The organism is Stutzerimonas stutzeri (assembly GCF_024448955.1).
GTDB lineage: Bacteria > Pseudomonadota > Gammaproteobacteria > Pseudomonadales > Pseudomonadaceae > Stutzerimonas > Stutzerimonas stutzeri_AQ.
Genome location: NZ_JAMOIH010000003.1, coordinates 280,650 through 324,773, shown reverse-complemented (window position 1 = coordinate 324,773; position 44,124 = coordinate 280,650). Strand labels below are relative to the sequence as shown.

At 61.2% G+C, this 44,124-nt stretch carries 38 protein-coding genes and 1 tRNA gene; 25 read left to right on the top strand and 14 right to left on the bottom strand.

The window, feature by feature from the left end; all coding sequences use genetic code 11:
- The first annotated feature begins 222 nt into the window (after positions 1 to 222).
- The 23 genes from rpoD to NA645_RS04920 all read left to right on the top strand — a co-directional run bounded on the left by rpoD (position 223) and on the right by NA645_RS04920 (position 20,772).
- Positions 223 to 2,076 carry an RNA polymerase sigma factor RpoD gene (gene rpoD, locus NA645_RS05030; RefSeq protein WP_256047817.1) on the top strand — a complete coding sequence of 618 codons (1,854 nt, stop codon included), beginning with the start codon at positions 223 to 225 and terminating at the stop codon, positions 2,074 to 2,076.
- Positions 2,077 to 2,193: 117 nt separating this feature from the next.
- Positions 2,194 to 2,270: transfer RNA gene (locus NA645_RS05025), tRNA-Ile, on the top strand.
- A 181-nt stretch (positions 2,271 to 2,451) separates the two neighbouring features.
- Positions 2,452 to 2,886, top strand: a complete 435-nt coding sequence (gene trxC, locus NA645_RS05020; protein ID WP_256047816.1) for a thioredoxin TrxC — start codon at positions 2,452 to 2,454, stop codon at positions 2,884 to 2,886.
- A 261-nt stretch (positions 2,887 to 3,147) separates the two neighbouring features.
- Positions 3,148 to 3,861, top strand: coding sequence for a beta-ketoacyl synthase chain length factor (locus tag NA645_RS05015; RefSeq protein WP_256047815.1), 714 nt, complete (start codon positions 3,148 to 3,150; stop codon positions 3,859 to 3,861).
- Positions 3,837 to 4,646: a lysophospholipid acyltransferase family protein gene (locus tag NA645_RS05010; protein ID WP_256047814.1), complete on the top strand. Its 810-nt coding sequence runs from the start codon at positions 3,837 to 3,839 to the stop codon at positions 4,644 to 4,646. The genes NA645_RS05015 and NA645_RS05010 overlap by 25 nt, the downstream gene beginning before the upstream one ends.
- Positions 4,627 to 4,890, top strand: a complete 264-nt coding sequence (locus NA645_RS05005; RefSeq protein ID WP_181104541.1) for a phosphopantetheine-binding protein — start codon at positions 4,627 to 4,629, stop codon at positions 4,888 to 4,890. The genes NA645_RS05010 and NA645_RS05005 overlap by 20 nt, the downstream gene beginning before the upstream one ends.
- Positions 4,891 to 4,902: 12 nt before the next feature.
- Positions 4,903 to 5,160: an acyl carrier protein gene (locus NA645_RS05000; RefSeq protein WP_131651811.1), complete on the top strand. Its 258-nt coding sequence runs from the start codon at positions 4,903 to 4,905 to the stop codon at positions 5,158 to 5,160.
- A 78-nt stretch (positions 5,161 to 5,238) separates the two neighbouring features.
- Positions 5,239 to 5,817 carry a hypothetical protein gene (locus tag NA645_RS04995; RefSeq protein WP_256047813.1) on the top strand — a complete coding sequence of 193 codons (579 nt, stop codon included), beginning with the start codon at positions 5,239 to 5,241 and terminating at the stop codon, positions 5,815 to 5,817.
- Positions 5,814 to 7,493 (top strand): acyl-CoA synthetase family protein, encoded by a 1,680-nt coding sequence (locus NA645_RS04990; RefSeq protein WP_256047812.1) that lies wholly within the window; start codon positions 5,814 to 5,816, stop codon positions 7,491 to 7,493. The genes NA645_RS04995 and NA645_RS04990 overlap by 4 nt, the downstream gene beginning before the upstream one ends.
- 50 nt (positions 7,494 to 7,543) lie before the next feature.
- Positions 7,544 to 8,290, top strand: a complete 747-nt coding sequence (locus tag NA645_RS04985; protein WP_256047830.1) for a glycosyltransferase family 2 protein — start codon at positions 7,544 to 7,546, stop codon at positions 8,288 to 8,290.
- Complete coding sequence (locus NA645_RS04980) at positions 8,287 to 9,234, top strand: glycosyl transferase (protein WP_256047811.1); 948 nt, start codon at positions 8,287 to 8,289, stop codon at positions 9,232 to 9,234. The genes NA645_RS04985 and NA645_RS04980 overlap by 4 nt, the downstream gene beginning before the upstream one ends.
- Positions 9,215 to 10,759 (top strand): HAL/PAL/TAL family ammonia-lyase, encoded by a 1,545-nt coding sequence (locus tag NA645_RS04975; protein ID WP_256047810.1) that lies wholly within the window; start codon positions 9,215 to 9,217, stop codon positions 10,757 to 10,759. The genes NA645_RS04980 and NA645_RS04975 overlap by 20 nt, the downstream gene beginning before the upstream one ends.
- The gene (locus NA645_RS04970) at positions 10,752 to 11,177 is read left to right on the top strand and encodes an acyl-CoA thioesterase (RefSeq protein WP_256047809.1); all 426 of its coding nucleotides are present in this window, start codon (positions 10,752 to 10,754) and stop codon (positions 11,175 to 11,177) included. The genes NA645_RS04975 and NA645_RS04970 overlap by 8 nt, the downstream gene beginning before the upstream one ends.
- On the top strand, positions 11,177 to 11,794 hold the full coding sequence (locus NA645_RS04965) for an outer membrane lipoprotein carrier protein LolA (protein WP_256047808.1): 618 nt from the start codon (positions 11,177 to 11,179) through the stop codon (positions 11,792 to 11,794). The genes NA645_RS04970 and NA645_RS04965 overlap by 1 nt, the downstream gene beginning before the upstream one ends.
- Complete coding sequence (locus tag NA645_RS04960; protein WP_256047807.1) at positions 11,778 to 14,117, top strand: MMPL family transporter; 2,340 nt, start codon at positions 11,778 to 11,780, stop codon at positions 14,115 to 14,117. Before NA645_RS04965 ends, NA645_RS04960 begins: the two co-directional genes overlap by 17 nt.
- A gap of 153 nt (positions 14,118 to 14,270) precedes the next feature.
- Positions 14,271 to 15,515, top strand: a complete 1,245-nt coding sequence (locus tag NA645_RS04955; RefSeq protein ID WP_256047806.1) for an NAD(P)/FAD-dependent oxidoreductase — start codon at positions 14,271 to 14,273, stop codon at positions 15,513 to 15,515.
- Positions 15,516 to 15,525: 10 nt separating this feature from the next.
- Positions 15,526 to 16,059 (top strand): DUF3261 domain-containing protein, encoded by a 534-nt coding sequence (locus NA645_RS04950; RefSeq protein ID WP_256047805.1) that lies wholly within the window; start codon positions 15,526 to 15,528, stop codon positions 16,057 to 16,059.
- Positions 16,056 to 17,243, top strand: coding sequence for a beta-ketoacyl-[acyl-carrier-protein] synthase family protein (locus NA645_RS04945; protein WP_256047804.1), 1,188 nt, complete (start codon positions 16,056 to 16,058; stop codon positions 17,241 to 17,243). Before NA645_RS04950 ends, NA645_RS04945 begins: the two co-directional genes overlap by 4 nt.
- Positions 17,240 to 17,692: a hotdog family protein gene (locus NA645_RS04940; protein WP_256047803.1), complete on the top strand. Its 453-nt coding sequence runs from the start codon at positions 17,240 to 17,242 to the stop codon at positions 17,690 to 17,692. Before NA645_RS04945 ends, NA645_RS04940 begins: the two co-directional genes overlap by 4 nt.
- The gene (fabG, locus tag NA645_RS04935; RefSeq protein WP_256047802.1) at positions 17,689 to 18,417 is read left to right on the top strand and encodes a 3-oxoacyl-ACP reductase FabG; all 729 of its coding nucleotides are present in this window, start codon (positions 17,689 to 17,691) and stop codon (positions 18,415 to 18,417) included. The genes NA645_RS04940 and fabG overlap by 4 nt, the downstream gene beginning before the upstream one ends.
- Positions 18,417 to 19,643 (top strand): beta-ketoacyl-ACP synthase, encoded by a 1,227-nt coding sequence (locus tag NA645_RS04930; RefSeq protein WP_256047801.1) that lies wholly within the window; start codon positions 18,417 to 18,419, stop codon positions 19,641 to 19,643. Before fabG ends, NA645_RS04930 begins: the two co-directional genes overlap by 1 nt.
- 241 nt (positions 19,644 to 19,884) lie before the next feature.
- Positions 19,885 to 20,322 carry an excinuclease gene (locus NA645_RS04925; protein WP_256047800.1) on the top strand — a complete coding sequence of 146 codons (438 nt, stop codon included), beginning with the start codon at positions 19,885 to 19,887 and terminating at the stop codon, positions 20,320 to 20,322.
- Between the two features lie 156 nt (positions 20,323 to 20,478).
- Positions 20,479 to 20,772: a hypothetical protein gene (locus NA645_RS04920; protein WP_256047799.1), complete on the top strand. Its 294-nt coding sequence runs from the start codon at positions 20,479 to 20,481 to the stop codon at positions 20,770 to 20,772.
- Positions 20,773 to 20,875: 103 nt separating this feature from the next.
- Here the strand turns inward: NA645_RS04920 and hemE are convergent, their stop codons facing one another.
- From hemE to NA645_RS04865, 11 genes are all read right to left on the bottom strand, one after another.
- On the bottom strand, positions 20,876 to 21,940 hold the full coding sequence (gene hemE / locus NA645_RS04915) for a uroporphyrinogen decarboxylase (RefSeq protein WP_256047798.1): 1,065 nt from the start codon (positions 21,938 to 21,940) through the stop codon (positions 20,876 to 20,878).
- A 180-nt stretch (positions 21,941 to 22,120) separates the two neighbouring features.
- Positions 22,121 to 23,539 carry an FAD-dependent oxidoreductase gene (locus NA645_RS04910; RefSeq protein ID WP_256047797.1) on the bottom strand — a complete coding sequence of 473 codons (1,419 nt, stop codon included), beginning with the start codon at positions 23,537 to 23,539 and terminating at the stop codon, positions 22,121 to 22,123.
- Between the two features lie 111 nt (positions 23,540 to 23,650).
- On the bottom strand, positions 23,651 to 28,102 hold the full coding sequence (gltB, locus tag NA645_RS04905; protein WP_256047796.1) for a glutamate synthase large subunit: 4,452 nt from the start codon (positions 28,100 to 28,102) through the stop codon (positions 23,651 to 23,653).
- Positions 28,103 to 28,276: 174 nt separating this feature from the next.
- A complete protein-coding gene (locus NA645_RS04900; RefSeq protein ID WP_256047795.1) occupies positions 28,277 to 29,791 on the bottom strand; it encodes an SPOR domain-containing protein in 1,515 nt (504 codons plus the stop codon).
- 9 nt (positions 29,792 to 29,800) lie between these two features.
- On the bottom strand, positions 29,801 to 30,904 hold the full coding sequence (aroB, locus tag NA645_RS04895; RefSeq protein WP_256047794.1) for a 3-dehydroquinate synthase: 1,104 nt from the start codon (positions 30,902 to 30,904) through the stop codon (positions 29,801 to 29,803).
- A gap of 23 nt (positions 30,905 to 30,927) precedes the next feature.
- The gene (gene aroK / locus NA645_RS04890) at positions 30,928 to 31,476 is read right to left on the bottom strand and encodes a shikimate kinase AroK (protein WP_272891966.1); all 549 of its coding nucleotides are present in this window, start codon (positions 31,474 to 31,476) and stop codon (positions 30,928 to 30,930) included.
- A gap of 1 nt (position 31,477) precedes the next feature.
- Positions 31,478 to 33,589: a type IV pilus secretin PilQ gene (pilQ, locus tag NA645_RS04885; RefSeq protein ID WP_256047793.1), complete on the bottom strand. Its 2,112-nt coding sequence runs from the start codon at positions 33,587 to 33,589 to the stop codon at positions 31,478 to 31,480.
- Positions 33,590 to 33,640: 51 nt separating this feature from the next.
- On the bottom strand, positions 33,641 to 34,168 hold the full coding sequence (pilP, locus tag NA645_RS04880) for a type 4a pilus biogenesis lipoprotein PilP (protein ID WP_256047792.1): 528 nt from the start codon (positions 34,166 to 34,168) through the stop codon (positions 33,641 to 33,643).
- Entirely contained in the window at positions 34,165 to 34,788 is a 624-nt protein-coding gene (gene pilO, locus NA645_RS04875; protein ID WP_256047791.1) for a type 4a pilus biogenesis protein PilO, read from the bottom strand. The genes pilP and pilO overlap by 4 nt, the downstream gene beginning before the upstream one ends.
- Positions 34,785 to 35,357, bottom strand: coding sequence for a type 4a pilus biogenesis protein PilN (gene pilN, locus NA645_RS04870; protein ID WP_256047790.1), 573 nt, complete (start codon positions 35,355 to 35,357; stop codon positions 34,785 to 34,787). Before pilN ends, pilO begins: the two co-directional genes overlap by 4 nt.
- Positions 35,357 to 36,421, bottom strand: a complete 1,065-nt coding sequence (locus tag NA645_RS04865) for a type IV pilus assembly protein PilM (RefSeq protein WP_256047789.1) — start codon at positions 36,419 to 36,421, stop codon at positions 35,357 to 35,359. Before NA645_RS04865 ends, pilN begins: the two co-directional genes overlap by 1 nt.
- Before the next feature lie 184 nt (positions 36,422 to 36,605).
- Between NA645_RS04865 and NA645_RS04860 the strand changes: the two genes are divergently transcribed.
- On the top strand, positions 36,606 to 39,047 hold the full coding sequence (locus NA645_RS04860) for a penicillin-binding protein 1A (RefSeq protein WP_256047788.1): 2,442 nt from the start codon (positions 36,606 to 36,608) through the stop codon (positions 39,045 to 39,047).
- A gap of 155 nt (positions 39,048 to 39,202) precedes the next feature.
- Here NA645_RS04860 and NA645_RS04855 read toward each other — a convergent pair whose 3' ends face one another.
- From NA645_RS04855 to rpmE, 3 genes are all read right to left on the bottom strand, one after another.
- Positions 39,203 to 40,471 carry a malic enzyme-like NAD(P)-binding protein gene (locus tag NA645_RS04855; protein ID WP_256047787.1) on the bottom strand — a complete coding sequence of 423 codons (1,269 nt, stop codon included), beginning with the start codon at positions 40,469 to 40,471 and terminating at the stop codon, positions 39,203 to 39,205.
- Positions 40,472 to 40,642: 171 nt separating this feature from the next.
- The gene (locus tag NA645_RS04850) at positions 40,643 to 41,437 is read right to left on the bottom strand and encodes a thermonuclease family protein (protein WP_256047786.1); all 795 of its coding nucleotides are present in this window, start codon (positions 41,435 to 41,437) and stop codon (positions 40,643 to 40,645) included.
- A 23-nt stretch (positions 41,438 to 41,460) separates the two neighbouring features.
- A complete protein-coding gene (rpmE, locus tag NA645_RS04845; RefSeq protein ID WP_131651781.1) occupies positions 41,461 to 41,673 on the bottom strand; it encodes a 50S ribosomal protein L31 in 213 nt (70 codons plus the stop codon).
- A gap of 200 nt (positions 41,674 to 41,873) precedes the next feature.
- On the opposite strand from rpmE, the gene NA645_RS04840 reads away from it, so the two are divergent.
- Complete coding sequence (locus NA645_RS04840) at positions 41,874 to 44,096, top strand: primosomal protein N' (RefSeq protein ID WP_256047785.1); 2,223 nt, start codon at positions 41,874 to 41,876, stop codon at positions 44,094 to 44,096.
- Positions 44,097 to 44,124: the final 28 nt, after the last annotated feature.

The following is a 44,124-nucleotide window of genomic DNA, read 5'->3' as shown; positions in this document are numbered from 1 at the left end:
AAAAACGTAGGCGAGGCAGGCAGTACTGCGTTGAAAACAGGCGAGGACGCGGAATTTAGTGGTCTAAATGAGCAGTCCGAGCCTGTTTTCAACGCAGTACTGCCAATGCAGATAGTTTTTAGAGGCGCACTAAATCGACCTCAACTGGCGCGTGAGGTCCCTGCTCAGCTATAATGCTCAGCTTGTTTTCAACCCGCCAGAACCGTCAGTGGATAGGGTTATATGTCCGGAAAAGCGCAACAGCAGTCTCGTCTCAAAGAATTGATCCAGCGTGGTCGTGAGCAGGGTTACCTGACTTACGCCGAGGTCAATGACCACCTACCGGAGGATATTTCCGATCCGGAACAGGTGGAAGACATCATCCGCATGATCAACGACATGGGTATCAATGTATTCGAGGTTGCCCCGGATGCCGATGCCCTGTTGCTGGCCGAAGCCGATACCGATGAAGCCGCCGCCGAAGAGGCCGCCGCGGCTCTCGCGGCTGTGGAAACCGATATCGGCCGCACCACCGACCCCGTGCGCATGTACATGCGTGAAATGGGCACTGTCGAACTGCTGACCCGCGAAGGCGAAATCGAAATCGCCAAACGCATCGAGGAAGGTATTCGGGAAGTGATGAGCGCCGTTGCCCATTTCCCGGGCACCGTGGACAGCATTCTTGCCGACTACGAACGCGTCACCAACGAAGGCGGCCGCCTGTCCGACATTCTCAGCGGCTATATCGATCCTGACGACGACGGCGCAGCCGCACCGCAGGAAGTCGAGCCTGTTGCACCTCAGACGACGGCAAAGCCGGCTGCGGATGACAAGGACGACGACGAAGAAGACGAGTCCGACAGCGAAGAAGAAGAAGGCGATGGCGGTCCGGATCCGGAAGTTGCTCGTGTTCGCTTCGGCGCTGTTGCCGAGCAGCTGGAAGCCGCCAAGAAAGCCCTGAAGAAGCACGGCCGGGGCAGCCAACAGGCAACCGACGCGCTGCAGGAACTGGCAACGCTGTTCATGCCGATCAAGCTCATCCCCAAGCAATACGATGCGCTGGTCGAGCGCGTACGCGGCGCCTTGGGCCAGGTCCGCGCACAGGAACGCGCCATCATGCAGATCTGCGTGCGCGACGCGCGCATGCCTCGCGCCGACTTCCTTCGTCAGTTTCCAAGCAACGAGACCGACCTGGGTTGGGCCGATCAGTTGGCCAGCAGCAAGAGCAAGTACGCTGAAGCAATCGCTGCACGCAAGGAAGACATTCAGCGCTGCCAGGAAAAGTTGCTCGCGCTGGAAGAAGAATGTGCGCTGGTGATTGCCGATATCAAGGACATCAACCGCCGCATGTCCATCGGTGAAGCCAAGGCTCGCCGGGCAAAGAAAGAGATGGTCGAGGCCAACCTGCGCCTGGTCATCTCCATTGCCAAAAAGTACACCAACCGCGGCCTGCAATTCCTCGACCTGATTCAGGAAGGCAACATCGGCCTAATGAAGGCGGTGGACAAGTTCGAATACCGCCGCGGCTACAAATTCTCGACCTACGCCACCTGGTGGATTCGCCAGGCGATCACTCGCTCCATTGCCGACCAGGCGCGGACCATCCGTATCCCGGTGCACATGATCGAGACGATCAACAAGCTCAACCGCATCTCCCGCCAGATGCTGCAGGAAATGGGCCGCGAGCCCACCCCTGAAGAGCTTGGCGAGCGCATGGAAATGCCCGAGGACAAGATCCGTAAGGTCTTGAAGATCGCCAAAGAGCCGATCTCCATGGAAACCCCCATCGGTGACGACGAAGATTCGCACCTGGGCGACTTCATTGAAGACTCCGCCATGCAATCGCCGATCGACGTGGCGACCGTGGAAAGCCTCAAGGAAGCCACCCGCGAAGTCCTCTCTGGCCTCACCGCACGGGAAGCCAAAGTCCTGCGCATGCGCTTCGGCATCGACATGAACACCGACCACACCCTCGAGGAAGTCGGCAAACAGTTCGACGTCACCCGCGAGCGGATCCGTCAGATCGAAGCCAAGGCGCTGCGCAAGCTGCGCCATCCAACGAGAAGCGAGCATCTTCGTTCTTTTCTCGACGAGTAACCAAAACCCCCGGCCCCGCGCCGGGGTTTTGCATTCAAGGCCAGGCAAAACAGCGACATGAGCTCAGCTTCGCTTGGCGCACCCGCAACACCACCGGTATAATCCGCCGGCCTCTGAGGGCCTATAGCTCAGTTGGTTAGAGCAGAGGACTCATAATCCTTTGGTCCACGGTTCGAGTCCGTGTGGGCCCACCAACTTCAAAGCCGCGCACTGCGCGGTTTTTTCATGCGCGAGGGTTGCGTCACGCGGGATGCCGACAGCTGCAACCGCAACCCGGCTACACTCAGCTCACCGCCCTACCACCTGCGATGTCATGACCTTGATATCCAACTACCCGCCTCCACCTAAACACCAGAATCCACCGTGGAGAATCTTATGACCGCCCTCGTCGTACCCTGCGCGCATTGCGCTGGTCTTAACCGCATCCCCGTCGAGCGACTGAGCGAAGGGCCGCGCTGCGGTCGATGCAAGTCTGCGGTTCTGGTTTCCACACCCTTTGAGTTGAGCCAGGCGAGCTTCGCCAATCAGACGAAAGGCGAGCTGCCGTTACTAGTGGACGTATGGGCGAGCTGGTGCGGGCCGTGCCGCAGCTTTGCGCCAGTGTTCGTGCAGGCGGCTGCGCAGTTGCAGGGGCGCTGCCGATTGGCCAAGCTGGACAGCGAGGCCAGCCCGCAATTGTCGACGCAACTCGGCATTCGCTCGATTCCAAGCCTGATCCTGTTCAAAGACGGGCGCGAGATTGCCCGCCAGAGCGGCGCTCTGCCGCTGCCCCAGTTGCTGGCGTGGCTCAAGCAGCAGGGCGTGCAATGAAACACTAGGAACCGAACAGCCAGCACGACAACTCTCGGGATTGCCGTCCATTGGAAAAACCTGTAACAGACAACACACTTCGCGCCATGGTTCCCCACGGCGCATGTACCTCCTATCCGGATATCGCACGCAATGTTTGCCTCTGTCCGACCTCGATTGGATAATGCCGCCACTTTCACGGCGGACATTTACCGATAGTCGCTGTACAGGGACGTCGACACGCCAACAACAAGGCTCGCGGACGAGCCGGTGAGTTCTCGCGTGATTCAATTCGATATCGATCAATGGCAGGCCTGGGCTCCAGGCTTGGCAAGCGCTGATGACTGGGCGATTTGGGCCCGGAATCCGCGCGACCTCGAAAGCAGCGAGGCACAGCCGGATGTGAGCTTCCTCCCGGCTATGCAACGGCGTCGGCTGAGCCGCTTGGCGCGCATGGTATTTGCGGTGTCCACGCCGCTGGCTACCGAGCAAATGCCGCTGGTCTACGCCTCCCGCCATGGAGAAACCGCGCGCACCTTTGCCATTCTTAGCGATCTGGCGCACAACGAAGCCCTTTCGCCGACTCAATTCAGCCTGTCGGTGCATAACGCGATTATCGGTCTTTGGTCGATTCAGCAACGCGACACCAGCGAAATGACGGCGCTCGCAGCTGAAGGCGACGGCCTGGAGCATGCTGTGCTCGAAGCGGCCATGCTGCTTGATGAAGGTGCTCCAGCCGTTCTGGTGGTCGTTGCCGAAGACCAGACACCACCTGTCTATGCCCCCTGGATCAGCGATATCAGCTTTCCCTACGCCGTGGCGCTATTGCTCAAACCCGGTCACGATTGGCGGCTGAGCCTCGAAACCGCCGACGAAAACAGCATCCGAGCACCCCGACCACACGCCATCGAGCTGATTCGCGCTTTGCTCGACGGTCGCCACACCTGCACGCATCAATGGAACAGACGTCAATGGACCTGGCAGCGGACTCGCTGAACAAGCATCGCGACACGCCATGGCTGTGGCGTTTGATCGCGACAGGACTGTCCTTTGCGCTGTTCGGCGTTGGCGGTCTGTGTTTGCGGCTGCTCGTTTTCCCTCTGCTCAACCTGCTACCCGGCGATGCGGCCATACACCGCCGACGAGCGCGTCAGACCGTGAGCCGGCTGTTCTGGCTGTTCGTCCAATTCATGTATCGCAGCGGCGTGCTGACCTATGAAGTCGAAGGGGCCGAGCGGCTCGGCCGCCCCGGGCAGCTGGTGATAGCCAACCACCCTTCGCTGATCGATGTGGTGGTGCTGATCGCGCTGATCCGCGATGCCAACTGCGTAGTCAAGCAAAGCCTCTGGGATAACCCCTTCACCCGCGGCCCAATTCGCGCGGCGCAGTACATCAGCAACAACGGCAGCGCCGAAATGCTCGACGAAGCTGCCGACGCGCTGCGACAGGACCAAACGCTAATCATCTTCCCCGAAGGGACGCGCACCACACCCGGCCAAGCCCCGCAGTTTCATCGCGGCGCGGCGGCGATTGCCCTGCGCGGCGCACGCCTGGTGACGCCCGTGGTAATCAGCGTGACGCCCACCACACTGACCAAAGCCGAGCCCTGGTATCGCATTCCGGCACGACGTTTTCATTTTCACCTGCGTGTGGGGGAAGACATCGACCCGCAGGTTTTCGCCGCACAGGGGGCGGCGCCCATCGCCTCGCGGCGACTCAACGACCATCTGCATCGACACTTCATAAAGGAGCTCGCACTCGATGAGCCAATTACAGCTTGAAATCAAGCAACTGATCATCGACGCCCTGGGTCTGGAAGACCTCGGACCGGATGATATTCCGACCGATGAGCCGCTCTTCGGCGAAGGGCTCGGGCTGGACTCGGTCGACGCGCTGGAGCTGGGTCTGGCTATTCAGAAGCGCTTCGGCATCAAGATCGACGCCGATGCGAAAGACACCCGCAAGCATTTCGCCAGCGTCGACAGCCTGGCCGCCTACGTTAGCGCCAACCGCGCCGTCGCCTGAGGAGAGCCCAACGTGAACACCCGTGATGAAATCTTCCAGACCTTGCGCGACGCGCTGGTCGAATTGTTCGAGCTGGAACCCGAGCGCATCACCCTTGAGGCCAACCTCTATCAGGATCTGGAGATCGACAGCATCGACGCCGTCGACCTGATCGATCACATCAAGCGCCAGACCGGCAAGAAGATCGCCGCCGATGAATTCAAATCGGTGCGTACCGTGGGCGACGTTGTCGAGGCGGTGTACCGCCTGGTGAATACGCAAACGGCTTGAGCCAAACCCCAGGGAAGCCAGGCGCCGGCCGGCCATGGACCGGACAATGCGTCTTCTCGCGCCAACGGACAGCACGCGATGCAAGTATCCGCTCGAACAGGCAAGGCGAACGCAAGCCGGCTGATTGGTCTCGGCCTGCTGCTGGCCGGCCTCGCCTATCCGTTCGTGGTGTATCTGGGCCTGGAGCATTTGTCGCCACGGCTGTTCGCCATGCTGCTGGGCGCGCTGTGGCTGGCACGGTTGCTCGGCGCTAAGCAGACTCCCCTGAGTCGCACAGTCGCGGCGGTGGCCCTGCTGTTCTGCCTGCTGCTTGGCGTCGTGGACGACTCCGCGCTGCTGCCCTGGTATCCGGTGCTGATCAGCCTCGCGCTGCTCGGCCTGTTTGCCGGCAGTCTGCGTTCCGGCATGCCGATCATCGAGCGCCTGGCGCGGCTGAGCGAGCCCGAATTGCCGCCGGCTGCGGTGCGCTATACGCGGCAGGTGACTTGGGTCTGGGTAGGCTTTTTCATCATCAACGCCGGCATCGCTGGCGGGCTCGTGCTTTGGGCGCCGCTGAGCTGGTGGACGTTATACACCGGGCTGATCGCCTATCTGCTGATGGGCTTGCTGTTTGCCGGTGAGTGGCTGGTACGCCAGCGAGTTAGGAAACGTACATGAACTGGATTTCGCTGGAGCATCTGCTCGAGCAGGCGCCCAAGTCGCGTCAGGTTACCCTGGAGCCGGCCCTCGACCACGCCGAACTGCGCCAGCAGGCACTACGCCTGGCTGCCGGCCTGCGCAACCGTGGCGTCGCCCGGCTCGCGGTTCATCTGGAAGATGCCGGCGAGCTGGCTATCGCCTTGCTCGGCGCCTGGCGAGCCGGCGTGACGGTATTGCTACCGGCGGACCTGCAGCCCGCGAGCCGCTCGCGCCTGGCGCATCAGGCCGATCTCTGGCTGACGGATCAGGACGACGACGCCCGGCTTTCGGATCTTCTGGCCGAACCGCTCGAAGGGGCGAAGCTGGACCTGGACCAGTGCCGTCTGTTGCTCTGCACGTCCGGCTCCAGTGGCGAGCCGAAACTGATCGACAAGCGCCTGCGCCAGCTGGCGAACGAAGTGCAAGCGCTCGAAGCGCACTGGGGTGACGATCTGGGCGATGCGTGCGTAATCGCCAGCGTCGCCGCGCAGCACATCTATGGACTGCTGTTTCGCGTGCTCTGGCCACTGTGCGCCGGTCGCCTCTTTCTGCGCCGTGCGCTGCCATTTGCCGAAGACATCCAACTGGCCAGCCGTCAGCACGCCAGCTTCTGCTGGGTCGCCAGCCCGGCGCTGCTCAAGCGGATGGGCGACAACCTCGACTGGCCAGCCCTGCGCGACGTACGGCGGATCTTTTCCTCGGGCGGCCCGCTCGATGCCGGCGCCGGGCAACGACTGCAACAGCGCTTGGGCCAAGCGCCAACGGAAATCTACGGCAGTTCGGAAACCGGTGGCATCGCCTGGCGCCAGGGCGGCATGCTGTGGCAGCCGTTCGCCGCCGTGCGACTGAGTCAAAACGACGACGGCGCGCTGCAGATCGCCTCACCTTTTTTGCCGCCCGGCCATCTCGAACAGACGGCCGATGCCGCGCGAATCGAGGCAGATGGCCGCTTCGAACTGCTCGGCCGGTTGGATCGCATCGTCAAGCTCGAAGAAAAGCGGATTTCCCTGCCAATGCTGGAAGCCGCGCTGGCTACCCATCCATTCGTCGGCGAAGCGCGCCTCGGCGTGATCACCGACAACCGGGCCTACCTCGGAGCGCTGGTCGCCCTTAGCGATGCCGGCCTGCATGCACTGCGCAACGGTGGCCGGCGCGCACTGACCGAGGCCTTGCGCAAACACCTGGCGAGCCATTGTGAGGCGCTGGCCCTGCCACGCCGCTGGCGGTTGGTTCGGCAACTGCCCTGTAACGCCCAAGGCAAACTGCCGCAGGCGCAACTCGATGCCGTGTTGCAGGCGCCACGCCCGATGCTGCCCGAGCGAATCAGCGCAACCCAGGATGATGGCCAATGGCAGCTGAAGCTCGGCGTGCCGCTGGATCTCGCGCATTTCACCGGCCATTTTCCACAGACGCCGGTGCTGCCCGGCGTGGTCCAGATCGACTGGGCAATCAGCCTCGCCCGCGAATTGATCGGCGATCTGCCACCGCGCTTTCAGGGCATGGAAGTGCTCAAGTTCCAGCAGCTCGCCCGGCCTGGCGATCAGTTGTATCTGACCCTTCGCTTCGACCGCGAGCGCAGCAAGCTGCACTTCGCTTACCGCAACGGCGACGCGTCCTGCTCGTCCGGCCGCATTCTGCTGGGAGAATACTCGTGACCACGCTCACCCCAATCGCATCCGGCGCCGATCGGCAACTGCAGCTGGCGATCGATGAAGACTGGTTCAAACCCTGCGCGGTGGTGCCGGTGTACAACCACGAGCGCAGCCTACCCGTAGTGGTCCGGGCGCTGCTCGCCGAAGATCTGCCGTGCGTGATCGTCGACGATGCCTCCAGCCCCGCTGCTGCAAAGATCATCGATGAGCTGGCGCAACATCCATTGGTGCATCTGCTGCGGCACAGCCACAACCAGGGCAAGGGCGCGGCGGTGACCTCCGGGCTGCGCGAGGCCGCCCGCCTGGGTTTCAGCCACGCGCTGCAGGTCGACGCCGACGGCCAGCACGACCTCGGCCGTGTGGCGCTGTTTCTCGACCGCGCCAGCCAGGCGCCGGATGCGTTGATCTGCGGCTATCCGGAGTACGACTCCAGCGTGCCGAAAGGTCGGCTGTATGCGCGCTACCTGACCCACGTCTGGGTGTGGATCAACACGCTGTCGCTGTCGATCCGCGACTCCATGTGTGGTTTTCGCGTCTACCCGCTCGGGCCGACCCTGACGCTGCTCAACGACACAGCACTCGGCAAGCGCATGGATTTCGATACCGAGATTCTGGTGCGCCTGCATTGGCGTGAGCAGCCGATGGTCTGGCTACCAACCCATGTCCACTACCCGGCAGATGGGGTGTCGCACTTCCGCCTGTGGCGCGACAACCTGCTGATTTCCTCGATGCACGCCCGACTGTTCGGCGGCATGCTGCTGCGTGCGCCCGCATTGCTATGGCGTCGGTGGCGCGGATGACCGACAAGGCCGCCGCTGACTCGCACTGGGCCGCGCATCGCGAGCGCGGCAGCTTCGTCTTGATGAAGCTCACCGCTCAGGCCGTGCGCCTGCTCGGCCGACGCGCCATGGCGCCGCTGCTGTACCTGATCGTGCTGTACTTCTACCTGTTCGGTGGCCGTGCGCGGCAGAGCGCTTGGACCTATCAGCGCAACCTAGCCAACTGGAGCGGCCGCCACGATCTGGCGCCCAGCCGGCGCTCCGTCTATCGCCAATTCATGGCGTTCGCCGATGCCCTGCTGGACAAGCTCGACGCCTGGGGTGGCCGCCTCGATCTCGACAGTCTGGTGCTGCACGACCAGACGGATCTGGAAGCCGAGCTCGTGGCGCCGCGCGGCCAACTGCTGGTCGGCTCGCATCTAGGCAATCTGGAAATCTGTCGCGCGCTGGCTGAAATGGGCCGCAAGGTGAAGATGAACGTGCTGGTGCACACTCGCCACGCCGAGCGTTTCAACCGATTGCTGAACCAATCCGGCGCGGTCAACCTGCGCCTGATCCAGGTCAGCGAGCTGGACCCAGCCATCATGATGGAGCTGTCGCGCCGGCTGGACGACGGCGAATGGCTGGCGATTGCCGGCGACCGCGTGCCGCTGCATGGCGCGCGTATCGCCAGCGCAGACTTTCTCGGCCAGCCGGCGAATTTTCCGCAGGGTCCGTGGCTACTGGCCGGGCTGCTGCAATGCCCAGTGAATCTGCTGTTCTGCCTGAAACACGGCGAGCAATTCCATGTCCATCTGGAGCCCTTCGCCGAACGCATCCACTGGCGCCGCGGCGAACGCGATGCGGTGGTGCAGCAGTGGGTGCAACGCTACGCCGACCGACTGGCGGCGCACTGCTTGGACGCTCCCCTGCAATGGTTCAATTTCTATCCTTTCTGGAACAACCATGAACAACGCTGCAGCTGAGCCGGTGATCTTCGGCGAAAACCACCTGAGCATCGAGGATGTGCTAGCCGTGGCCGAGCGCCACGCGCCCGCGCAGTTGCAGGGCGACGCCAACTTCCGCCAGCACATCGCGCGTGGCGCGCAATTTCTCGACACCCTGCTCGACCGCGAAGGCGTGATTTACGGCGTGACCACCGGCTACGGCGATTCCTGCGTGGTGGCGGTGCCGCTGCATCAGGTCGAAGCGCTGCCGCAGCACCTGTTCACCTTCCACGGCTGCGGCCTGGGCAAGCTGCTCGACGCTGAAGCGACCCGCGCCGTGCTCGCCGCGCGCCTGCGCTCGCTGACCCACGGCATGTCCGGCGTACGCATCGAACTGCTCGAACGCATGCAGGCCTTTCTCGAACACGACATTCTGCCGCTGATTCCCGAAGAAGGCTCGGTCGGTGCTAGTGGCGATCTGACGCCGTTGTCCTACGTGGCCGCCAGCCTGGCTGGCGAGCGCGAGGTGATGTACCAAGGCGAGCGTCGCAGCGCCGCCGACGTGCATCGCCAGCTAGGCTGGACGCCGCTGACCTTACGTCCCAAGGAAGCGCTGGCGCTGATGAACGGTACCGCAGTGATGACCGGCCTGGCCTGCCTGGCCTATGCCCGCGCCGATTACCTGCTCAAACTGGCCACGCGCATCACCGCACTCAACGTGGTGGCGCTGGAAGGCAATCCGGAGCATTTCGACGAGCGCCTGTTCGCCGCCAAGCCGCATCCCGGCCAGACTCAGGTCGCCGCCTGGATTCGCCAGGACTTGGCCATCGATGCGCCGACCGCACCGCTGCATCGTTTACAAGACCGTTATTCCATCCGCTGCGCACCCCACGTGCTCGGCGTGCTGGCCGACAGCCTGGGGCTGCTGCGCCAATTCATCGAAACCGAACTGAACAGCGCCAACGACAACCCCATCATCGATGCGGAAAATGAGCGCGTGCTACACGGCGGGCACTTCTATGGCGGACATATCGCCTTCGCCATGGACAGCCTGAAGAACCTGGTGGGCAACGTCGCCGACCTGCTCGACCGCCAACTAGCGCTGCTGGTCGATACCCGCTACAACCACGGCCTGCCGAGCAACCTGTCCGGCGCGCCGGCGTCCACCGCGATGATCAATCATGGCTTCAAGGCGGTGCAGATCGGCGCCAGCGCCTGGACCGCCGAAGCCTTGAAAAACACCATGCCGGCCAGCGTGTTCTCGCGTTCCACCGAATGCCACAACCAAGACAAGGTCAGCATGGGCACCATCGCCGCCCGCGACGCGCTGCGCAGCCTGGAGCTGGCCGAGCAAGTGGCAGCGGCCACACTGATCGCGGCCAACCAGGGCGTCTGGTTGCGTCAGCGCGATGAACAGGCGCGGCCGTTGCCCGCACCGCTGCGCGACATGCATGCCGAGTTGGGCGAGGACTTCCCGCCGCTGATCGAAGACCGCGCGCTGGAAGGCGAGCTGCGCCTGTGTCTGCAACGTATCCGTGATCGACATTGGGGGCTTTATGCGTAAGAGCGGCGTACTGCAGGCGGAAGTCGAAGTCATGGTGCCCTTCTTCGACGTCGATTCGATGGACGTGGTCTGGCACGGTCACTACATCAAATACTTCGAGGTCGCCCGCTGCGCGCTGCTCGAACGCATCGGCCACAACTACACCCAGATGCGCGATGCCGGCTACGCCTGGCCGGTGATCGACGTGCAGCTGCGATACATGCGCGGTGCGCGCTTCAATCAGCGCATCCTCGTGCGTGCCGACCTGATCGAATGGGAGAACCGTCTGAAGATCAATTACCTGATCAGCGACGCCGAGACCGGCGAACGCATGACCCGTGGCAGCAGCGTGCAGGTGGCGGTGGAAATGGCCAGCCGCGAGATGCTGCTGGCCTCGCCGAAGATCTTTGTCGAAGCCGTAGAGCGGGCCTTATCGTGATGCCAACGATCAACCTGATCGCGCGGCGTGCCCTGCTGACGCTAAGCCTGCTGTTCGCGACCGCAGCGCATGCCCAGGTCTTCGATCTCGCGCAGCTCAGCCAGCAATTGGGCGGGCCCGAGGTCATTCGCGGCACCTTCACTCAGGAAAAGTACCTGCGCGCGCTACCTCAGCCGATTGTCAGCCTGGGTACCTTCGTATTGGCTCGCGATCACGGTCTGCTCTGGCTCCTGCAGCAGCCGGTGCAGCAGGATTACCGCATCAGTGAAAAAGGCATCGCCCGGCGCGATCCAAGCGGCTGGCAACCGACTGACCAGCAAGGCCCCGCCGCACGGCAGAACGACCTGTTCCTTGCTGTGCTGCAAGGCGACACCGAAGCCCTGCAGGGCGATTTCGAGCTGGAGCTTAGCGGCACCGCGCAGGCCTGGGCGCTGACGCTGACACCGCGCTCGAAGCTGCTCGGGCAGATATTCACCGCCATCCTCATCAGCGGCGGCGCCACGGCTGAGCGCATCGAACTCATCGAAACCCAGGGCGACAGCACCGTGTTGTTATTGACCGACAACCAGGTCGACGATCAGTTGAGCCCCACCGAACTCCATGACTTCGCCAACTGACAAAGCGCTCAGGCTTCCGACCTGGCTCTCCTCGCTGTTTTTCGTTGCGCTGCTCGGGCTGGTGGGGCTGACGACATGGCAATGGCGCAACGGCTCGCCGATCAGTGCCGATCTGCTGCAGTTGCTGCCCAGCGGCGCGCCCGGCGAGCTCGAGCAACTCGCCGAGCGACGGATGCAGGAGCCGTTGAACCGCGATCTGATGCTGCTGATCCATCATGCGAACGAGGACACAACCCACGCGCTGGGCAATGAAATCACCGACACCCTTCGCGCCAGCGGCCTGTTCACCCAGGTTCGTCGCTCAGTGCAAGCCGACCTGCCTGCGGTGCGTCAGCAACTGCTCGATCAACGTCTGGCGCTACTGGGGCCAGCGAGTCGCGAGGCACTGATCGCCTCGCCGGAAGACTTCATTCAGCAACGCCTTCAGCGTCTGTACAGTCCGTTCGAAAGCACTAGCCTTGTGCCCGTCGAACAGGACTGGTTCGGTTTCGCCGATCTGGCGCAGCGACAGCTGCCGCATCCGGGGAATATCCATCCCCGCCTGGACGGCTTGCTGGTCGCGGAGCATGGCGGGCAGCACTGGGCGGTGATCCATGCTCAAGCCCAGGGTGATGCCTTCGACGATCAACTGCCGGTTCTGGTGGACGACCAGGTACGTGCGGCCCGTAGCCGGGTGGAAGCCAGCCAGGGCGAGCTACTGGCCGCCGGTGGGCTGCTGTACGCCGCCCATGGACAGCGCCAGGCCCGTGAAGAAGCAACGCTGATCGGCAGCATCTCGTTGGTCGCCACGCTCGCCTTGCTGCATCTGCTTTTCCGCACGCCTCGTGTCTTGCTGGTCGCGCTGCCAGTGGCGGTCGGAGCCCTCAGCGGTGCCGCCGCTTGTGTGGCGCTATTCGGTCAGATCCATGTGCTGACTTTGGTACTCGGTGCCAGCCTGGTTGGGGTCAGTATCGACTTCCCGCTGCATTACCTATCCAAAAGCTGGACCTTGCAACCTTGGCATGCATATCGAGCGCTGCGCCTGACGCTTCCAGGCTTGGCGCTGGCCTTGGCAACCAACGTTATCGGCTATCTGGCAATGTCGTTCACGCCGTTTCCAGCGTTGAGCCAGGTGGCGGTGTTTTCCGCGGCGGGGCTGCTCGGCGCCTTCTTCTGTGCCACCTGCCTGTTACCCTCGTTGCTGAACGCGTCGCTACAGCCATGGGCCGCCCCGCTTGGCTGGGCCGAGCGCTGGATGAAGTTGCGCGGCGCCCTGCTCCGCCGCGTTCCAACGCCCTGGTTGCTGGCCGCGTTCATCCTGTTCTGCATCGCCGGGATCAGCCAAGTGTCTTTCAAGGATGACCTGCGCCAGTGGATCAGCCGTGCACCCGCACTGCAGCAGCAGACCGAACGCATCGGCGAGATCACTGGATTCGAGCCGACCAGCCAGTACTTTCTGGTCCGCGCGGCCAACCCCGACGAGCTACTGACGCGTCAGGACGAACTTGCCGCCCGCCTCGACGTTCTTGTCGCCGAAGACAAGCTGCATGGCTATCTGGCGCTGAGCCAGCTGGTCGCGCCCGCCACCGCACAGGAAAGCCTGCATTCCGCGCTGCCACGCTTGCTGGAAGCCAGCCAGCCCCTGCTGGAACTCGGCGTGACCCAGGAAATGCTCGAACAGGAACTTGCCGGACTGCTGGCGTTGCCGGTGGCCAGACTCGATCAGATGCTGGCGGGGCCGCTCGCCGAACCTTGGCAACCGTTATGGCTGGGCGCCCAAGATGACGGTTCGGTCGCGGGCTTGGTCAGCCTACAAGGGCTTCGTGACAGCGCGGCGCTTCACGACTTGGGCGAAGGCATCGGCGGGGTGAAACTCGTCGACCGACCCGCCGAACTCAACCGCCTGTTCGCCGAGACCCAAGGTCAGGCGGCGCTGCTCAAGCTGCTGGCGGCGGGGCTGATTTTCGTCCTGCTGTGCCTGCCGTTCGGTTGGCGCGGCGCATCGCGCTGCCTGGCCGTACCGCTGCTGGCAGCGATGGGCAGCCTGGCTTGCCTGGGCTGGCTGGGCCAGCCGCTGACCCTGTTCGGCCTGTTCGGGCTGTTGTTGGTCACCGCAATCGGCGTGGACTACGCCATCCTGATGCGCGAACGCATCGGCGGAGCCGCGGTGAGCCTGGTCGGCACCTTGCTGACAGCCGTCACCACCTGGTTGTCATTCGGGCTGCTAGCCTTATCGAGCACACCGGCGGTGAGCAATTTCGGCCTGGCGGTGGGACTCGGGCTGGTATTCGCCTTCTCGCTGGCGCCCTGGGCCGCCGAGCCTGACAGAGAAACCGCATGCTGAGCGGTCGAGCATCGCACACGCTGGCGTTGCCTCCTTGAACTGCGGCGACATCCATCGTGAGCTGCGCATCACCTCGATCCAGCGCTGAACATTTTCCGCGGTTGCCCTACGGCGGCCACCCTTCCAACCGAGTCGATCAAGGATCGGATCTTCATGAATGCAGAACAACGTAGCGTCGTCGTCATTGGTGCAGGACCGTCCGGTGCCATCGCTGCCGCCTTGCTCAAGCGCAAGGGGCACGATGCGCTGATCATCGAGCGCCAGCGTTTTCCGCGTTTCTCCATCGGCGAGAGCCTGCTGTCGCACTGCCTGGATTTCGTCGAGGAAGCCGGGATGCTCGAAGCGGTCCAGGCCGCCGGTTTCCAGACCAAGCTTGGTGCGGCGTTCGGTTGGGGCGAGCGCTACAGCGAGTTCGATTTCCGCGACAAATTCACCGAGGGTCACGGCAGCACCTATCAGGTTCTGCGCGCCGACTTCGACAAGTTGCTGGCCGATCAGGCCGGGTTGCAGGGCGTCGAGATCCGCTATGAAGAGGAAATCATCGCGGCGGACTTCGCCAATCCGCGCCCGCGTCTGCAGGTGCGCCGTCTGGATGGTAGCGAATATGCCGTCGAAGCGGCGTTTGTCCTCGACGCCAGCGGTTACGGTCGCGTCCTGCCGCGCCTGCTCGACCTGGAAGCGCCGTCGAACTTTCCGCTGCGTCGCGCCGTGTTCACGCACATCCAGGACAACATCGACGACCCGCAATTCGACCGCGACAAGATCCTCATCACCACCCATCCCGAGCTACGCGACGTCTGGTACTGGACCATTCCTTTCAGCAACGGCCGCTGCTCGCTCGGCGTTGTCGCCAGTGCCGAGCGCTACGAAGGCCGCCCGCTGGATATGGATGCCTGCCTCAAGGAGCTCGTGCTCGAAGCGCCCAACCTCAAGCGCATCCTCAAGCATGCCGAGTGGGACACACCGGCGCGCCTGATCGGTGGCTACTCGGCCAACGTCAAGTCGCTGCACGGTCCGGGTTTCGCCCTGCTGGGCAATGCGGCGGAGTTCCTCGATCCGGTGTTTTCCTCCGGTGTCACCATCGCCATGCGCTCGGCAAGCATGGCGGCAGCGGTGCTGCATCGTCAGCTGTCGGGCGAAGCGGTGGATTGGGAAGCAGAGTTCGCAGTGCCCCTCAAGCGCGGCGTAAATACCTTCCGCACCTATGTCGAGGGCTGGTACGACGGCAGCTTCCAGGACGTGATCTATTACGAGCACGCCCAACCTGAGATCCGCCGGATGATCAGTTCGATTCTTGCCGGCTATGCCTGGGACGAGAAGAATCCCTACGTCGCCGAGCCCAAACGCCGCCTTCGGGTGTTGGCTGAGCTGTGCGCCGCGCCTGTGGCAAGTGTTTGAGTCTGCCTGCATGTATGTGCTGAACCGTCACGCGCGCTGCCTGGTCTGGCTGTCGCTGGCACTGATGCTTGGCGCCTGCGCTCAACGCGCGCCGCTGCCGACTCAGATGCCACGACTCGATTTGCCGCTACAGCTGCACATCGAGCGTCGGAGCCAGGACGACGTGCGTATCTGGTTGCTGGTAATCCAGCAGGAAGGCGCTGCCTTGCGCTGGTCGCTGCTCGATCCGCTGGGCGTTCCCCTGGCGCGCCAGCTGTTGGTCAACGGCCAATGGCGGGCGGATGGTCTGCTACCGCCCAATGCCGAGGCGCGCGAGCTGTTCGCCGCCCTGCTGTTCGCCTTGACGCCTGCCGATCAACTGGACGACCTGTACTCCGATACGTCTTGGAGCCAGCAGCAGGCCGGGAGATCACTGGCAAGCGATACGTTGTCGGCATGGCACGTCCGGTATCGGGAGAACGATCGCTTCGATCTCGACGTAGGGTCGGCGCTGACCTATGGTGTCGCCCCCATCGCGACAGCCACCGGAGCTCGCCAGAAATGACCGCCTACCTGAATGCCCTCGGGGTGATCTGCGCGCTGGGCCGCGATAAAGCCGAAGTGACCCGACGGCTGCTGGCGGGTGACGGTTCGGCCATGCAGCCGTATCCGCAGCCGGTTGCCGGCCGGCGAGTTCCGGTCGGCGCCGTCACCAACGAGCTGCCTTCTCTCGGCGATTGCCCGCAGCGCCATGCGACACGCAACAACCAGATGCTGCTGGCCGCCATCGAAGAGATCGAGGCCGAGCTACATGAGGCCATCGCCCGCTTCGGCCATGCGCGTATCGGTGTGGTACTGGGCACCAGCACCACCGGCATCCAGGAAGCCAGCCTGGGCATCGCCGCTCTGGCCCGCGACGGCCAACTTCCGGTCAGCTACCACTACGGTCATCAGGAGCTGTGCGCCCCGGCGAGCTTTCTCAGTGAACGGTTGCAGCTCAGCGGCCCGAGTTACGCCATCTCCACCGCCTGCACATCCAGCGCTCGCGCGCTGCTCAGCGCCAAGCGTCTGTTGGACGCAGGGATCTGCGATGCGGTGATCTGTGGCGGCGTGGATACCCTATGCGACCTCACGCTGCAGGGCTTCAGCGCCCTGGAGGCGATCAGCAAGCGCATCTGCAATCCGTTTTCGGCCAACCGCGACGGCATCAACATCGGCGAGGCGGCGGCCGTGTTTCTGATGACCCGCGAGCCAGCCCCTATCGCCCTGCTCGGCGGCGGTGCCAGCTCCGACGCGCATCACATTTCCGCTCCCGATCCGCAAGGGTTGAGCGCCATCGCGGCCATGCGCAAGGCACTTGCCAGCGCATCGGTCCAGGCGGAGCAGATCAGCTATCTCAATCTGCACGGCACCGCCACCCGGCACAACGACGCCATGGAAAGCCTGGCGGTTGCCACGGTATTTCCGGGCGGCGTGGCCTGCTCCTCAAGCAAGCCACTCACCGGCCACACGCTGGGTGCCGCCGGGGCGCTGGAAGCCGCGCTCTGCTGGCTGGCGCTGTCCGATTGCAATCCCGCAGGCCTGCTGCCGCCGCATCGCTGGGATAACGAGGAGGATGCCGACTTGCCGCGTCTGAATCTGGTCACCGACGGTACGACCATGGCTGCGGCGGACCGACGAACGATGATGAGCAACTCCTTCGCCTTCGGCGGCAACAACATCAGCCTGATCCTCGGAGACGCGTCATGATCGACTGGCCAATCGCCGAACTGCTGCCCCACGCCGGCAACATGATTCTGCTCGATGCGGTTGAAGCCTTCGACGCGGAAAGCCTGGAGGCCAGCCTGCAAGTGAAGCCCACCGGTTTGCTCAATCTGCCCGACGGCAATCTGCCGGCCTGGGTCGGCGTGGAAATCATGGCGCAGGCCGTCGCCGCGTTCGCCGGCTGTCAGTCACGCCTGGCCGGGCTGCCGGTCGAGCTGGGTTTCCTGCTCGGCACTCGCAACTATCAATGCAATGTCGAACACTTTCCGGCTGGCGTCACGCTGCGCATCCGTGCGCTGCGCTCGCTGCAGGATGACAACGGCATGGGCGTGTTCGAATGCCATCTCGACGGGCCCGATATCCATGCCGAGGCGCGTCTCAACGTGTTCCGCCCGCCCGAGGTGGCGAGCTATCTTCAAGAGCCCACTCCATGAGCAAAACCATTCTCGTCACCGGCTCCAGCCGTGGCATTGGCCGTGCCATCGCCTTGCGCCTGGCCCAGAGCGGCCACGATATCGTCCTGCATTGCCGCGCCCGGCGTGACGAGGCCGAAGCCGTGCAAGCGCAAATCCAGGCAATGGGACGTCAGGCGCGCGTCCTGCAATTCGACGTTGCGGACCGTGCTCAATGCCGCATGCAGCTGGAGGCCGATATCGAGTCATACGGCGCCTACTACGGGGTAGTCTGCAACGCCGGTCTGACCCGCGACGGCGCCTTTCCGGCGCTGAGCGAAGACGATTGGGATCAGGTGTTGCGCACCAATCTGGACGGCTTTTTCAACGTGCTGCAGCCACTGACGATGCCAATGATCCGTCGCCGCCAGCCGGGCCGAATCGTTTGCATCACGTCCGTATCGGGCCTGATCGGCAATCGCGGCCAAGTCAACTACAGTGCTTCCAAGGCCGGGGTGATCGGGGCGGCCAAGGCGCTCGCGGTGGAGCTGGGCAAGCGCCGGATCACCGTCAACTGCGTCGCGCCAGGATTGGTCGAAACCGACATGCTCGACGAACACCTGCCCATCGAGGAGATGCTCAAGATGGTCCCCGCCCAGCGCATGGGAACGCCCGAGGAGGTCGCCGGAGCCGTGAACTTCCTGATGTCGGATGAGGCGGGCTATATCACTCGCCAGGTACTGGCCGTCAACGGCGGGCTGTGCTGATGAAACGTGTCGTCGTCACCGGCATGGCCGGCATCACTTCGCTGGGCAGCGACTGGTCGTCCATCGAGGCCAACTTCAATGCCAACCGCAGCGGCATCCGGCGCATGGACGAGTGGGATCGCTTCACCGAGCTGAATACCCGTTTGGCCGGCCCGGTCGATGATTTCGTCGTGCCTTCGCACTGGACGCGCAAGCAATTGCGCAGCATGGGGCGCGTCTCAAGATTGTCGGTGAAAGCCGCCGAGCAGGCCCTGCAGCAAGCGGGGCTGCTCGACGACCAGAGCATTCGCGACGGGCGCATGGGCGTCGCCTGCGGCTCTTCCACCGGCAGCACTGAGGAGATCAAGGCCTTCGGCAACATGCTGCTCAATTCGGTCGCCGATGGCCTCAACGCCAACTCCTACATCCGCATGATGCCGCACACCACGGCCGCCAATATCAGCATCTTCTTCGGCCTGACCGGCCGGGTGATTCCTACATCCAGCGCTTGTACCAGCGGCAGCCAGGGCATTGGCTACGCCTACGAGGCGATCAAGTACGGGCGCTTGCCGCTGATGCTCGCCGGTGGCGCCGAGGAACTCTGCGCCACCGAGGCCATGGTCTTCGATGCGCTCTACGCGACCAGCCTGAAGAACGACGCACCACACACAACGCCACGCCCCTACGACAGCGGCCGCGACGGGCTGGTGATCGGCGAAGGCGCCGGCATGCTGGTACTCGAAGAACTCGAACATGCCCTTGCCCGCGGCGCCTCCATATATGCCGAGCTGGTCGGTTTCGGCAGCAACGCCGACGGCCAGCACGCGACGAAACCCGAACAGGTGACCATGCGCCGGGCCATGGAGCTGGCGCTGGAGGATGCAGGTTTGCAAGCCGAGGCCATCGGCTACGTCAACGGCCATGGCACCGCCACCGAACAGGGCGACATCGCCGAAACCCTGGCGACCCAGGCACTGTTTGGTTCGCGTATGCCGATCAGTTCGCAGAAGAGTTTTTTCGGGCACACGCTGGGCGCCTGCGGGGCTCTGGAATCCTGGTTCAGCATCGAGATGATGAACCGCGACCGCTATGTCCACACGCTCAATCTCGACAGTATCGATCCGCGCTGCGGTGAGCTGGACTATATCGTCGGCGCACCGCGGACCATGCAGCACGAATACGTCATGAACAACAATTTCGCCTTCGGCGGTATCAATACGTCATTGATTTTCCGCCGCTGGGCCTGACAGGACCGCTGAAAACTACCTGCGTTGGCAATACTGCGTTAAAAACAGGCTTGGACTGCTCATTTAGGCCACTAAACTCCGCGTCCTCGCCTGTTTTGACTCGCTACGCTCGCCCTTCGGGCCAGCCTTCGGCTGTTACTCCCGCTGGTCGTAGCGCCTTGTCTTGCCTGCCTCGCCTACGTTTTCAATGGCCTGTCTGAGTGTTTAAAGGTCACCCAAAAAACAATGCAAGGAGATGCACATGAAAAAAACCACCTGGATCGGCGCGGCGCTCGTGCTCTGCGCTCTGCCCAGCATCAGCCAGGCCCGCGATACCACCCATTACCTGCCCTTCGATGAAGTGGTCGCCGAAGCCACTGCCGCGGGCCGACTGGACGGCAGCGTGAAGTTCTATCTCGCCAAGCGTCCGGCCGGCGCGAAAATTGTCCGCAGCGGCGTCACCACCAGCAAGAAGACCAACGCCTTCAACAAGAGCGACGAAGAAGCCTGCCGTTGGGTGTTGCAGTCCGCGCTGATCAACCTGCAGAACGCCGCCAAGGCCGCTGGCGCCAACGCAGTGGTGGACCTCGCCAGCAACTACAAGCACGTCGAGTACAAGGACAGCGAAAAATACGAATGCCACGCCGGGGCGGTTATCGCTGGCGTCGCCCTCAAGGGTAATCTGGCCCAGGTCAAATAGTGACCGCGCCCGCGCCAACGGTGATGGGCGCTACAGCTTTGCCAGGCGGCGCGGCAGTTTTCCGGCTGTCGCCGCAACCATCCTTCCGTGCGAACGAATAGCTGACCGGTAAGTCAACAGAAGCAGAACCTGTCCATCATTTTCAGGAGCCGCCTCATGTTCGGTAACTCGTCGCATAAGTTCGAAGTCAATTACATCTTCCAGAACGACCCACGCGCCCAAATCATCGAATCGGAAGAAGAGAGCCTCTCCCAGGGCGAGGCGGCCCGGCGTCTGATCGAGCACCATAACGCCGATGCCGAAAACAGCCTGGTCATGCCCGATGCGGATGCTGAAGAAACCGAGTTGCTACGGCAGGCCGAGGTCGTGGGGATCACCGATATCCGCGTAACCCGGCTGGTTCATGAGCATGAGCCGGGCACCACGCCAGGACACTATCAGCAGCCTTGAAAGAGCGTTAAAGCTGCAAGTGGTTCAGCTTGGCTGGCACCGCAATGCCGCCAAGCTTTTCTGCTTTAAATTGAAGCTCATGGCTTGCAGCTTATAGCTGCTCTTAGCCGTGATATTGCGCCGAGAGTTCGTGCACCGACTCGATGAAGCCACCGGCATGGGCCGGATCGACTTCCGGCGTGATGCCGTGGCCCAGATTGAACACATGGCCTTCGCCATGGCCGAAGCTGGCCAGGATACGCCCCACTTCGGCGCGGATCGCGTCAGGCTTGGCGTACAGCACGCTGGGGTCCATGTTGCCCTGCAGGGCAACCTTGTCACCCACGCGAGCACGCGCGTTGCCGATGTCGCAGGTCCAGTCCAGACCCAGCGCCTCGACGCCGGAGTCAGCCATGGATTCCAGCCACAGCCCGCCGCCCTTGGTGAAGAGGATCACCGGGACGCGGCGACCGTCGTGCTCGCGAATCAAGCCATCGACGATTTTCTGCATATAGGCCAGGGAAAACTCTTGATAAGCGGCGGCGGAAAGGCTGCCGCCCCAGGAGTCGAAGATCTGCACCGCTTGCGCGCCGGCCAGGATCTGCCCGTTGAGGTAGCTGGTCACCGACTGCGCCAGCTTGTCGAGTAGCGCATGCATGGCCTGCGGATTCTCGTAAAGCATGGCCTTGGACTTGCGGAAGTCCTTGGAGGAGCCGCCTTCGACCATATAGGTCGCCAGCGTCCAGGGGCTGCCGGAAAAACCGATCAGCGGAACGCGACCGTTGAGCTCGCGGCGAATGGTGCGCACCGCATCCATGACATAGCCCAAATCCTTTTCCGGGTCCGGAATCGGCAGCGCCTCGATGTCGGCCAGGCTGCTGACGACCTTCTTGAAACGTGGCCCCTCTCCGGTTTCGAAGTACAGGCCCAGACCCATGGCGTCCGGCACGGTAAGAATGTCTGAAAACAGAATGGCGGCATCCAGCGGATAGCGATCCAGCGGCTGCAGAGTGACTTCGCAGGCCAGCTCGGGATTCATGCACAGGCTCATGAAGTCCCCCGCCTTGCTGCGACTGGCCCGGTATTCCGGAAGGTAGCGTCCGGCCTGACGCATCATCCACACCGGGGTGACGTCGACAGGTTGCTTGAGCAGGGCGCGGAGGAAGCGATCGTTCTTCAAGGCAGTCATGTCTGGGTTCCAGCAAAAGAGTGGCGGCATTGTCGCAAAGCACAAAACAAAAGGCACGGCGAGCGCCGTGCCTTTTGTCTATGGGCTTGATTCAAATCAGGCGTGCTTGGAGCGCTAGCAGGAAGCGTGGACCGAAGCCCAAAGCGGTCTTGCTTCCCGCTTCAGGCTTCCAGCTGCGTTTCAAACTTCCAGATAGTCGAGAATCCCTTCAGCCGCCTGACGGCCTTCGAAGATCGCCGTCACCACCAGATCGGAGCCTCGCACCATGTCGCCACCCGCAAAGATCTTCGGGTTGCTGGTCTGGTGCTTGAACTGGCCGATCTCCGGCGCCACGACACGCCCTTGATTGTCGGTCTGGATGCCCTGACCTTCGAACCAGTCGGCCGGGCTCGGGCGGAAACCGAATGCGATCACCACCGCATCGGCTGGCAGCACTTCCTCTGACCCCGGAATCGGCTCGGGGCTGCGGCGCCCGCGAGCATCCGGCGCGCCGAGACGGGTTTCGACCACCTTTACCCCTTCGACCTTGCCTTCGCCAACGATGGCGATGGGCTGGCGGTTGAAGAGGAATTTCACGCCCTCTTCCTTGGCATTCTTCACTTCCTTGCGCGAGCCCGGCATGTTCGCCGCGTCACGCCGATAGGCGCAGGTCACGCTCTTGGCGCCCTGGCGGATGGAGGTGCGGTTGCAGTCCATCGCGGTGTCACCACCGCCGAGCACCACGACCTTCTTGCCTTTCATATCGACGAAGTCTTCTGGGGACTTCTCGAAACCGAGGTTGCGGTTGACGTTGGCGATCAGGAAATCCAGCGCATCGTGCACGCCTGGCAGGTCTTCGCCAGGGAAGCCGCCCTTCATGTAGGTGTAGGTGCCCATGCCCATGAACACCGCATCGTAATCAGCTAGCAGCTGTTCGATGCTGATGTCCTTGCCCACTTCGGTGTTCAGCCGGAACTCGATACCCATACCGCCGAATATCTCGCGGCGACGACTGAGGACGCTCTTCTCCAGCTTGAATTCGGGGATGCCGAAAGTCAGCAGACCGCCGATCTCCGGATTCTTGTCGAAGACCACCGGGATCACGCCGCTGCGCACCAACACATCGGCACAACCCAGGCCCGCCGGACCGGCACCGATGATCGCGACCTTCTTGCCAGTCGGCTTGACCTTGGACATGTCGGGACGCCAGCCCATGGCGAACGCGGTGTCGGCGATGTACTTCTCAACCGAGCCGATGGTGACCGCACCAAAACCGTCATTCAACGTACAGGCGCCTTCGCACAGACGATCCTGAGGACAAACGCGGCCGCAGACTTCCGGCAGCGTGTTGGTCTGATGCGCCAGCTCGGCGGCGGCAAGGATGTTGCCCTCGGAGACCAGCTTGAGCCAGTTGGGAATGTAGTTGTGGACCGGGCACTTCCACTCGCAATAGGGATTGCCGCAACCCAGACAGCGATGAGCCTGTTCGCACGCCTGCTGCGGCTTGAAGGGTTCGTAGATCTCGACGAACTCCTTCTTGCGCTGACGCAGCAGCTTTTTCTTCGGATCCTTACGCCCGACCTCGATGAACTGGAAGTCGTTATTCAGACGTTCAGTCATTTCAAAACCTCTTAACAGCAGCGGCGAGCTTCAAGCTACAAGCCGCAAAGACGATCACGGAGCCGCGCCTCGCACCACTGGTGGCTTGAGGCCTGCGGCTTGGAGCTGCTTTTATTGTGGATTCGCTCGGGTGGTCGACAGCAACGACGCCAGGTTGGCCGCCTTCGGCTTGACCAGCCAGAAGCGGCGCAGGTAGTCGTCCAGATCTTCCAGCAGCTCGGCGCCCCATTCGCTCCCGGTTTCGGCCACGTATTCACGCAGCACGCCCTGCAGGTGGCTGCGATAGGCCTCCATCGCCTCACCGGTGATGCGTTGCAGGTTGACCAGCTCGTTGTTCACCCGGTCGATGAAACTGTTATCCATGTCGAGCACATAGGCGAAACCGCCCGTCATGCCAGAGCCGAAGTTGTAGCCGGTCTTGCCAAGGACACAGACGAAGCCGCCCGTCATGTATTCGCAGCAATGATCGCCCGTGCCTTCCACGACCGCATGCGCACCGGAGTTACGCACGGCGAAACGCTCACCTGCAGTACCGCTCGCAAACAGCTTGCCGCCAGTTGCGCCATACAGGCAGGTATTGCCGACGATGGCCGACTGCTGCGACTCGAACACGCTGCTCTTCGGCGGAGTAATGACCAGCTTGCCGCCGGTCATGCCTTTACCGACGTAGTCGTTGGCGTCGCCTTCCAGATACATGTTCAGGCCGCCAGCGTTCCAGACGCCGAAGCTCTGGCCCGCCGTGCCCTTGAAGCGGAAGGTGATCGGCGCATTTTTCATGCCCTGGTTGCCATGTAGCCGAGCGATTTCACCGGACACGCGCGCACCGATGGAACGGTCGCAGTTGCAAATTTCCAATTCGAATTCGCCGCCACTCTTGTCATCGATGGCTGCGCGAGCGAGCTTGACCATTTCTTCGGCCAGCAGCCCCTGATCGAACGGTGGATTCTTCTCCACTTCGCAAAACTGGGGTTTGTCGGCGGGGATGTGATCGCTGCCGAGCAGCGGCGTCAGGTCCAGATGGTTCTGCTTGGCGGTGTCGCCTGGCAGCACTTCGAGCAGATCGGTACGACCAATCAACTCCTGCAGGCTGCGCACGCCCAGCCTCGCCAGCCACTCGCGGGTTTCTTCGGCGACGAAGGTGAAGAAGTTGACCACCATATCGACGGTGCCGATGAAATGGTCCTTGCGCAGCTGATCGTTCTGCGTGGCCACACCGGTGGCGCAGTTGTTCAGATGGCAGATGCGCAGGTACTTGCAGCCCAGCGCGATCATCGGCGCGGTGCCGAAGCCGAAGCTCTCGGCACCGAGAATAGCCGCCTTGACTACATCGAGACCGGTCTTCAGACCGCCGTCGGTCTGCACCCGGACCTTGCCGCGCAGGTCGTTGCCGCGCAGCGTCTGGTGCGTCTCGGCCAGGCCCAGCTCCCAAGGCGAGCCGGCGTAGCGAATCGAGGTCAGCGGCGAGGCGCCAGTACCGCCGTCATAACCGGAGATGGTGATCAGATCAGCGTAAGCCTTGGCCACGCCGGCCGCGATGGTGCCGACGCCGGGCTCGGCCACGAGCTTGACCGACACCAGCGCCTTGGGGTTGACCTGCTTGAGGTCGAAGATCAACTGAGCCAGGTCTTCAATCGAATAGATGTCATGGTGCGGCGGCGGCGAAATCAGCGTGACTCCCGGCACCGCGTAACGCAGCTTGGCGATTAGACCGTTGACTTTGCCGCCTGGCAGCTGGCCGCCCTCGCCAGGCTTGGCGCCTTGCGCGACCTTGATCTGCAACACCTCGGCGTTGACCAGATACTCCGGAGTGACACCGAAGCGACCTGTCGCTACTTGCTTGATCTTCGAGCTGCGTTCGGTGCCGTAGCGCGCCGGATCTTCACCACCTTCGCCGGAGTTGGAGCGCGCACCGATGCGGTTCATCGCCGCGGCGATCGCCTCATGCGCCTCGGGCGACAGCGCGCCGAGCGAGATACCGGCCGAGTCGAAGCGCTTGAGGATCTGCTCCAGCGGTTCGACTTCTTCGAGCGCCAGCGGCTGCTCCGCGACCTTGAGTTCGAGCAGGTCACGCAGCATGGCTACGGGACGCTGATCGACCAGCGCGGTGTATTCCTTGAAACGGCTGTAATCGCCCTGCTGCACTGCAACCTGCAGCGCCGCGACCACGTCGGGGTTGTAGGCGTGATACTCACCGCCATAAACGAACTTCAACAGACCGCCCTGCTGGATCGGCTTGCGATTGCTCCAGGCCTCCGCCGCGAGCGCCTTCTGTTCGGCTTCAAGATCGACGAAGCGCGCGCCCTTGATACGGCTGGCAACGCCACGGAAGCTGAGGTCGACCACTTCGTCTGCCAGACCCACGGCTTCGAACAGCTGGGCACCGCGGTACGAGGTGATGGTCGAGATGCCCATCTTCGAGATGATTTTCAGCAGGCCCTTGGTGATGCCCTTGCGGTAGTGCTTGAACACTTCGTACAGGTCACCCAGCACTTCGCCGGTGCGGATCAGATCGCCCAGCACCTCGTAAGCGAGGAACGGGTAAACCGCCGTCGCGCCGAAGCCGATCAGCACAGCGAATTGATGCGGATCGCGAGCACTCGCGGTCTCGACCAGAATGTTGCAATCGCAGCGCAGCCCGGTCTCGATCAGTCGATGGTGCACTGCCCCCACCGCCAGCGATGCATGCACTGGCAACTTGCCCGGCGCAATGTGGCGATCGCTCAGGACCAGCAGCACCTTGCCGCCGCGCACCGCCTCTTCGGCCTGATCGGCGATGTTGCGCACTGCTGCTTCGAGACCGAATGATTCCTCGTAATTAAGATCGATCAGCTGGCGTTCGAACCCCGGCCGGTCGAGCTCCATGATGGTCCGCCACTTGGCCGGCGAGATAATCGGCGTGGTCAGGATCGCCCGGTTGGCGTGATCGGCAGTTTCCTCGAAGACGTTGCGCTCTGCACCCAGACAGGTTTCCAGCGACATCACGATGGCTTCGCGCAGCGGATCGATCGGCGGGTTGGTAACTTGCGCGAACTGCTGGCGGAAGTAGTCGAACGGCGAACGCACCCGCCGCGACAGCACCGCCATCGGCGTGTCATCGCCCATGGAGCCGACCGCTTCCTGGCCTTGCTCGGCCAATGGGCGCAGCACTTGGTCACGCTCCTCGAAGGTGACCTGGAACATCTTCATGTACTGCTTGAGCTGATCGGCATCGTAGAACGCCGAACCATGATCGTTATCGTCCAGGGTCGACTGGATGCGCAGCGCGTTCTGACGCAACCACTTCTTGTAGGGATGTTGGGATTTCAGACGATTGTCGATGTCGTCCGTGTGCAATACCTGACCGGTTTGGGTATCGACGGCCAGAATCTGGCCCGGACCAACACGGCCCTTGGCGATGACATCCTCGGGCTTGTAGTCCCACACGCCGACTTCCGAGGCCAGGGTGATGTAGCCGTTGGTGGTGGTGACCCAGCGCGCCGGGCGTAGACCGTTGCGGTCGAGCAGGCAGATTGCATGGCGGCCATCAGTGAGTACTACACCGGCCGGACCATCCCAGGCCTCCATGTGCATCGAGTTGTATTCGTAGAAAGCGCGCAGGTCCGGATCCATGGTTTCGACGTTCTGCCAGGCCGGCGGAATGATCATGCGCAGGCTACGGAACAGATCCATGCCGCCGGTCACCAGCAGCTCCAACATGTTGTCCATGCTCGACGAGTCGGAACCGGTGCGGTTGACGACCAGCGGATCGAGGTTCTCCAGATCCGGCAGCAATTCGTTGGCGAATTTCAGGCGACGCGCCTGAGCCCAGTTGCGGTTACCGGTGATGGTGTTGATTTCACCGTTGTGGGCCAGGAAGCGGAACGGCTGAGCGAGCGGCCACTGCGGCATCGTGTTGGTGGAGAAACGCTGATGGAACACGCAAATGGCGGTCGCCAGACGCTCGTCGCCGAGATCGGGATAGAACTGCGCCAGATCGGCCGGCATCATCAGGCCTTTGTAGATGATGTCCTTGTCGGAAAAGCTGCAAACATAGAATTCCCTGTCGGCGGCCAGCACAACTTCGGCACGCCGGCGCGCGAAGAACAGCTTGATACCGAAGTCGCGCTCGGACAGGCCTTCAGCCGAGACGAACACCTGTTCTATGCGCGGCAGACGTTCCAGCGCCAGGCGGCCCAGCACGCTGGTATCGACCGGAACTTCACGCCAGCCGACCAGGGTCAGCCCTTTCGCGGCGATCTGTTCGTTGAAGCAGGCGCGGGCCGCATCGGCCTTGGCCGCGTCCTGGCTGAGAAAGATCATGCCGACGGCATAGAGTGCCGGTAGGTCTACATCAAAATGCTGTTTGGCCATGGCTCGCAGGAACCCATCGGGCTTCTGCATCAGCAGGCCGCAGCCATCGCCGGTTTTACCGTCGGCGTTGATGCCACCGCGGTGAGTCATGCAAGTGAGGGATTGAATGGCGGTCTGAAGCAGGTGATGGCTTGCCTCGCCCTGCATGTGGGCGATCAAACCGAAGCCGCAGTTATCCTTGAACTCTTCAGGACGAAAAAGACCTGCTCTCATAGGCACTCCACCAGCTAAATACGTTGTAAATCAACCCCTTATTGACGGCGCACGAAACCACCCCGTCATACACGTGGGCAAAAGGGGGAGCAGTTTACAAAGCCGGCTAGAACGACACAATTTTTTTTTGCAAGCCCCAAAAAGGTGCATTGCGCACCTTTTTGGGGCGTATTTTTAGCGAGCTTGGATCTCTTGCTGCACGCTAGCGAAACTCCGCGCCCATGGCTTACCCGACCTCAACGAGGCCGGCAGAGTCTTGATGGCTTCAAGCGCTGCATTGCGGCTGGAAAAGGAGCTATAAGTAACCACGTATAGCGGCTTGCCCTCATGCTGCTTGACGAAATACCGGTAGCTTTCACCGTGTTGTTTCACCAACGCCTCGGCGTTGCTTTGGGTACGCGTCCCCAGCACCTGTATCAGGTAGTTGGTTTTGGGCTGATTGGCGTACCAGCTCGCCGTAGAGGCAGGCGCATCAGGCTTCGCAACCGACGGCTGCACCGGCTCCCGAGGCGTCTCGACAGGCGGCGCAGGTTCGACCGCAGGGCGCTGGATCGTGGCGCTACCCGCAGCCGTAGGAGCTGGTGCGGTATTGCGTAACGGCTCGCTGACGATTGCGGGCTCTTCTTCAATCAGGACCGGTGAACTGTCCGACTCTAGGCCGCCGGCAGCTGCAAGAGGTTCGCGGACGATTGGCTGATCAGGCTCGGACTGAACGACCTCGGCTGCAGGGCTTTCGTCACCGCCCGGCTCCTCGGTCGATGATTCCGGCGAACGTATATCCGCAGCGCCCCCTGCATCGAGCGGCAAGCTGGTCGTGGCCGGAGCCACTGATTGATCACCGGAGTCACGCATGAATAACGCAATGACGACGACAAGAACGACCGCCGCCAAAGCCAGCAGGTGCTTCATGGGCAGCGGCAAACTCCAGCCAGTCGACTTCCGATTCGCTTTGGACTGCTGCATGGCATCGACGAGCTCGTCGCGTGCTATCTGATTTATCGCACCAGGCCAGCCACCGGAATGCTCATGGATTCGCGAAATCTGGTCTTCGCTGAAACACTCCAGCCCGCCCCCGGCGCCTTCCAGGCGCAACGTCAGATATTCACGGGTCTCGTCTTCTTCGTACGGCTGAAGTGCGATCACATGAAAGCGCTCCTCACCCTCGACCAGCGCCTCCAGGCGCGCCACCAAGGCTTGTTCACCAAACAGAAAGACATGCGGCCTGCCTTCGGGGCTACCCTGGGCCAATCGCAACAGCGTCTCGACCGCAGCGCCCGTCAGCCGCTCAGCGTCGTCGACCAGCAGATAGACCTCCTGCCCGGTGAGCGCTAATTGAATGATCTGCGCCATGATCGAGTCGAAGTCGGCCCGCTGGCTGCCAAGCGCCTGCGCGATCTGTTGCAGGACGAGATTGGAATCGAGGGTATCCTGAGGCGAAATGACCACGCTCTGAACCGCCTGCTTGTTGCTGCTCGCAACGAGCGCCTGGCGCACCAGTGTCTTGCCGCTCCCTTCCGGACCCGTCACCACCAATAGCAACTGGCTGTAGCGGGCAAGATGATGCAGCTGCCCCAACACGGGCTTGCGCTGAGCAGGAAAGAACTTGAAGCCTGGCACACGAGCGGCGAAAGGATCGTGACTGAAGCCATAATGGTTCAGGTAGGAATCGTCAGCAGACAAACTGGTCATGGACATCTCTTAAATGTTCGGCTCTTGGGCAAGCGCGTCGTAATTGACGTTCAATGTGGCTTCCAGCATCTGGCGAGGAAAGTCACCCGTTACTACGGCTTCGCCCAACCGCTTGAGCAGCACCAACCTCAACTTCCCGTTCAGAACCTTCTTGTCGACCGCCATGTGCTGAAGAAAATCCGCGGCGCTCATATTGGTTGGCGGTACTACAGGCAGGCCGGCGCGCGCCAGTAAACGTACGGCTCGGTCACGCTCATTGGCGGAAATCCACCCGAGTTGCCGCGACATTTCGAGGGCCATGACCGTACCCGCCGATACGGCTTCACCATGCAACCACACGCCGTAGCCCTGTTGAGTCTCGATGGCATGCCCGAAGGTATGGCCGAGATTGAGCGTGGCGCGAATGCCTGACTCCCGCTCATCCGCACCCACCACCCTGGCCTTCGCCGCGCATGAGCGCCGTATAGCTTCGGTAAGCGCCGCTTGATCAAGTCTGCGAAGCGAGTCGATATTATCTTCGAGCCACCCCAGGAACGGCTCGTCGCAGATCAGGCCATACTTGATCACTTCAGCCAGGCCGGCTGACAACTCGCGCGGCGGAAGGGTCGATAAGGTCGCGGTGTCGATCAGCACAGCCTGCGGCTGGTAGAAGGCACCGACCATGTTCTTGCCGAGCGGGTGATTGATGCCCGTCTTGCCGCCCACGGACGAATCGACCTGAGACAGCAGTGTCGTCGGGACTTGAATGAAATCAACGCCACGCTGGTAGCAGGCGGCTGCAAAACCAGCCATGTCGCCTATGACCCCGCCACCCAACGCGATGACTGTCGTGTTGCGGTCATGCCTGGCCGTCAGCAATCCATCGAAAATCGACTGCAGGGTTTGCCAGTTCTTGTGCGCTTCTCCGTCTGGAAGAACCACAGAAGTGACCGAATAATCAGCGAGACTGCGCGAAAGCCGCTCAAGATAGAGTGGCGCAACGGTATCGTTGGTAACGATCGCAACCTGCTTGCCGCGGATGTGACGGGACAACAGATCACCACGATCGATGAGCTGCTCGCCAATGAATATCGGATAGCTTCGCTCGCCGAGGTCGACATGTAGAGTCTGCATAGGGGCCCCACGATTAAAGGGCGCTAGGATAACGCAGATCGACCCAGGCTTTCACGAGGTGCTAGAGCTTGAAGCTGCCCAATGATTTCCACCACGACCAGGCGTGGGGGACGCTCATCCGTCTGGACCACAATGTCCGCGATTTCACGGTACAGCGGATCCCGCACAGCCATCAGATTGGTGAGAATCTCGCGGGGATTGGGCGTTTGCAACAGCGGACGGTTGCGGTCCCGAGAGGTGCGGTCGAGCTGCTGCTCAACCGAAGTGCAAAGGTAAATGACCCGCCCGCCAGCACATAACACCTGACGATTGTCCACTCGGAGCACCGCACCACCGCCAGTTGCCAGCACGACGCCGTCCATCTGGCACAATTCCTTGATAGCGACGTGTTCCCTTTCACGGAAGCCCTGCTCTCCCTCGACATCGAAGATCAGCGGGATGCTTGCACCGGTGCGTTGTTCGATCTCCTTGTCGGAATCCCGAAAAGGGAGGCGAAGCTCCTTGGCGAGCAGGCGCCCGATGGTGCTTTTGCCAGCCCCCATCGGGCCCACGAGGATGATGTTTTCAACCAAATCAGCGATTCACTGCGATAGCCTGATGATTCAGGATTCTGGGTGTTAAGAAGACCAGCAGCTCAGACTTAGCATCCGTCACTACGTCGCGGCGGAACAGGCGGCCAAGGTAGGGTACGTCACCCAGAAACGGAACCTTGTCCACGCTTTTGGATTGACTGTTGGAGAATACACCACCGATCACAACAGTTTCTCCGTCGTTCACCAATACCTTGGCGTTGACTTCGTTCTTATCGATCGGTGGAACACCATTTACTGCGTTGCGGAAGTCTGGTGCATCTTTAGTCACCTTGACCTCCATGATAATACGGTTATCTGGCGTGATTTGAGGGGTAACTTCTAAGGATAGGGCCGCTTCTTTAAAAGAAGTGCTAGTCGCACCGCTGGAGCTGGCCTCCTGATAAGGTACTTCCGTACCTTTCAGAATCTTCGCTGTTTCTTTGTCCGCTGTCATGACCTTCGGCTGGGATACCACCTCTCCATTCCCGGTTTTCTCCATAGCAGAGAGCTGAAGGTCCAATAAAAGGTGGTCCGAAATAAAGCCAATACCGACACCGGAAGTGCTGTTTAGTACCCCCATGTCGACAAAAGGCACCGGCGCCGTTCCCTCCTCAAGAGTATAATTGCCGACCTCTTTCGTGCCCGGCGGCCTCAAAATCCCGTCATCGTCGAAGGCTCTAGCGCCATCCTTCCCGTAGGCACTCCATTGATCGTTCACTACGTTACCACCCCAACGAACCCCAAGCGCCTTGTCGTACCCAACGTTTGCCTCAACGATTCGAGCCTCAATCATGACCTGTCGAACTGGAATATCCAGCTGAGTCACGATGCGACGTAATTCATCCAGACGCTCTTGGGTCTGGTAGGCGATTATGTTGTTCGTACGATCATCAACCGCGATGGAGCCGCGATCGTCAGCCTGCCCATGAACTGCAGTTACCGACTGAAAGAGCTTGGCTATATCCGATGCCTTGGCGTAATTGACCTGCACGACCTCGCGACGTAACGGAGCCAGTTCGGCAATCTGCCGTTTGGACTCCAACTCCTGACGTTCACGTGCAGCGATCTCGTCCGCTGGCGCCACCAGCAGCACGTTGCCAACCTGACGCTTGTCGAGCCCTTTGGTTTTCAGTACCAGATCCAGCGCCTGATCCCACGGCACGTTCTGCAGGCGCAGCGTGATATTGCCTTGCACGGTATCGCTGGCGACCAGGTTGAGATCGGTGAAGTCGGCAATCAACTGAAGAACCGAACGGACATCGATATCCTGGAAATTCAGCGACAGCTTCTCTCCCGAATAGGTGAAGTGCTCGGCCTTGCGTTTCTCGACATCGGACTCACTAAGCGGCTTGACGCTGATGGTCAGCTTGTCGTCCGTCTGATAGGCCAGATAGTCGTAACGACCGCTGGGCTCGATGGCGATACTCGCACCCTCGGCCTTACTGCTGGAATCGACGAATTTGACCGGCGTAGCGAAATCCTGCACGTCCAGCCTCACACGAAGCGATTCCGGCAGCTGCGTCTTGGCGAAGGAGACCCGAATTTTGCCGCCCTGCTCTTCAATGCTCGGACTGATCGACGGGTCCGACAGCGTGATGATGACGTTACCGGCCCCATCTTCCCCACGACGGAAATCGATATTATTGATCGCCTTGCCCGCAGCCACGGACGCGGTTGGTTTTGTCTTGTGTAGCGGCGCCACCGGAGCGGCCGCTACAGCCGCGGTTGCTGCACCGCTTTCACCGAGCACGACGAACAAATTGTTTCCGTCTACACGAGTCGAATAAGGCACCAAGGATGTGAGGTTTACGATGAGCCGCGTGCGACCTTGGGCCTCGACTACGGTCACACTGCGGGCATTACCGACACCAAGCTCGTGGTTTTTGGATTTCAGATTGCTGGAAACACCTGGCAGGTCGAGCGCAATGCGCGCCGGCTGGTCGAGCGTATAGCCCCGCGGGGTGGGTACAGGTTCATCGAAGGCCAGTTTCAGCTCAACGCGGTCACCGGGCAGCGAAGCAACATCGAGTGCATTGAGGTTCGCCGCCAGCAGCGCGGGCGAGATCATCGCCGCCAGCAGGGACAAGCCGAGACGAGAGAGAGTGGTATTCATAGAAGGATTCCGTTGTGCAGACCGGTAAAGGTTTTCCATTTTTGCCATGACTCAAGAACGCTCTTTCAAGGTCAGGCTGCGCGGGCGCTCAAGCCAACCACCCTCTCCGTCCGGAACGATTTCGAGCACATCCACCTCGGCTTCGCTGATCTCAACGATACGGCCATGGTTGCGCCCCAGATAGTCACCGACCTTGACTCGGTGAACCCCGTCACCACCTTTGATCAAGGCGTATCGCCCGGCATCATTGGTCAATGTTCCGACCATGACGAAGTTTTCAATATTGAACTCTTCGAGGAACTGCTTGATGCGAGTCTCGTCAGGCCGAATGTCTTTCGACCCTTTCTGCCGCTGGGTCAGATCGATCTTCATCGGCGGCTGGAATGGGTGCCGCAGTGATGCCGCGCTATAGGTGAAGGCTTCGTATGGCAAGAAGGCCGGCAATGGCTCGATCGTTCCTTTCGGCTTGGCCCGCACGTCGTCCATGTAGGCGCGCAGATCCTCGAAGTCACCGCTGACGCCACAGCCAGTCAGCAAAACTAGAGCCAGGCCCAGTGCGGTATTTCGGGCTCCATTCATTTCTGCAGCCCCTTGTCGTTGTAGCGGTAGGTCTTGGCCAGAATGCTCATGTGCAGCTTGGAAGAAGAATCCTTGCTGAGAGGCTTGATCTCGAAGTCATGCAGGGTGACGATCCGCGGTAGGCTCGCCACGCCACTGACAAAAGTCGCAAGATCGTGGTAACCGCCAACCACTTTGATCTGTATCGGCAGTTCGATGTAGAACTGCTGGGTAACTTCTGGCTGCAGCTTGATTTCTTCGAACTCGAGCCCGCTACCCAAGCCGGTATGAGTGATGTCTTCAAGCAAGCCTGGGACTTCGGTGTCGCTAGGCAGCTGGCGTAGCAACGCGCCAAACGACGCCTCCATTTCCACCATCTGCGCCTTGTACGCCTCGAGGTTCGCAGCCTGGAACGCCTTCGACGAGAACTGCTGCTTCAAGGTCTCCTCTTGCGCCTTCTGCTGGTCAAGCCCGGCTTGCAGGTCGCTGAGATGGAAGTAATAGCCCCCTCCGAGCAACAGAACCATCAGCAATATTGCGGCGATAACCTTCACCGCGGCGGGCCACGAGCCCAGGTTGTTCATATCCAGGTCGGCAAGATCGACACTGCGCAGGCTTTCCAGAGAACTAGCCAGACTCATGGCTTATCTCCTTCAACAGCTGCGGCCGGCTGCGTCTGCTGCACCGTTAGCTGGAACATGTTTTCTTGATCCACTGCACCAGCAGTGACAGCCTTCACTTCGTTCAGATTTGGCGCTTCCAGCCATTCAGATCCATCCAAATTGCGCATCAGGTTTGAGACCCGGTTATTGGATTCCGCGCCGCCAACGATTGCGATGTTCTTGCCGGCCATTTTCAGCTCGGTGAAATACACGCCATCGGGAAGCGTACGTACCAGTTGATCGAACACCCTGCCAATGATGGGACGATTGCCCTGCAGGTCCTGAATGATCTTCATACGTTCGAGCAATTGCTGCCGACGCTCACGCAACTCTTTGATCTCGGCGATTCGCGCATCCAGAACGGCGATTTCCTTGCGAACGAAGTCGTTCCGCGCGTTCTGCCGCTCGATGGCGTGATTGAGGTACTGATCTGCGAGAAACAACAGGCCCGCCGCCAGGACTGCAACGCCGGCGAGGGAAACCAGAAAGCGCTGCTTACGCTCTTCGCGAAGCTGCTCTCGCCAGGGTAAAAGGTTGATCCGGGCCATCAGTCGAAACTCCTCAAGGCCAACCCACAGGCAATCATCAGCGATGGCGCATCACTCGCCAGCGCACCCGCGTTGACCTTGCCGCTCAACGCCATATCGGCAAAAGGGTTGGCGACTAAAGTCTGGGTTCCGATTTTCTGCTGAATCAACCGATCCAGCCCGGGGATTGAAGCCGTACCGCCCGCCAAAAGGATGTAGTCCACATCATGGAACTGCCCAGCAGCGAAGAAGAACTGCAGCGAGCGTGAAACCTGCTGAACAACCGCCTCTTTGAACGGCTGCAACACTTCGCTGTCATAGTCGTCTGGAAGGCCTCCCTGCTTTTTGGCCAGGCCGGCCTCTTCCATCGAAAGGCCGTAGCGACGCTGGATTTCCTCGGTGAGCTGGCGGCCACCGAATAGCTGTTCGCGCGTATAGATGGTGCGACCGTTATGCAGCACGCTCAGCGTGGTCATGGTCGCGCCGATATCCACGAGCGCCACTGTCAGCTCATCATGACCAGCGCCCAATTGCGGCGCCAATAGATTGTAAGAACGCTCCAGCGCATAGGCTTCGACATCAACGACCTTGGCCGTCAATCCCGCAAGAGCGAGCGCCGCCTCGCGAATCTCCACGTTCTCCTTGCGGCACGCGGCCAGAAGCACTTCCACGCGTCCGGGAGAACGAGGCGCAGCACCCTGTACTTCGAAATCGATCGCGACTTCTTCCAGTGGATAAGGAATGTATTGGTCCGCTTCGATCTTCAGCTGATTTTCCAGATCGTCATCAGACAATCCGGCTTCCATCTCGATACTCTTGGTGATGACTGCCGAGCCGGAGACGGCTACGGCGGCCGACTTTACTCCGGTTTTGGCCTTGACCAACAACCGAGTCAGCGCCTGACCTACACCTTCGAGTTCAGCAATGTTCTTTTCCACCACGGCATTTGGCGGAAGCGGTTCGACCGCATAGGACTCAACCCTATATCGGGAGCCTGAACGGCTTAATTCGAGCAGCTTGACGGACGTCGAACTGATGTCGATCCCAAGCAGCGTGTTCGCTTTCTTAGTGAAGAGCCCTAGCACGGCCGATTTCCTATCTTTATCCGCCACTTACGGATTAATTATGTTTGTCCGCATTAGATAACAGCCTTGACAGAAGCGCAAATGGCTCCCCGGCAAAAAAACCGCTTATAATGTGAACGGTTTTTCCTTTCAGCATCGTCTGCGGCTTACACCTCATTCCCCACCCTGGATTCAAAGAACCCCGATGCGTTTTCTGAAGTTTTTCCTATGGTCGTGCCTGGCTATTTTCTGCGGGCTTTTGCTCAGTTTGAGTGGCGCTTTCCTGTATCTCAGCCCCAACCTGCCGTCGGTCGAATCGCTGCGCAGCATCCAGCTTCAGATACCGCTGCGCGTCTACAGCAATGACAACAAGCTGATCGCCGAGTATGGCGAAATGCGTCGCTCCCCTATCGACTTCGACGAAATACCCGAAGACTTTATCGCCGCGCTGTTGGCTGCCGAAGACGACAACTTCGCTAACCATTATGGCGTCGACGTGAAAAGCCTGATGCGCGCTGCCACGCAATTATTGAAAACCGGCCAGATTCAGACCGGCGGCAGCACCATTACCATGCAGGTCGCAAAAAATTACTTCCTGACCAGCGAGCGGAGCTTTTCGCGCAAGATCAACGAGATACTTCTTGCGCTCCAGATCGAAAGAGAGCTGAGCAAGGACGAGATTCTCGAGCTGTACGTCAACAAAATCTATTTAGGCAATCGTGCCTACGGCATTGAGGCCGCGGCTCATGTCTACTATGGCAAGTCAATGAGCGAGCTTAGTCTGGCGCAAATGGCCATGATCGCGGGCCTACCCAAGGCACCATCGGCTTTCAATCCGCTGGCCAACGCTGAACGCGCCAAGGAGCGGCGTGACTGGATTCTGGGCCGGATGTATCGACTGGGAAGAATAGACGAAGCGCGCTACCAACAAGCACTGGCAGAAGTAGTCGACGCGTCCTATCACGGCTCCTCACCCGAACTCAACGCCCCTTATATAGCCGAGATGGCGCGCGCTGAAATGGTGGGCCGCTTCGGCAGCGCAGCCTATACCGACGGTTTCCGCGTGTATACCACCACAACCAGCGAACGCCAGATTGCTGCCAATGAGGCTCTGACACGGGGCTTGATCGAATACGACCAGCGTCACGGCTATCGCGGTCCGGAAGCTCAGCTGGCGAGTACTGATCGTGAAGAATGGCTGAAAGAACTGGGCACTTATCGCAGCCAGTCCGGCCTGCTACCCGCTGTAGTCAGTGCGATTTCCAAAGACGCCATCAAGGTCATCCTTCGTGACGGCAGCGAGCGGAGCATCGGATGGGAGAGCATGAAGTGGGCCCGGCCGTTCATCAACAGCAACAGCCTTGGGCCGCAACCCAAAGCTCCCTCGGATGTAGCCAACGTTGGGGACGTGATCCGCGTCAGCATCACGGGTGATGAAACGCTGTTCACCCAGGTGCCTCAAGTACAGGGCGCTCTTGTATCTATCGACCCTATTGATGGCTCTATCGAAGCCTTGACCGGCGGCTTTTCCTTTGGCCAAAGCAATTACAACCGCGCCATCCAGGCCAAGCGCCAACCTGGATCCAGCTTCAAACCCTTCGTTTACAGCGCGGCACTGGATGCCGGATTTACCCCCGCAACCCTGGTAAACGACTCACCTATCGTCTTTGTCGAGGAAGGTCTCGATCGCGTTTGGCGCCCAAAGAATGACAACAACACGTTCCTAGGTCCGATACGCCTGCGCGAAGCCCTGTACAAGTCGCGAAATCTGGTTTCGATTCGCCTTCTGCAAACCCTGGGCATTCCCTACACGGTCGACTATATCAAGCGCTTTGGCTTCAAAGGCGAGGACCTGCCCCCGAACCTCTCGCTCGCGCTTGGCACCGCAACCCTGACCCCCATGGAAGTCACCATCGGCTGGACCGCTTTCGCCAATGGTGGTTACAAGATCGAGCCCTACCTGATCGAGCGGATCGAGGATCGAGACGGCAAGACCATATTCGAGGCAAATCCTGTGCGCGTGCCACAACGCAGCGCCGCTCAAGCGGAAGATGGTGAAGCACAGGTGACCACTTACGCTCAGAGCGACGCCCCGCCGATTGGCACATCGGAGCCAGACACGCAGCAACCGCTGCATGCCGAGCAAATCATTGACGAGCGCACCGCGTACATCATGACCAGCATGCTGCAGGACGTTATCAAGCGCGGCACGGGCCGCAAGGCGCTGGCGATGGGGCGTAGCGATATCGCCGGGAAGACCGGTACCACAAACGAGTCCAAGGACAGCTGGTTTTCCGGGTACAACGCGGACATCGTGACAACGGTCTGGGCCGGCTTCGATCAGCCACAAACGCTTGGTCGGCGGGAGTATGGCGGAACGGTGGCGCTGCCTATCTGGATCGATTACATGAGTTCTGTACTGGAAGGCACTCCCGAACATGCACCTGCCGAACCCGAAGGAATCCTGACACTGCGGATCGACCCTAAAAGCGGCCGCGCAGCTTCTCCGGGCACACCAGATGCCTATTTCGAAATCTTTCGAAGTGAAGACTCACCGCCCAACATGGATGACGAGATCATTCCAGGCTCCACGTTGCCCGGCAGTCCGCTACCTGCGTCCGAAGCTGCACCCATCGACCTGTTCTAACCCACCAGAATTGGCTCAGCTGTGACAACGGCTGAGCTATTCAGGATCTTTAAGCAATTCTTCCCCATTAAAAAACAGCACTAAATAAAAACCCCGACCGAAGCCGGGGTTTTCATGCTGCAAGCCCCGCCAAAGCGGAGCCATGCCAAACCTAGTCAGACATTGAACACGTCGTCGACCGATTTGAGCGGGTAGTTCGACGGGTACGGCAGGGTCGCCACGCCACTTTCGATCGCCGCCTTGGCCACCGCATCGGAAACGAGCGTAATCAAGCGCGGATCCATCGGCTTAGGAATGATGTATTCACGACCGAACTGCAGCTGTTCTACGCCATAAGCGGAGGCTACTTCAGCCGGAACCGGAAGTTTGGCCAGGTCGCGCAACGCCAGTGCGGCGGCGATCTTCATTTCCTCGTTGATGCGCGACGCACGAACGTCCAGAGCCCCACGGAAAATGAAAGGGAAACCCAGTACATTGTTGACCTGGTTCGGGTAATCCGAGCGCCCCGTCGCCATGATCACATCGGAACGTGTCGCGCGTGCCAGTTCCGGGCTGATCTCAGGATCCGGGTTTGAGCAAGCAAACACTACCGGGTTCGCCGCCATACGATTGAGCCCTTCAGGACTCAACAGATTGGCGCCAGACAAACCAACAAAGACATCCGCGCCATCGAGTGCATCATCCAGCGTGCGCTTATCGGTTTCGTGAGCAAATACAGCCTTGTACTGGTTCAGGTCGTCGCGACCAGCATGGATGACACCCTTGCGGTCAATCATGAAGATGTTCTCGATCTTCGCACCCATACTCACCAGCAACTTCATGCAGGAAGTCGCCGCAGCGCCCGCACCGAGGCAGACGATCTTGGCCTGCTCCAGGGTTTTGCCGGCGATTTCCAGTGCATTGAGCATGCCCGCCGCGGTAACGATGGCAGTACCGTGCTGGTCATCATGAAACACCGGGATGTCGCACTGCTCGATCAGCGCGCGCTCGATCTCGAAGCACTCTGGTGCCTTGATATCTTCCAGGTTGATCCCACCGAAAGTGATGGAGATGCGTTTGACCGTATCAATGAAGGCCTGCGGGCTTTCCGCATCGACTTCAATATCGAACACATCGACACCGGCGAAGCGCTTGAACAGGACACCCTTGCCTTCCATAACCGGCTTGGATGCCAACGGCCCAAGGTTGCCAAGGCCAAGAATCGCGGTGCCATCGGAAATCACAGCGACCAGATTGCCTTTGCCGGTGTATCGGTAAGCCAGCTCCGGGTCACGGCCAATTTCTCGTACCGGCTCTGCTACGCCAGGGCTGTAGGCCAATGCCAGGTCCCGAGCGGTGGAAGTGGGCTTGGTCAACTCGACGCTCAGCTTTCCCGGACGGGGCTTAGCGTGGTATTCGAGCGCGGCTGTTTTCAGGTCAGTCATGGGGCATTTCCGCTTGTTTTTTCTGGGACAGACAGGCCGCCGAGCATACGCCAAGACTGATCGCCGTCACAACCCAATGGAAAAAGCTGACTGTCAAGTGTTCGCTCTACGACCTGCAGATGACAGGCGAGCAACGATCCCCATACCCTCCTGCGCCGCGCGGAAAACGCGTCAGGGCAGCGGAGCGAGCATCGATGGATGGCTTATTCTCAGCAACCAGCGAGCCTGCTGTGACAAATTCGCGCGCCCCTTGCGATCGACCACCCAACCCCTCGCCTCGATCTCCTTGCCGGGCAGGTCTTTCAAGGAATCGTCAAACCCCGCAACGGCATCGCGCGGAATCTGCAAGACCAATGGGCCGTCCAGCTCCAGCCAGACGCCACCCCGATTCACCTCCAGCCGATCGACACGTGCCCGGACCAGCGCAAAACCGCCACGGCGTAGACGCTCCGACGAGATTACCGGGGATTGGCGCCATACCCCCTCGCCGGCGGAACGGGCCTGACGCTCTACAGCTCGGTGACAATCGGCCAACAGGCTATTGGGCGCGATAGCCACAAAGAAACCCAGCCCTTCGGCAAGCAGCACAGCTTCCAGGTTCTCGCCGCGATCATTGAAGGCATGGGCCAGAAGACGGCCGTAGTGATCCCGAGCCTGTTGACCGAGGCGCAGATCCAACCGCCCACCGCTGGCTTTCACCAATGCCTGCAGTCGCTGCCGGGCCGCATCCGCGAAAGGCTCGGCACTGCGCCCCTTGCGGCCCATCTCGGGTGCATTCACGCCAATGAGGCGCACGTTGCGCCCATCGGCGAGGCGCAACGTATCGCCATCAATGACCGCCGCCACCTTTACTCGTGACAGCGGACCACTGACGGGACAGAGCGCCTGCGCCTGCAGGCTGAAAATGGCACAAACGAAAAAGGCGCCCACGAGGGGCGCCTTTTTCATTTGCTCGGAAAGCCTCATGGGATTCCCGTCGCGGCGACAGCTTACTTGGCGCCGAACACACCGAAACGCTGCTTGAAGCGGTCGATACGGCCGCCGGTATCCAGCACTTTCTGCTTACCGGTGTAGAACGGATGGCACTCGGAGCAGACGTCGATGCTCAGATCTTTGCCCAGCGTGGAGCGAGTCTTGATGACGTTGCCGCAGCTGCAAGTGGCGTCGATTTCAACGTAATTAGGATGGATATCGGCTTTCATGGAAAATCCTCTAGGACTTGTGCCGCCACCCGACCCTATGTCGAGTACCGCACGGAAGGGCGCGAATAATACCAGAGCCCGATATCGATGCAAGGACAGCTGATCGCCTCATCATATAGTGCCGATCCCGCTCAAGGCGTCGAGACACTGTCATCGCGCCGTATCGTTTAAGATCGGCATTCGTCGCCAAGGACTACCGCGTGCCCCAACCCATACTCCGTCTCGCGCTCCCCTCTCCGCTGCGCAGACTCTTCGACTACCTTCCACCCGCTGGCGTCCCGCCCGCGTCGCTGCAGCCAGGCATGCGGCTGCGCGTGCCGTTCGGGCGGCGTGAAATCGTCGGGGTTCTGGTAGAGGTCGTTGATCATAGTGCGGTCCCCGAGGCGAAGCTCAAACCGGCGCTGGAGCTGCTCGATACGCGCTCCCCGCTCTCGCCCGCTCTGTTCAGACTGTGTCTGTGGACTGCCCAGTATTATCAGCACAGCCTGGGCGACACGTTCAGTTGGGCACTGCCGGTTCTGTTGCGCCAGGGCGAACCCGCCGAGGCAAGACAGGAGCGCTTCTGGCATGTCACCAACGGGGCGCGGCCCGAAGACCCTCGCCTCAGCCGAGCTCCGCGTCAGCGCGAGGCGTTGAGAACCATCGCCCAACATCCCCACGGCGTGGCCCACTCACTACTCACCCAGTTGCAATTGAGCAAGGACAGCCTGGATCCGCTGCTGCAAAAAGGTTTGTTACGCATCGAGACTCGCCGTAGTCATCAGGTTCAGGGCCATCAGGGCAGCTGGCTGCTGCAGCCGGAACTGCCGCTGAATCAGGAACAACGCGCCGCGTTCGAAGCCATTCGCGCCGGCCTGGACGGGTTTCAGGCATTTCTGCTGGCGGGCGTCACTGGCAGCGGCAAGACCGAGGTCTATCTGCAGCTGATCCACCAGGTGCTCAAAGTCGGCAAGCAGGCCTTGGTGCTGATCCCTGAAATCAACCTAGGCCCTCAGACCCTGGCGCGCTTCGAGAAGCGTTTCAATGCCCGCATCGCCCTGCTGCATTCCAACGTCAACGACCGGGAACGCCTGGATGCCTGGCTTGCGGCACGGGACGGCGAGGCGGACATCATCATCGGCACTCGCTCAGCGCTGTTCACGCCGATGAAGAACCCCGGGCTGATCATCCTCGACGAGGAACATGACGCCTCATATAAACAGCAGGAAGGCCTGCGCTATCACGCCCGAGACCTGGCGATCGTCAGAGCGCGCCAGGAAAATCTGCCGGTGCTGCTGGGCTCGGCAACCCCGTCCCTGGAAAGCCTGCACAACGCCCACAGCGGTCGCTATGCCCTATTGAAGCTGACCCAGCGCGCTGGTGGCGCGCAAGCGCCGCGCTTTCTGCGCCTGGATGTGAAAAGTCGGCCGCTGGACTCGGGCATCTCCGGTCCGCTGCAGCAGGCCATGGCCCAGACACTCGCTGCCGGGCAACAGGTCCTGGTATTCCTGAACCGCCGCGGCTTCGCCCCATCGCTGCTTTGTCACGATTGCGGCTGGCTCAGCCAATGCCCGCGCTGCGACGCCAGAATGACCCTGCATCAGCGTCACAACGAGCTGCGCTGCCACCACTGTGGCCACGCCGAGCGCCCACCGCGCAGCTGCCCGGATTGCAACAGCGTCGATCTACGCCCCGTTGGTACCGGCACCGAGCGCGCCGAAGAACGATTGGGCATCATCTTTCCCGATTACCCGGTGCTGCGCATCGATCGCGACAGCACTTCACGTAAGGGCTCGATGGAGCAACTGCTGGCCACCATCAACCGCGGCGAACCTTGCCTGCTGGTCGGCACCCAGATGCTTGCCAAGGGTCATCATTTTCCCCGAGTCACGCTGGTCGCCATCCTCGACGCCGATGGCGGGCTGTTCTCGGCTGACTTCCGTGCCAGCGAGCGCATGGCCCAGCTGATCGTGCAGGTAGCCGGTCGCGCGGGCCGCGCCGAAGAGCCCGGCAAAGTCATCATTCAGACACACCTTGCCGATCACCCGCTACTGGTTCAGCTCACCGAACAAGGCTATTTCGCCTTTGCCGACCAAGCACTGAGCGAGCGCCGTGCCGCCGGCCTGCCGCCATTTAGCCATCTGGCTCTGCTGCGTGCCGAGGCAACGAAGCCCGGTCAGGCCGAAGAATTCCTCGATCACGCCTGCCATGAAGCCGAACAGCTCATGGCGCAGCTCGGCCTCGGCGGCGTCGAACTACTCGGACCGGTGCCGGCACCAATGGAGCGGCGCGCGGGACGCTTCCGCGCCCAGCTGTTGCTACAGGCCAATGCCCGCGCGCCTCTCCATAAGTTGATGAACGCCTGGCTGCCGGTGGTCGAGCAGCTGCCCTCCAGCCGCGCGGTGCGCTGGTCGCTGGATATCGATCCGATCGACTTGTTTTAGCGCCACCCTGCTGCCAGTCATCTAGCCT

What these genes read in the sequence shown, in the direction of transcription:
- rpoD (WP_256047817.1), top strand. Translation starts at nt 223, where the DNA reads ATGTCCGGAAAAGCGCAACAGCAGTCTCGTCTCAAAGAATTGATCCAG.
- trxC (WP_256047816.1), top strand. Translation starts at nt 2,452, where the DNA reads ATGACCGCCCTCGTCGTACCCTGCGCGCATTGCGCTGGTCTTAACCGC.
- NA645_RS05010 (WP_256047814.1), top strand. Translation starts at nt 3,837, where the DNA reads ATGGACCTGGCAGCGGACTCGCTGAACAAGCATCGCGACACGCCATGG.
- NA645_RS05005 (WP_181104541.1), top strand. Translation starts at nt 4,627, where the DNA reads ATGAGCCAATTACAGCTTGAAATCAAGCAACTGATCATCGACGCCCTG.
- NA645_RS04995 (WP_256047813.1), top strand. Translation starts at nt 5,239, where the DNA reads ATGCAAGTATCCGCTCGAACAGGCAAGGCGAACGCAAGCCGGCTGATT.
- NA645_RS04990 (WP_256047812.1), top strand. Translation starts at nt 5,814, where the DNA reads ATGAACTGGATTTCGCTGGAGCATCTGCTCGAGCAGGCGCCCAAGTCG.
- NA645_RS04980 (WP_256047811.1), top strand. Translation starts at nt 8,287, where the DNA reads ATGACCGACAAGGCCGCCGCTGACTCGCACTGGGCCGCGCATCGCGAG.
- NA645_RS04975 (WP_256047810.1), top strand. Translation starts at nt 9,215, where the DNA reads ATGAACAACGCTGCAGCTGAGCCGGTGATCTTCGGCGAAAACCACCTG.
- NA645_RS04970 (WP_256047809.1), top strand. Translation starts at nt 10,752, where the DNA reads ATGCGTAAGAGCGGCGTACTGCAGGCGGAAGTCGAAGTCATGGTGCCC.
- NA645_RS04965 (WP_256047808.1), top strand. Translation starts at nt 11,177, where the DNA reads ATGCCAACGATCAACCTGATCGCGCGGCGTGCCCTGCTGACGCTAAGC.
- NA645_RS04960 (WP_256047807.1), top strand. Translation starts at nt 11,778, where the DNA reads ATGACTTCGCCAACTGACAAAGCGCTCAGGCTTCCGACCTGGCTCTCC.
- NA645_RS04955 (WP_256047806.1), top strand. Translation starts at nt 14,271, where the DNA reads ATGAATGCAGAACAACGTAGCGTCGTCGTCATTGGTGCAGGACCGTCC.
- NA645_RS04950 (WP_256047805.1), top strand. Translation starts at nt 15,526, where the DNA reads ATGTATGTGCTGAACCGTCACGCGCGCTGCCTGGTCTGGCTGTCGCTG.
- NA645_RS04945 (WP_256047804.1), top strand. Translation starts at nt 16,056, where the DNA reads ATGACCGCCTACCTGAATGCCCTCGGGGTGATCTGCGCGCTGGGCCGC.
- NA645_RS04940 (WP_256047803.1), top strand. Translation starts at nt 17,240, where the DNA reads ATGATCGACTGGCCAATCGCCGAACTGCTGCCCCACGCCGGCAACATG.
- fabG (WP_256047802.1), top strand. Translation starts at nt 17,689, where the DNA reads ATGAGCAAAACCATTCTCGTCACCGGCTCCAGCCGTGGCATTGGCCGT.
- NA645_RS04930 (WP_256047801.1), top strand. Translation starts at nt 18,417, where the DNA reads ATGAAACGTGTCGTCGTCACCGGCATGGCCGGCATCACTTCGCTGGGC.
- NA645_RS04925 (WP_256047800.1), top strand. Translation starts at nt 19,885, where the DNA reads ATGAAAAAAACCACCTGGATCGGCGCGGCGCTCGTGCTCTGCGCTCTG.
- NA645_RS04920 (WP_256047799.1), top strand. Translation starts at nt 20,479, where the DNA reads ATGTTCGGTAACTCGTCGCATAAGTTCGAAGTCAATTACATCTTCCAG.
- hemE (WP_256047798.1), bottom strand. Translation starts at nt 21,940, where the DNA reads ATGACTGCCTTGAAGAACGATCGCTTCCTCCGCGCCCTGCTCAAGCAA.
- NA645_RS04910 (WP_256047797.1), bottom strand. Translation starts at nt 23,539, where the DNA reads ATGACTGAACGTCTGAATAACGACTTCCAGTTCATCGAGGTCGGGCGT.
- gltB (WP_256047796.1), bottom strand. Translation starts at nt 28,102, where the DNA reads ATGAGAGCAGGTCTTTTTCGTCCTGAAGAGTTCAAGGATAACTGCGGC.
- NA645_RS04900 (WP_256047795.1), bottom strand. Translation starts at nt 29,791, where the DNA reads ATGACCAGTTTGTCTGCTGACGATTCCTACCTGAACCATTATGGCTTC.
- aroB (WP_256047794.1), bottom strand. Translation starts at nt 30,904, where the DNA reads ATGCAGACTCTACATGTCGACCTCGGCGAGCGAAGCTATCCGATATTC.
- pilQ (WP_256047793.1), bottom strand. Translation starts at nt 33,589, where the DNA reads ATGAATACCACTCTCTCTCGTCTCGGCTTGTCCCTGCTGGCGGCGATG.
- pilP (WP_256047792.1), bottom strand. Translation starts at nt 34,168, where the DNA reads ATGAATGGAGCCCGAAATACCGCACTGGGCCTGGCTCTAGTTTTGCTG.
- pilO (WP_256047791.1), bottom strand. Translation starts at nt 34,788, where the DNA reads ATGAGTCTGGCTAGTTCTCTGGAAAGCCTGCGCAGTGTCGATCTTGCC.
- pilN (WP_256047790.1), bottom strand. Translation starts at nt 35,357, where the DNA reads ATGGCCCGGATCAACCTTTTACCCTGGCGAGAGCAGCTTCGCGAAGAG.
- NA645_RS04860 (WP_256047788.1), top strand. Translation starts at nt 36,606, where the DNA reads ATGCGTTTTCTGAAGTTTTTCCTATGGTCGTGCCTGGCTATTTTCTGC.
- NA645_RS04855 (WP_256047787.1), bottom strand. Translation starts at nt 40,471, where the DNA reads ATGACTGACCTGAAAACAGCCGCGCTCGAATACCACGCTAAGCCCCGT.
- NA645_RS04850 (WP_256047786.1), bottom strand. Translation starts at nt 41,437, where the DNA reads ATGAGGCTTTCCGAGCAAATGAAAAAGGCGCCCCTCGTGGGCGCCTTT.
- rpmE (WP_131651781.1), bottom strand. Translation starts at nt 41,673, where the DNA reads ATGAAAGCCGATATCCATCCTAATTACGTTGAAATCGACGCCACTTGC.